Origin of the sequence: Actinosynnema sp. NPDC020468, assembly GCF_040642015.1 — a bacterium.
In the GTDB taxonomy this organism is placed as follows: domain Bacteria; phylum Actinomycetota; class Actinomycetes; order Mycobacteriales; family Pseudonocardiaceae; genus Actinosynnema.
This window is the reverse complement of the sequence record NZ_JBFAEO010000060.1, coordinates 1-46,629: the sequence shown is the minus strand read 5'-3', so window position 1 is coordinate 46,629 and position 46,629 is coordinate 1. Positions and strand designations below refer to the sequence as shown.

The 46,629-nt window shown below is 72.1% G+C and carries 36 protein-coding genes; 27 read left to right on the top strand and 9 right to left on the bottom strand.

The annotated features are described in order from the left end of the window. Positions 1–122 precede the first annotated feature (122 nt). The gene (locus AB0G50_RS31475; RefSeq protein ID WP_360116014.1) at positions 123–1,364 is read right to left on the bottom strand and encodes a lipase; all 1,242 of its coding nucleotides are present in this window, start codon (positions 1,362–1,364) and stop codon (positions 123–125) included. Positions 1,365–2,549: 1,185 nt separating this feature from the next. Here AB0G50_RS31475 and AB0G50_RS31470 point away from each other — a divergent pair. The 14 genes from AB0G50_RS31470 to ectB all read left to right on the top strand — a co-directional run bounded on the left by AB0G50_RS31470 (position 2,550) and on the right by ectB (position 18,245). Further along, on the top strand, positions 2,550–3,026 hold the full coding sequence (locus AB0G50_RS31470; RefSeq protein ID WP_360116011.1) for a hypothetical protein: 477 nt from the start codon (positions 2,550–2,552) through the stop codon (positions 3,024–3,026). After that, positions 3,023–3,496: a GNAT family N-acetyltransferase gene (locus tag AB0G50_RS31465; protein ID WP_360116008.1), complete on the top strand. Its 474-nt coding sequence runs from the start codon at positions 3,023–3,025 to the stop codon at positions 3,494–3,496. Before AB0G50_RS31470 ends, AB0G50_RS31465 begins: the two co-directional genes overlap by 4 nt. Beyond that, positions 3,493–5,127, top strand: coding sequence for an amino acid adenylation domain-containing protein (locus AB0G50_RS31460; protein ID WP_360116005.1), 1,635 nt, complete (start codon positions 3,493–3,495; stop codon positions 5,125–5,127). The genes AB0G50_RS31465 and AB0G50_RS31460 overlap by 4 nt, the downstream gene beginning before the upstream one ends. Beyond that, positions 5,120–6,028: an alpha/beta fold hydrolase gene (locus AB0G50_RS31455; RefSeq protein ID WP_360116002.1), complete on the top strand. Its 909-nt coding sequence runs from the start codon at positions 5,120–5,122 to the stop codon at positions 6,026–6,028. Before AB0G50_RS31460 ends, AB0G50_RS31455 begins: the two co-directional genes overlap by 8 nt. Before the next feature lie 46 nt (positions 6,029–6,074). Then, a complete protein-coding gene (locus AB0G50_RS31450) occupies positions 6,075–7,688 on the top strand; it encodes an AMP-binding protein (protein WP_360115999.1) in 1,614 nt (537 codons plus the stop codon). Further along, positions 7,679–8,371 (top strand): rhodanese-like domain-containing protein, encoded by a 693-nt coding sequence (locus AB0G50_RS31445; protein ID WP_360115996.1) that lies wholly within the window; start codon positions 7,679–7,681, stop codon positions 8,369–8,371. Before AB0G50_RS31450 ends, AB0G50_RS31445 begins: the two co-directional genes overlap by 10 nt. A 43-nt stretch (positions 8,372–8,414) precedes the next feature. Continuing rightward, on the top strand, positions 8,415–9,662 hold the full coding sequence (locus AB0G50_RS31440; RefSeq protein ID WP_360115993.1) for an NAD(P)/FAD-dependent oxidoreductase: 1,248 nt from the start codon (positions 8,415–8,417) through the stop codon (positions 9,660–9,662). Positions 9,663–9,693: 31 nt separating this feature from the next. Further along, positions 9,694–10,680, top strand: a complete 987-nt coding sequence (locus AB0G50_RS31435) for a DMT family transporter (protein WP_360115990.1) — start codon at positions 9,694–9,696, stop codon at positions 10,678–10,680. Positions 10,681–10,702: 22 nt separating this feature from the next. Continuing rightward, positions 10,703–11,260: a DUF3291 domain-containing protein gene (locus AB0G50_RS31430; RefSeq protein ID WP_360115987.1), complete on the top strand. Its 558-nt coding sequence runs from the start codon at positions 10,703–10,705 to the stop codon at positions 11,258–11,260. 53 nt (positions 11,261–11,313) lie between these two features. After that, the gene (locus AB0G50_RS31425; protein ID WP_360115984.1) at positions 11,314–13,275 is read left to right on the top strand and encodes a class I tRNA ligase family protein; all 1,962 of its coding nucleotides are present in this window, start codon (positions 11,314–11,316) and stop codon (positions 13,273–13,275) included. After that, positions 13,272–14,351, top strand: coding sequence for an FAD-dependent oxidoreductase (locus AB0G50_RS31420; RefSeq protein ID WP_360115981.1), 1,080 nt, complete (start codon positions 13,272–13,274; stop codon positions 14,349–14,351). The genes AB0G50_RS31425 and AB0G50_RS31420 overlap by 4 nt, the downstream gene beginning before the upstream one ends. A 163-nt stretch (positions 14,352–14,514) precedes the next feature. Beyond that, entirely contained in the window at positions 14,515–15,807 is a 1,293-nt protein-coding gene (locus AB0G50_RS31415) for a SidA/IucD/PvdA family monooxygenase (RefSeq protein ID WP_360115978.1), read from the top strand. After that, positions 15,804–16,949, top strand: coding sequence for an amino acid:polyamine antiporter (locus AB0G50_RS31410; RefSeq protein WP_360115975.1), 1,146 nt, complete (start codon positions 15,804–15,806; stop codon positions 16,947–16,949). The genes AB0G50_RS31415 and AB0G50_RS31410 overlap by 4 nt, the downstream gene beginning before the upstream one ends. 45 nt (positions 16,950–16,994) lie before the next feature. After that, a complete protein-coding gene (gene ectB, locus AB0G50_RS31405) occupies positions 16,995–18,245 on the top strand; it encodes a diaminobutyrate--2-oxoglutarate transaminase (RefSeq protein WP_360115972.1) in 1,251 nt (416 codons plus the stop codon). 63 nt (positions 18,246–18,308) lie between these two features. On the opposite strand, the gene AB0G50_RS31400 is transcribed toward ectB, so the two are convergent. After that, positions 18,309–19,046 (bottom strand): phosphatase PAP2 family protein, encoded by a 738-nt coding sequence (locus AB0G50_RS31400; protein ID WP_360115969.1) that lies wholly within the window; start codon positions 19,044–19,046, stop codon positions 18,309–18,311. A 26-nt stretch (positions 19,047–19,072) separates the two neighbouring features. After that, a complete protein-coding gene (locus tag AB0G50_RS31395; protein ID WP_360115966.1) occupies positions 19,073–19,627 on the bottom strand; it encodes an SUKH-4 family immunity protein in 555 nt (184 codons plus the stop codon). Between the two features lie 331 nt (positions 19,628–19,958). Between AB0G50_RS31395 and AB0G50_RS31390 the strand changes: the two genes are divergently transcribed. Continuing rightward, positions 19,959–21,206 (top strand): hypothetical protein, encoded by a 1,248-nt coding sequence (locus AB0G50_RS31390; protein ID WP_360115963.1) that lies wholly within the window; start codon positions 19,959–19,961, stop codon positions 21,204–21,206. Here AB0G50_RS31390 and AB0G50_RS31385 read toward each other — a convergent pair. Together AB0G50_RS31385 and AB0G50_RS31380 are read right to left on the bottom strand one after the other, a co-directional pair. Next, positions 21,203–22,411 (bottom strand): hypothetical protein, encoded by a 1,209-nt coding sequence (locus AB0G50_RS31385; protein ID WP_360115960.1) that lies wholly within the window; start codon positions 22,409–22,411, stop codon positions 21,203–21,205. The genes AB0G50_RS31390 and AB0G50_RS31385 overlap by 4 nt on opposite strands. Before the next feature lie 201 nt (positions 22,412–22,612). Beyond that, on the bottom strand, positions 22,613–22,753 hold the full coding sequence (locus AB0G50_RS31380) for a hypothetical protein (RefSeq protein ID WP_360115957.1): 141 nt from the start codon (positions 22,751–22,753) through the stop codon (positions 22,613–22,615). Positions 22,754–23,212: 459 nt separating this feature from the next. Here AB0G50_RS31380 and nudC point away from each other — a divergent pair, with 459 nt between their 5' ends. The 12 genes from nudC (at position 23,213) to AB0G50_RS31320 (ending at position 36,029) form a co-directional block, all read left to right on the top strand. Then, positions 23,213–24,124, top strand: coding sequence for an NAD(+) diphosphatase (nudC, locus tag AB0G50_RS31375; protein ID WP_360115954.1), 912 nt, complete (start codon positions 23,213–23,215; stop codon positions 24,122–24,124). 13 nt (positions 24,125–24,137) lie between these two features. After that, complete coding sequence (locus tag AB0G50_RS31370; protein WP_360115951.1) at positions 24,138–24,614, top strand: rhodanese-like domain-containing protein; 477 nt, start codon at positions 24,138–24,140, stop codon at positions 24,612–24,614. 428 nt (positions 24,615–25,042) lie between these two features. Then, positions 25,043–25,834, top strand: a complete 792-nt coding sequence (locus AB0G50_RS31365) for a methyltransferase (protein ID WP_360115948.1) — start codon at positions 25,043–25,045, stop codon at positions 25,832–25,834. Further along, entirely contained in the window at positions 25,831–26,631 is an 801-nt protein-coding gene (locus tag AB0G50_RS31360) for a hypothetical protein (RefSeq protein ID WP_360115945.1), read from the top strand. Before AB0G50_RS31365 ends, AB0G50_RS31360 begins: the two co-directional genes overlap by 4 nt. Positions 26,632–26,663: 32 nt before the next feature. Further along, positions 26,664–27,794, top strand: coding sequence for a fatty acid desaturase (locus tag AB0G50_RS31355; protein ID WP_360115942.1), 1,131 nt, complete (start codon positions 26,664–26,666; stop codon positions 27,792–27,794). 33 nt (positions 27,795–27,827) lie between these two features. Continuing rightward, complete coding sequence (gene purD / locus AB0G50_RS31350; protein WP_360115940.1) at positions 27,828–29,189, top strand: phosphoribosylamine--glycine ligase; 1,362 nt, start codon at positions 27,828–27,830, stop codon at positions 29,187–29,189. A gap of 6 nt (positions 29,190–29,195) precedes the next feature. After that, entirely contained in the window at positions 29,196–30,524 is a 1,329-nt protein-coding gene (locus AB0G50_RS31345; protein WP_360115937.1) for an ATP-grasp domain-containing protein, read from the top strand. A gap of 15 nt (positions 30,525–30,539) precedes the next feature. Continuing rightward, positions 30,540–31,874: an aspartate aminotransferase family protein gene (locus tag AB0G50_RS31340; RefSeq protein WP_360115934.1), complete on the top strand. Its 1,335-nt coding sequence runs from the start codon at positions 30,540–30,542 to the stop codon at positions 31,872–31,874. Continuing rightward, a complete protein-coding gene (locus tag AB0G50_RS31335) occupies positions 31,871–33,121 on the top strand; it encodes an ATP-grasp domain-containing protein (RefSeq protein ID WP_360115932.1) in 1,251 nt (416 codons plus the stop codon). Before AB0G50_RS31340 ends, AB0G50_RS31335 begins: the two co-directional genes overlap by 4 nt. 24 nt (positions 33,122–33,145) lie before the next feature. After that, positions 33,146–34,414: an MFS transporter gene (locus AB0G50_RS31330; RefSeq protein WP_360115930.1), complete on the top strand. Its 1,269-nt coding sequence runs from the start codon at positions 33,146–33,148 to the stop codon at positions 34,412–34,414. Positions 34,415–34,460: 46 nt separating this feature from the next. Continuing rightward, on the top strand, positions 34,461–35,720 hold the full coding sequence (locus AB0G50_RS31325; protein ID WP_360115927.1) for an ATP-grasp domain-containing protein: 1,260 nt from the start codon (positions 34,461–34,463) through the stop codon (positions 35,718–35,720). 9 nt (positions 35,721–35,729) lie between these two features. Beyond that, positions 35,730–36,029 (top strand): hypothetical protein, encoded by a 300-nt coding sequence (locus tag AB0G50_RS31320; protein ID WP_360115924.1) that lies wholly within the window; start codon positions 35,730–35,732, stop codon positions 36,027–36,029. 96 nt (positions 36,030–36,125) lie between these two features. Here the strand turns inward: AB0G50_RS31320 and AB0G50_RS31315 are convergent, their stop codons facing one another. The 4 genes from AB0G50_RS31315 to AB0G50_RS31300 all read right to left on the bottom strand — a co-directional run bounded on the left by AB0G50_RS31315 (position 36,126) and on the right by AB0G50_RS31300 (position 46,407). Beyond that, the gene (locus AB0G50_RS31315; protein ID WP_360115921.1) at positions 36,126–36,425 is read right to left on the bottom strand and encodes a hypothetical protein; all 300 of its coding nucleotides are present in this window, start codon (positions 36,423–36,425) and stop codon (positions 36,126–36,128) included. Beyond that, a complete protein-coding gene (locus AB0G50_RS31310) occupies positions 36,425–36,955 on the bottom strand; it encodes a barstar family protein (protein WP_360115918.1) in 531 nt (176 codons plus the stop codon). The genes AB0G50_RS31315 and AB0G50_RS31310 overlap by 1 nt, the downstream gene beginning before the upstream one ends. Beyond that, positions 36,952–45,003 (bottom strand): polymorphic toxin-type HINT domain-containing protein, encoded by an 8,052-nt coding sequence (locus AB0G50_RS31305; RefSeq protein ID WP_360115915.1) that lies wholly within the window; start codon positions 45,001–45,003, stop codon positions 36,952–36,954. Before AB0G50_RS31305 ends, AB0G50_RS31310 begins: the two co-directional genes overlap by 4 nt. A gap of 474 nt (positions 45,004–45,477) precedes the next feature. Then, positions 45,478–46,407 (bottom strand): NAD(P)/FAD-dependent oxidoreductase, encoded by a 930-nt coding sequence (locus AB0G50_RS31300; protein WP_360115912.1) that lies wholly within the window; start codon positions 46,405–46,407, stop codon positions 45,478–45,480. Positions 46,408–46,629: the final 222 nt, after the last annotated feature.

Below are 46,629 nucleotides of genomic sequence, written 5' to 3'. Positions count from 1 at the left end.
TGCTGGTTTGTGTCCTGCGGGGGGGGGCCCGGGGGCGGGGGGCCCCGGCCCCCCCCGGGGGCGGCGGGGGGGGGGGCGCCCCCCCCCCCCCCGCCCCGCCCCGGCGCTCGTCGCGTCCGCGGTCAGGGTACGAACCTCGTCGCCGGGTAGCGCGGGTCGTCGTGGTCGAACAGGTGCCGGTCGCGGTGCTTCAGGTGCAGGTCGAAGAAGCCCGCCAGGTACTCGTGCTGGGCCCGCGCGGAGCGCGTCGGGTCGATCGTGCCGATGATCGCCTCCGACACACCCGGCTGAAGCACGCGGGACAACTGCGGCAGCACCACCTGGTAGTCGGTGAAGCCCAGGTGCGCCGAGCCGGAGAAGTGCAGGTCGCGCTTCCACCCCCGCTGGTTGGTCCAGAACGTCCCCCACGACGGCTCGAAGCCCGACGTGTGCGTGCCTTCCCGCACCTGCCCGGTCGCCGGGTCGACGGCGTCGCTGCCGACGAGCATGAACGGCCGGCCGACGCCGTGCAGCACGCTGTCGCCCGGCAGGTCCGGGTCGCCGACCACCATCGACCCGTCGAGGTTCACGCCGGCGTCGAACCGCTGGTCCCGGTACATCGTCTCGGCCGCGGTGAAACCGCCGTAGGAGTGGCCGAACACGCCGACGTCGGACAGGTCGAGCGAGCCGGCCAGGCCGCGCGGCAGCGGGTCGTGCTCGGCGTCCGGGTTCTGCCCGCGGTCGAGGTGGGTCACCTCGTCCAGCACGAACCGGGTGTCGGCGATCCGGGCCTCGAGCGCGGTGCGGAACGACGCGGGGTCGTCACCCACCTCGGCCTCCACCACCCGCCCGTTCGGGAACTCGACCCACTGCGACTCGTAGGTGTGCGCCATCGACACGACGACGTACCCGTGGCTCGCGAGGTCGTCGGTGATGGTCGCGTTGAGCTCCCGCGCCACGCCGAACCCCGGCGAGAACAGCACGACCGGCCACCCGCCGCGCACCCGCTCGACCGGCGCCGCCGTGCGCGCCCGCCGCGTGGTGCCGACCCAGTCGACCGGACCGGTCAGCACCGAGGAGACCTCGCGGTCCAGCACCCGGGCGCCGGCGGCGGAGAGCCAGGGTGCCCGCGCGCCGGCGGGCCACGCGGGGTAGGTCACGGTGACCATGAGTTCGCGCTTCTCGTTCGGGTGCCACGGGTCCTGGCGCCCGGTGTCGACCAGGTGCAGCTCCGCGGTCCCGACCTGGTGTGGCCCGGACAGCGCGGGCAACGCCACGCGCGCGGCGCCCGCGGCGACGGCCTGCGCGGGCACGGCGGACAGCACCGCGGACAGCGCGGCGGCGGTCGCCAGGGCGACGAGCGGCAACGCTCTACGTCTGTACATTGTGGACTCTTTCTCGGGTGGTCCGTGGACGCCCACAGTGGCAAGCGCCCCGGTCCACCCGCGTCCTCCTCGCGGCTGCCGCCATCCCCGCCCTCAGAACGAGACCGGCACGACGAAAGCATGACGACACACCGGCTCACCCGGTGTGTCGTCTTCTTGACGGCGAACGTCCGTCCGCGCTCGCCGAGACCGCCACCCCGAGCCGCGCGGCGATGCCGCCCCGACCGCCGGCGGGGAGTCGCGCACCCCCGGTCGGCGATCGCCCGCCCGGGCCGTGCGCACTCGGCGCGTTCGGCGGCAGGGCACCGCCGCCGCCCGCCGTCGTCGGAGTCGGCGGCCGTATTGGCGGCCCACGGCGGGTTCGCCCTTTCGGTGGCCTCGGCGTTCGCCCGCTCCACGACCGCACCCGCACGCGGTCGGGATATGGTCTGAACCACTACCGCCGGCACTCGAAGAAGGCGACTGCCGGCGACCGGACAACGCGCCGTCCGCGACCGGGCGGGAATTGCCGGACCGGTGTCGCGACATTCGTCGCGCATTCGCGGATACCACCGGCCCCGCCGGCCTGCCACCTGCGAAGGGAGGTCCGGGCCGCACCTCCCGAAGTCGGGCAAAAGTCGGGCCGAGTAGCGGCTGTCACTTTGTTGGAGAGGCGTCCTAATACATTACCTACGGTAGCCGGACGTGCGTTCATCACTCGGACAGCGTAGTGACAGGTCTGAGCCGTGCCGTTACGTTCGAGTGAGCCCTGACCAGCACCAAGTCTTCTGGGGAGTCGGGGCGATCCGTTCATGACGAGGTTGGGGGATCTCATGCGGACCTTTTCTACCGGTGCCCGAAGTAGGTGTTTTCCGGGACGCTCACCCCGCATCGGGGTGACCCGGTAAGGCCGAGTGGTCATTTTCACCGGACACCCGGGAATCCCTCGGGAACACCCGGCCGGACATCGCCCGCGGCTCATTCGAGAGCCCCGGGGTAAACGTAGGCGCAATGGCCCACGGCGTGCGTCGGTTCGCACCGGCACGACTGGTCGACCTGGGCGCGACCACGTGGGACCGCGAGTGCATAACGCATAAATCGCGAAGCGGATGGACATCCTCCGCATCGGCGATCCGAGGCAGTTTCGGAGGCGAACGAGCGCATGACGGAGATGGCTGATCACCTGCGGGCTGGGAACATCGTCACGTGAACCCGTTGACGTACTCGCCGCGCCTGGTCAAGGCGCTCCCACCACTCGACGTGCACGGCCGGACCCTCAAGGTGTACGGGATGTTCGCGGAGCCCGAGCGCGCCGCCACCCTCCCGGAGCCGGAGTGGTTGCGGCGGCAGGCCGCCTCGGTGCTGACCGGACCGCTGGAGGAGGGCGACCACCCGGTCGGCTTCCTGATCCTGCACTACGGCATGGACGGCGACTACCTGCTGGTGAGCCAGTGGTACGACGCCAACATGATCAAGCACTGGGTGCGCGGCTCGGTGGTCGACGCCGCCGGCGACACCACGTTCGAGCCCCTGGAGCAGCGCGACCTGGTCGCCTGCGTCTGGGAGCTCGAGGTCATGCGGTTCGAGCGCGACGCCTGGGTGAAGACCGTCCTGGCGCGCGGCCGGTTCGACGAGGCCTCGCGCGAGGCCTACCTGGCCATGACGTTCTCGGGGTGGGTATGAGCCACGACGTCAAGGTGCTGCCGATCGAGCCGTCCCACCTGGACACGCTCCTCGTGCTGTGCGCGGAGCACGCCGTGTACGAGAACGCGGACTTCCGGGAGCACGGCCAGGTCGAGCGCTGGCGCTCGGCGCTGTTCGCCGCGGAGCCGAGGTTGCACGGCTGGATCGCGACCGACGGCGGCGAGCCCTGCGGCTACATGACCGCCACCGTCGACTTCGCCACCTGGAGCGCCGCGCCGTTCGCCTACATGGACTGCCTCTACCTCCGGGAGTCCCACCGCGGGCTCGGGCTCGGCCGGGTGTTCCTCGACCGGCTGCGGGAGTTCGCGCGCGCCAACGGGTGCGGCTGGGCCGAGTGGCAGACGCCCGAGGACAACGCGCTCGGCATCGGCTTCTACCGGCGGATGGGCGCGACCTCCCGGACCAAGGCCCGCTTCACCTACGACGTCGGCGAACGGGGCGGGTCGTGACGCGAAGCCGGACCGCCGCGCTGCCGCCGTGGTCGCTCGACCCCGCCGACCGGGCGTTACCGGCGCCGGCGCTCGGCGACCTCGTCCGGGCGGCGGCACGCAACTGGCCGGACCGGCCGGCCGTCCACGACGGACGTTCCGGCCACACGTTCGGCGAGCTCGAGCAGCGGGCCCGCGCGCTCGCCGCGTGGTTGGAGGGCCGCGGTGTCGGCCGGGGCGACCGGGTCGCGATCCTGGCCGAGAAGTCCGCGCTCATGCCCGTGCTGGCGGTCGCGATCTGGAAGCGCGGCGCGGTCTACGTGCCGCTGGACGCCACCCAGCCGCTGCCCCGCCTGCGCGCCCTGCTCGACCGGCTGGCGCCGCGGGTGGTGCTCGCGCTGGACGACCGCGAACCGGCGGTCGACCTCGAGTGGGCGGGTCGGACGCGGCTCGACGCGATCCTGGCGACGTCCGCGCCGGACCAGCCGACCCTCGCGCACGAGCCCGAGGACACCGCGTACATCATCTTCACCTCGGGGTCGACGGGCACGCCGAAGGGCGTGGAGATCACCGTCGCGAGCCTCGTCGCGTACTTCGGCAACCACAACGAGGTGCTCCGGTTCACGCCGGACTCCCGGGTGTTCAGCCTGTCCCCGTTCCACTTCGACGTGTCGATCGAGGACACGCTGCTGCCGCTGTCGCTGGGCGCGTTCGTGCACCAGTTCCGCGGCGTCCACGCCGGGGCGATCATGCGCGCGATCATCACCCGCGAGCGGATCACCCACCTGATCGCGGTGTCCACGCTGCTCACCATGATCACCGCCGGCGGCCGGCACGTCACGAGGGCGGACTTCCCCGCCCTGGAGATGGTCATGACGGGCGCGGAGGTCTGCGACCCCGGCGTGATCAACGTGTGGAAGACCGGCCTGCCCGAGGTGCGGGTGATCAACGTCTACGGGCCGACCGAGGCGACGATCGTCTGCACCGCCCACGAGATCGAGCGGGTCGACCCGGAGCGGACGACCTCGTACCCGATCGGCCGGCCGCTGCGCGGTGTGCTGGCCCGGCTCGTGGACGACGGGGTCGAGGTCCGCGAACCCGGTCGGGTCGGCGAGCTGTGGATCGGCGGCGAGCAGGTGATGCGCGGCTACTTCGACCAGCCGGAGGAGACCGCGCGCCGGGTGGTCGAGGTGGACGGCGTCCGCCACTACCGCACCGGCGACCTGTGCAGCTACGACGACAACGGCGACCTGGTCTTCCAGGGCCGCGACGACGACGAGGTGAAGCTCGCCGGGCGGCGGATCCACCTCGGTGAGATCCGCGAGGTCGTGCTGGGCTCGCCGGGTGTCGAGCGGGCGGCCGTCGCGCTGGTGCCGCGGCGCGGTCAGGACGTGATCGCCCTCGTGGTGATGGCGCCGGACCGGGCCGTGGTGGCGGAGGTCGAGAAGCGGTTGGCGGACCTGCTGCCGGAGTACATGCGCCCGACGCTGGTCGCCTGGTCGCCCGAGTTGGCCGTGGCCTCGACGGGCAAGACGGACGAGAACGGCGTGATGCGCAGGCTCGCCGAGGCGGCCCGCGAGTCGACCGCGACGCACTTCGCGCTGACGGCGGGCGGCGCGGTCGAACCCGTGGACGGGAACGGCCGTGGCTGACGTCGGGGCGCGGGCCGTGCACGTCGAGTTCGGCAGGCTGGCCGCCGCGCGCAGGATCATGGCGGTCAAGGCGTCCACGGGTTCGCTCGCGGACGACCGGGCGAACGCCGAGCGCTGGATCGCGCGCTTCGGCAGCGCCGTCGAGCCGGACGACGGCGCGTCGGTCGAGCCGGGCGGGCACTCGGTGCTCGTCCGGCCGGCGCGACAGGTCGCGACCGCGCCCCACGTCCTCTACGTCCACGGCGGCGGGATGGTCTACTACTCGACCGCCCTGTTCGAGCCGTTCCTGCGCACCCTGGCGAACACCCTGCACGCGCCGGTGGAGGCGTTCGACTACCTCAAGGCGCCGGAGCACAGCGTCGAGGAGTCGGTGGGGCTGCTGGGAGAGCACGTCGCGGCCCGGTGCCGCGCGCTGGAGGGCCGCCCGCTCGTGATCGCCGGGGACAGCGTCGGCGGGCTGCTCGCGCTCCACCTCGCGCTGCGGGTGCTGCCCGACGTCTTCTCGCGCGTGGTGCTGATCTACCCGGTCCTCGACCTGCGCACGGAGCGCGAGTCCTACCGGGAGTTCGGCGAGGGCTACTTCCTCGACGGCGCGGCCATGCGGCTGTTCCGGTCGTTCCTGGAGCCCTTCTTCGCCGACCGCGACTTCGACCCGTTCGCCCTGACCGACGCCGACCTGGCCCGACTGCCGGACTGCTCGGTCGTGACGGCCGGCTTCGACGTGCTGCGGGACGAGGGGCTCGGCTGGGTGCGGCACCTGGCCGAGCGGTCGGTTCCCGTGCGGCACCGGCACTTCCCGGACCTGCCGCACGACTTCTGCCTGTACGCGGGCCGGTTGGCCTCGGCACGCGACGCCGTGGCCGAGATCGCCCGGACCGCGTTCACCCGGGAACCCGCCTAGCCGACCCCCGCGGGTCGGCGCCGGAAGAGCGAGTGGAGGAGGGAAAGTGGCAGTCCGAGCCGCCGCGCTACCACCGTGGTCGGTCGATCCCGCCGACGGGACCGACCCGCCACCCGCCCTCGGTGACCTGTTCGTCGCGCCCGCCCGGCGGTGGCCGGACCGCGCGGCGATCGACGACGGCGCCACCGGGTACACGTTCGCCGAACTCGAGGAGGGCACGCTGGCGGTCGCCGCCTGGTTGGCCGGACAGGGCGTCGGCCCGGGCGACCGCGTGGTGGTGCTGGCCGAGAAGCGCGCCGTGGTGCCGATCCTCGCGGTCGCCGTCTGGAAGCGCGGCGCGGTCTACGTCCCGCTGGACGCGGCCGAGCCGGTGGCCCGATTACGCGGGCTGCTCGCCCGGCTGGAGCCGGCGGTGGTGATCGCGCTGGACGACCGGGACGACCCGGTCGCCACCACCGGCCGTCGACTGGGCGGCGCGGAACTCGCCGGGATCCTGGCCGGGCCGCCCGCGACCCACACCACCTCGGCACACCCGCCGGGGCAGGCCGCGTACATCATCTTCGCCTCCGGTCCGACCGGCGAGCCGCAGGGCGTCGAGAACAAGGCCGAGAGCCTCCACGCGTACTTCCGCGCCCACAACGAGGTGCTCCGGTTCACCTCGGCCTCCCGGGTGCTGAGCCTGGCGCCGTTCCACGTCGACGTGTCCTTCGAGGACACCCTGCTGCCGCTGTCGTTGGGCGCCTTCACCTTCCAGTTCCGCAACCTGCCCGCCGGCGCCGTGATGCGCGCGGTGCTCGGCCGGGAGCGGATCACCCACCTGATCGCGGTCACCATGCTGCTGACCATGATCACCGGCGACGGGCGGCAGCTCACCCGGGCCAAGCTGCCCGACCTGGAGCTGGTGATGACCGGCGCCCAGGTCTGCGACCCCGCCGTGCTGGACACCTGGAAGCGGCAACTGCCCGACGTCCGCCTCCTGCACGCCTTCGGGCCGCCCGAGGCCACGGTTTTCAGCGTCTCCCAGGAGATCGGGGCCGCGCGCACCACCCCGTACCCCATCGGCCGACCCCTGCGCGGGCTGACCGCGACGCTGGTCGCCGACGGGGTCGAGATCACCGAACCCGGTGTGCCGGGCGAACTCCAGGTCGGCGGCGAGCAGGTGATGCTGCGCTACTTCGACCACCCCGCCGAAACCGACCGGGTGCTCGTGGAACGGGACGGCACGCGCTACTTCCGGACCGGCGACGTCTGCGCCTACGACGAGGAGGGCGCCCTGGTGTTCCTGCGGCACGGCGACGAGGACGTCACGTGGATCGCGGGTCGCCGCACCCACCTGGGTGAAATCCGCCGGGTGGCCCAGGGTTGCGCCGGCGTCGACCGGGCGATCGCGGCCAGGATCCGGCGCGACAACCGCGACGTGGTCGCCCTCGTCGTCGTCGCGGCGGACCGACGGGTGCTGCCCGAGGTGGAGGCCCTGCTGTCCGTCCTGCCCGACTACCTGCGCCCGACCGTGATCGCCTGGTCGCACCCGACCACCGCCGACGACGGCGCGGTGGTCGAACGACTCGCGGACGCGGCCCGGCGGTCGCCCTCCCGGTATTTCGCGCTGTCGGCCGATGACGCCGTCGAGCCAATCGACAAGGTGGAGCCATGTCTGTAGCGGTGAAGGAGAAGGTCGCCGAGTACCTGGAGGCGGCGCTGGGCAAACCGGTCGACCTCGCGCCGCTGCCCGACGACACGCCCCTCAACGATTTCGGCCTCGACTCGCTGTCGACCATCGGCGTGCTCGTCACGCTCCTGGAGGACTGCGGGGTCGACCTGGGCGAGCACGCGGACTCGCTGGTCACCCCGAGCACGTTGGACGACCTCTACGCCATCGCCGACCGGTTCATGGGCACCGGGGAACCGAGCACCGAGGAGAGCGACATGACCCGGGAACAGCGCTCGCAGTTGGACTTCTACCAGGAGAAGCTCGCCTACGAGATCGACTCGGCTGACTTGCAGACCGCGCTGGACGAGGGTCAGGACATCGTCGTGGTCGACGGCCGCAGCAGCGAGTCCTACGCGCTGGAGCACATCCCCGGCGCGCTCAGCATCCCGCACCGCTCGATCTCCCAGGAGTCGCTGGCGGGCCTGTCCAAGGCGCCGCTGTACGTCGCCTACTGCGACGGCATCGGCTGCAACGCCTCCACCAAGACCGCGATCAAGCTCGCCACCTCGGGCTTCCGGGTCAAGGAGCTGATCGGCGGGCTGGACTGGTGGAAGCGCGACGGCCACGCGATCGAGGGGCACGCCGCCCAGTGCGCCGAGCACGGCCGCGTCGCCTGCGGATGCGCGGGTTAGGCGAGGGACACCCGGTCGGCCCGAGCAGAGAGGGAGTTCAGCGGTGAGCACTCCGGAGCGGTCCACAGTGGACGTCGCGGTGGTCGGCGGCAGCATCGCCGGCTGCGTCGCGGCGATCCGCCTGCGCCAACTGGGTTTCGAGGTCGCGATCCTCGACAAGAAGGCGATGGACGACCAGTCCCACAAGCGGTTGTGCACGCACTTCATCCAGCCGCACGCGACACCCGTGCTGGCCGACCTCGGGTTGGCCCACCTCGCCGAGCGGCCCTGGTCGGTGCCCACCAAGGCCGTCTTCGTCACGCCCGGCGGCCTGGTCGAGGGCCCCGGCCCCTACCTCCCGGGCGAGCAGGACCTGTCCGCGCTGAACCTGGAGCGGCGGGTGCTGGACCCCGCGCTGCGGGCCGCCGCGCGCGAGCACGGCGTGCAGTACCTCGACGGCACCTCGGTGGAGCAGGTCGAGGAGGACGAGACCGGCTGGACCCTCGACACCACCGGCGACCACGGGCACCGGCGCTTCCGGGCCCGGCTGGTGGTGGCCGCGGACGGCCGCCGGTCGCGGCTGGCCAGGCTGCTCGGCAACCCGACCGAGGAGCACCCGAACGACCGCGCGGCCCTGTTCGGCTACTTCACGGGCGTCAAGACCCGGGAGGACGAGCGGTCCGTCTTCATCATGAACGACCGGGACCTGGCCTGCGTCTACCCGCTGGTCGAGGACCGGACCCAGTTCGTGCTGTTCGCGGAGAAGTCGCGGGTCGAGGGGTGGCACGGCGCGGACGGCAGGCTCGGGGAGTTCCTGGCCTACTTCGGCGACCTGCCGGACGCGCCGCCGGTGGCCGACGCGGTGCCGGAGACGGGACTGCTCGGCTACGCGGACTACCCGAACCAGGTCCGGCGGCCGGTGGTGGGCTCGGTGCCGTTCGTCGGCGACGCGGCCCTCTCGCTGGACCCCATGAGCGGCATCGGGTGCGGGTTCGCGCTGGTGTCGGGCGACCTGCTCGCCCGGTCGTTCGCGAACCGGTCGCTGGCGGGCGACGACCTCGCCGAGGGGCTCGCCGAGTACCGGCGGCGGTTCGAGGAGGTGCTGCTCCCGCACGCCGAGGGCATCATCCGGGACGCCTTGGTGGACAAGGACGAGGCGTCCCAGCAACGGACGTTCCGGATCATCTGCGACAACCCGGCGTTGAGCCAGAAGTACCTGGCGCTCACCGGTCGCATGGTGCTGCCCGGCGAGTTCAAACGAGACCTCATGCGCGCGTTGATGACCCGGGGTTCCGCCGGGCGCGGGCGCTGATCCGCCCGCGGGCGAACCAGGAAACGGTGACATGCGAATTCAACCTCCGCCCCTGCTCGTCGGGGTGCTGTGCGGTGTCGGCGCCAACCTGATCTGGGGGTTGGCGTTCCTGATGCCGTTGCTGCTCCCCGGTTCGGACGCGGTCGCGCTCGCGCTGGGCCGCTACCTCGTCTTCGGGGTGGTGTCGGCGGCGATCCTGGTCGTCACCCGCGGCGGCGGCGCGCGCGGTCTCGGCCGGCGGGTGTGGGGCACCGCGCTGGTGTTCGCGTTCGCCGGGCACCTGGGCTACTACTTCTTCCTGGTGCAGGGGATCACGCACGCCGGCGCGCCGATCACCACGGTGATCATCGGGACGCTGCCGGTGACCGTGGCGGTGACCGGCAACCTGGTCCGCCGCGAGTTCCCGTTCTCCCGGCTGCTGCTGCCGCTCGGGCTCATCACCGTCGGCCTGGTCCTGGTCAACGTGATGGAGGTCGACTGGCGCGGCGCGTTCACCGGCCACTCCGGCGCGACCTGGCTGATCGGGGTCGCCTCCGCGTTGGCGGCGCTGGGCCTGTGGACGTGGTACGCGGTCGCGAACGCCGGTTTCCTCCGGAAGCACCCGGAGATCTCCTCGTCGAGCTGGTCCACGTTGATGGGCGTGTGCACGCTGGCGCTGTCGCTGGTCGCCCTGCCGGTCGCCGCCCTCACCGGCGGGGTGCGCCTGGGCGGCGCGGGCTCGCTCGTCCCGCTGCTCATCGGCAGCGTGGTGCTGGGCGTGCTCGTCTCGTGGGTCGGCACGGTGCTCTGGAACCGGTCCTCGGGACTGGTGCCGATCTCGATCGCGGGCCAGATCGTCGTCGTCCAGGTGATCGCCGGGCTGATCTACGTGTTCGCCTGGGACGGCCGCGTGCCGCCGCTGCCGGAGCTGATCGGCATCGCGCTGCTCATCGGCGGCGTGCTGCTGGCGATCCAGCGCACCCGCAGGACTCCGCCGGTCGCCGACCGACCGGCCGACAAGGCGGAGCTGACCTCATGAACCGCAGGGAGGACGAAGCCTGATGTCGCGCGTCGCGTTCACGACTTTCGCGATCCTGAAGAAGCCGTACGGCTTCCCGGAGACCCAGGGGTACGACGACCTGACGCCGGCCGCGTTCGAGACCGCCGAGGGCAGCCCGGGTTTCATCGCGCGGGCCAAGGAGGACCCCGGGCAGAGCCACCTCACCAACTTCGTCCGGGACTGGGGCGAGTGGGGCCGGTTCGACGTGCCGCGCTTCTACACCGGCGGCCGCACCGACGAGACCGACAGCCGGGCCGGGACCCTGTCGCTGTGGACCGACCTGGAGTCCGTGTTCACCTACGTCTACTCCGGACTGCACCGGACCATCCTGCGCCGCCGGCACGAGTGGTTCCTCAAGCCCGAGTGGCCCGGCTACGCGATGTGGTGGGTGCCCGACGACACCACGCCCACCTGGTCGGACGCCTGCCACCGGCTGGAGCACCTGCACGACCACGGCCCGAGCCCCGTCTCCTTCACCTTCCGCCAACCCTTCGACTCCGGCGGCGTCCCGACCAGGCTCTCCCGCCCCAAGGACGCGGACGTCACGCCCGACGAGTGACACCCGCCCGGCCGCACACCACCTCGCCCGCCCACTCCACCAGGGGGATTCCCGTGATCACGCGTGCCTTCGACAGGTCGGCGATGAGCTGGTCCTACGAGATGCACCTGCAACCCTTGCTGTCCGCCGCCGACATCGAGGGCCTGCCGTTCGGGTCCGTCTTCGGCAGCGTCCCCGCGCGCAGCGTCTCGAAGCGGCACGCCCACCAGGACGGCGAGATGTTCATCGTCCTGGGCGGCACGGCGTTCGTCGTGCTCGGCGACGAGGAGCGCGAGCTCGGCCCCGGCGGGGTGGTCTACCTGTCGCCGTTCGGCTACCACGAGATCCGCAACGAGTCCGACGAGGCGTTCGACATCGTCTCGATCTACTGGGAGCACATCCCGAGCGCCGTGGAGGCGTTGACCAAGATCTCGCCGAGCTCCGTGCTCCCGGAGCGCACGCTGGTCTTCTGCCCGCCGCCCACGCCCAACGGCGGTCTGCACCTCGGGCACCTGGCGGGCCCGTACGTGCGGGCCGACATGCTGGTGCGCGCGTTGCGCAGCGCGGGCCGCGAAGCCCGGTACGTCACCGGGACCGACGACCACCAGTCGCACGTCGCGGCCACCGCGCTGCTGCGCGGCACGAGCCCGGCGGAGGTGGCCGCGACCGAGGGTGACGCGATCCTCGCGACGTTGGCCGCGGCCGGCGTCGAACCCGACCGGCTCACCCGTCCCGGGACGGACCCGGGGCACGCCGAGCGGATCCGCGCGCTGCTCGACCGGGTCGCGGCCTCGCCGTCGGTCACCGAGCAGGAGCGGGAGACGGCCTACTGCCCGCGCTGCGACCTGTCGCTGCACCAGGCCTTCTCGCGCGGGTTCTGCGCGCACTGCCTGGCGTCCAGCGACGGCGAGATCTGCGAGGCGTGCGGCCGGCCCAACGAGTCCCGCGAGCTGACCGACCTCGAGTGCCGGATCTGCGGCACGCCGGCCGTGACGCGGCCGGAACGGGCGCTGTGGCTGGACCTGAACGCGCACGCCGGCCAGTTGCGCGACCACCTGCGCACCTCCTACACCTCGCCGGACCTGCTGGCCCTGGTGGAACGGCTGCTGGACGAGGGGTTGCCGTCCTACCGGCTGGCCCGGCGCACCGAGTGGGGCGTCCCGGTCGGGGACGGTCAGGCCGTGGACGCCTGGACCGACCTCGCGCTGACCTTCCTCACCGCGGCCAAGGCCGAGTCCGAGCAGGGCGGCCCGGCCCGGATCACGCTGTTCCTGGGCTACGACAACAGCTTCTTCTACGCGGTCCTGCTGCCGATCCTGGCCTTCGCCGCCGACCTCGCCGACCACCTGCCGGTCGCGTTCGTCACCAACCAGTTCCTGCACCTGGACGACGCGAAGTTCTCCACCAGCCGGGGCCACGCGATCTGGGCCGACGAGGCGCTGGCCGCGGCGGGCCCGGACGCGGTGCGGCTCGCCCTGCTGCGCGACGCGCCGGAGGGGCGCGTCACCCGGATCACCCGGGAGCGGGCCGACCGGCTCGGGCAGGACCCGCTGTACGTGGGTGCCCGCGCGTGGTTGGGCGATTTCGCCGCACTGGCGCAGGAGAGCGGCGGTCAGGTGCCCGGCACCGGCGCGTGGACCGACGCGCACCGCGAGTTCTACCGCTACCTCAACCTCACCACCCACCAGCTCGACGGCCTGCTGCTCCCGGAGTCGTTCAGCGCGCGCGGGTACGTCCGCCTGCTGGAGTCCTTCGTGGACCGTGCCGCCGAGTTCCGGGCCACCGAGCGGGCGGCGCGCGCGGTGCCGTCGCTGGCCGAGGAGGCGCGTACCAGCCTGGCGCTGGAGTACCTGGCGGCCAAGGTGTTCGCCGCGCTGGCGTGGCCGGTGACGCCCGAGCTGGCCCGGCGGATCCGGGACTGGCTCGGCCTGCCCGGGCAGCCGGTCCGGGAAACCGACTGGTCGTTCCTGCCGTCCGGCACCCGGCTCGCGGCGGCCGCGCCCGACCTCGCGCCGGCCGTCGGCGCGCACCCGTGAGCGAGGACGGCACGGCCTTACCGGCCGGCGTGGACGTCGTGGTGGTGGGCGCCGGGATCACCGGCGCCTCCATCGCGCACCACCTGGCCCGCCGGGGTGTGTCCGTCGTCGTGCTCGACCGGTCGCCGACACCGGCCGCCGGCGCCACCGGCCGGTCCGGCGGCATGGTGCGCGGCTACGACCCGGACCCGGTGATCGGGGACCTGGCGCGGGCGAGCCTGGCCGCCTACCGGGACCCCGCGCGCTGGAGGTCGGGACGCGCGCCGCTGCGCGCCGTGGGCGCGGTGACCGCGGCCGACCCCGCCGAGGAGCCCGCGCTCCGGGAGGCCGCCGCGCGGATCGCCGGCTCGGCGCACGTGGTCGCCGGGCAGGCCGAGGTGGCCGGGGTCCGGTTGGCCGGCGGTGTCGCCCTGGTCGAGCCGGAGGCGGGCTGGGTGGCGCCGGCGGAGGTCGCCGCGGACTGGCTCGCCCAGGCCCGCGCCGACGGAGCCGTGGTGCGCCAAGGGGTTCGCGTGCTCGGCGTCGAGGACCGCGGCGGGCGACCGGTCGTGCGCACGGACGCCGGCGTGCTCGCCGCGGGCGTGGTGGTCGCGGCGGTCGGACCCTGGGCGGCCGAGCCGGTGCCCGGGTTGCGACCCGCGACACCGGTCCGGGCGCGGTCCATCCAGGTGACCGTCGTCGCGCGCCCCGCCGACGCGCCCGCCCACCCGACGTTCGTGGACCTGCGCACCGGCGGGTACGCGAAACCCGTCGACGCGGACCGGACGCTGATCGGCCTGCCGCACCTCGTCTGGGACTCCTCCTTCGACGCACCACCCGATCCCGGGCACGCGCGGGCCACCCTGTCCGCGCTCACCGCCCACTTCCCGTGGCTCACCGCGGCGGCGCACCTCGACACGATCCGCGCCACCGACGCCTACGGCCCGTCGCCCGCCGACGGGCTGCTGGACCGCACCGACGTGCCCCACGTGTGGTCGGTGCGCGGCTGGAACGGCGGCGGCGTCAAGACCGCGCCGGAAGCCGGACGGCTCGTCGCGGACGCCTGCGCGGCGGACGCCTCCTCCGACCTCGTCTGACCGCCGCCCGCCCGGCGGCACCCCCATCGGCCCGTCCGCGACAGGATCGAGGTGCGCCATGCCGGACGTCTTCCCCAGCCACCCGCCGAGCGCGTGGAGAAGTCCGATCGCGCCCCCGGACCTGGATCCACCACCCACACCCGCAGTCCACCAAGGGGGAACAGTGACTCACTGCCACGACGTGCTGGGCATCGGCTTCGGTCCGGCCAACCTGGCGCTGGCCATCGCCCTGGAGGAAGAGGGCCACGACCTCGACGCGCACTTCCTGGAGGCGAGGCCCGGTCCGTCCTGGCAGAGCGCCATGATGCTCGACGGGTCGGACATCCAGAACCACCCCGTGCGCGACCTGGTGTCGCTGCGCAACCCGCGCAGCCGCTACAGCTTCATCAACTTCCTGTTCGAGACCGGGCGGCTGCTCGAGCACCTCAACGTCCCGATGGAGTTCCCGCTGCGCAAGGAGTACGCGCAGTACGTCACGTGGGCCGCGGGCCACTTCGGCCGGCTCGTCGACTACGGCGCGCACGTCACCGGCGTCGCCGTCGACCGGCAGGCCGAGGGCGGGCCGGTCTACACCGTCACCACCTCCGCCGGCGACACCCACCGGGCGCGGGCGCTGGTGGTCGGCACCGGACGCTCGCCCTTCATCCCGGCGCCGTTCGACGCGGTGGACTCGCCGCGGGTGTTCCACCTGACGCGCTACCTGCCCGCGCTGCGGGAGTTGGGCGTGGCGGGCGAGGGCCACTCGACGCCGCGGGCGGTGACCGTCATCGGCGGCAGCCAGAGCGCGGTCGAGCTCACCCTCGACCTCGCGCGGCGGTTCCCCCGGGCCCGGGTCACCACCCTCGCGCGGTCGTTGACGTTGCGGCTCAAGGACACCAGCCCGTTCAGCGAGGAGGGGTACTTCCCCGGCTTCACCGACTACTACTACCGCGCGCCGCGCGACCGCAAGGACGCGATCGACTCCTACCTGCGCCTGACGAACTACTCGTCGGCCGACGGCGACGTGCTCCAGGAGCTGTACCGGCTGATCTACGAGCAGCGGCTCGACGGCGACCAGCGGGTGTTCGTCAGCGGCAGCCGCCAGGTGCGCTCGCTGGAGGTCCGCGACGACGGCGTGCTCCTCGACGTCGAGGAGTTGAACACCGGCGAGACCGAGGAGCACGAGGCCGATTTCGTCGTGCTGGCAACGGGTTTCCGCGATCTCGGCCCGGCCGCCCACCAGGAGCGGGTGCCGGCGCTGCTGCGGGACGTCGCCGACGAGTTCGTCTTCGACAACCACGGTTACCTGACCGTGGAACAGGACTACGAGGTGCGACCGCTGGACGCCGACACGCCCGCGCTGTTCCTCAACGGCCTGTGCGAGTCCACCCACGGCATCGGGGACGCCGGGTCGTTCAGCCTGTTGTCCTTGCGCGCCAAGGTGATCGCAGAAGGCCTGCGGAAGAGCCTGCCGTGACCGGGAGCGCGCCCGTCGACGCGGCGGGCGCCCGGCCGCGGCGGCGGATCGCCGCGCACCTCGCGGGCGGCGTCCTGGGCGCGGGGATGCTGGTGATGCCCTCGGTCGTCGCGGCGCTGGCGGGCGGGCACAGCCTGCTCGTCTGGGCCGCGCACCTGGCGCTCGGCGGGTCGGTGGCCCTCGTGCTGGCGCTGGTGGTCCGCGACCGGGTGGGGTCGACCTCGTTGGCGGGCGCGGTCGGGGTGCTGCTCGGCCGGTGGGCGCAACGCCTGGTGGACGGGGTGTTCGCGGTCGCCTTCACCGCCGGGCAGGCCGCGATCGCCTGGTTCGCCGCGACCTGCCTGGTGACCGCGGCGACCGGTTCGACTCCCGGGCCGGGCGTGGGCGTGCTGCTGCTCGCGCTCGGGGTGCTGGCGGTGGCCGTGCTCGCGGCGTTGAGCCCGCTCGTGCCGCCGGCCGCCGTGCTGCGGTGGCGGTGGTGGGTCACCGGTGTGCTGGCACTGGCCTGCGCGGCCTGGGGTTGGCCCGCCTCGGGCCCGCACACGCCGCTCGCGCCGTCGGGCCTGGGCATCAGCGGCGCGCTGTGGCTGGCGTTCGCGGCGCTGTTCTTCGCCGGTGTCGGCTGGGAGGCGGTCACCACCGTCGTCCCGGCGACCGCCGCCGGCCCGGGGCGCACCGCGGCGGGCGTGCTCCTGGGCACCGCGCTCGTCGCCGTCGGCTACCTGGGGTTGGCCGCCGTGTACCGGTCCGCGGGCTCGGCGGACCCGGTGGCGGCACCGGTGCGCTGGGTGCTCGGCCTCGCCACCGCCACCGTGCTGACGTCCTTCTGCTTCACCAACGTGCGCACCGCGGCCCGGATCGCGGGCCGGCTGCGTCCCGAGCCGGAGGCGGCCGGGCGGAGCCGGGTGACCCTCGCGGTCGTCGGCCTCGCGTGCGCCGCCTTCGCCTGGGCGGGAACGGGCGACGGCGCGGTGCCCCTCCTGCTGCTGGGCCCGGCCGCGGCCGCGCTGGTCGGTTACGCCCTGGGCGCCGTCGCCGCCGTGCGCCGCGGCGGCCCGCTGCTGAAGTGCGCCGGAGCCGCGGTGCTGCTGGTGCTCGCGGGCACCGCGCTGGTCCCCGTGCGGTTCCTGCTCGACGGCTGAGCGGCGCACCTCCCGCATGTCCGGTTCCACTCCCGAGGAGACACCATGACCGCCCCCACGATCGAATCCGAGGTCCGCAGCTACTCCCGGAACTGGCCGGTGGTGTTCGACCACGCGCGCGGCAGCCGCATGGTCGACCGCGACGGCCGCGCGTACCTGGACTTCTTCGCCGGCGCCGGCGCCCTGAACTACGGCCACAACCACCCGGTGCTGAAACGGGCGCTGCTCGACTACCTGGAGCAGGACGGCGTCGCGCACAGCCTGGACATGCTGACCGCCGCCAAGGAGGAGTTCCTCGCCGAGTTCGCGGCCAGGGTGCTGGTGCCGCGCCGGCTGGACTACCGGGTGCAGTTCCCCGGTCCCACCGGGACCAACAGCGTCGAGGCCGCGTTGAAGCTGGCCCGCAAGGTGACCGGGCGGCCGACGGTCGTCGCGTTCACCGGCGCGTTCCACGGCATGTCGCTGGGTTCGCTGGCCGTGACCGGCAACGCGGCCAAGCGCGCGGGCGCGGGTGTGGCGCTCGGGCACACCTGGCGGCTGCCCTACGACGGGTTCGCGGGCGGCGAGGTGTCCGGTCTGAAGCTGTTGGACAGCATGCTCGCCGACAGCAGCAGCGGTCTCGACCTCCCGGCGGCCGTCGTGGTGGAGACGGTGCAGGGCGAGGGCGGCGTCAACGTGGCGGGACCCACCTGGTTGGCCGACCTCGCGGAGCTGTGCGACCGCAGGGGGATCCTGCTGATCCTGGACGACATCCAGATGGGGTGCGGCCGCACGGGCCCGTTCTTCAGCTTCGAGGTCGCCGGGATCACCCCCGACGTCGTGTGCCTGTCCAAGTCCATCAGCGGGTACGGCCTGCCGATGTCGCTGACCCTGTTCCGCACCGAGTTGGACGTGTGGCAGCCGGGCGAGCACAACGGCACGTTCCGCGGCAACAACCCGGCGTTCGTGACGGCGACCGCCGCGCTGCGGGAGTTCTGGTCGGACGGCGCGTTGGAGAAGCAGACCCAGGAACGGGCCCTGCTGTTCGAGGAGAACCTGGGCGAACTCGCGGACCGCCACGTCGGGCACGTGGCGTCGGCCCGGGGTCGGGGTCTGGTGTGGGGCTTACCCTTCCGCGACCCGGCCGCGGCCAGGAAGGCGGCCGACACGGCGTTCGCCCGCGGCCTGCTGGTGGAGACCTCGGGCTCCTACGACGAGGTCGTCAAGCTCATGCCGCCGCTGACCGCGACGGACGGGGAACTCGCCGAGGGCCTCGACATCGTCCGCCACGCGGTGGCCGCGGCCGTGACCACCTGACCGCCGCGCGGAAACCCATGCCGGAGCACGAGGTCGTCGGACCCGCCGACGACCTCGTGCCCGCTACGGGAGGCTCTCCACCGGCTCGCGCGCGACGCGCACCGGTCGCGACGTCACCCCGACCACGACGGCCACCACCGCGAACGCCACCACGACGTCGAGCACGTAGTGGTGCCCGGTGACGAGCACGACGAACGCGGTGAGCAACGGGTGGAGCCAGGCCGACCACGAGGCCCGCGGCGCGCGGTCGCGCAACGCCGACCACACCGCGTAGCCGCACCAGGTCGCCCACGCCACGTGCATGCTCGGCATGGCGGCCAACAGGTTCACCCCCGGCCGCGGCACCCGCGACTCGGCGCCGAACAGGATGTCGTGGTCGGCCATGTGGTCCACGATGCCGGGCTGGGCGAACCGCGGCGGGGCCTCCGGGTAGAGCCACACGAGCAGCAGGTCCAGCAGCATCAGCACCACCAGCGCGGTCCGCGCCGACCCGTACCGCGACTTCTTCCTCACGTAGAGCCAGATCAGCACGACGGGAACGGCCAGGACGCTCAGCCGGTAGAAGTACCCGGTGAGGTGGATCGCGACGGGGTGCCCGAGCATCGCGTGGTTGAGCGGCTCCTCGACCGCGACCCGCAGCACCCGTTCGAGCCGCTGCACCCGCCCGGCGTTGTCCGTGGCCGCGGGGTCACCCCGGTCGACCGCGGCCCGGGCCAATCCGAACGCGAAGTACCCGGCGAGCAACAGGGGCATTTCGAGGTACCACGCGAACCTCTTGTGCCAGAAGGACGAGGACGGCATGCGCCCCGAGGGTACGCCGCCCGCCCTCACCCCCGGTGCGTTTCCCGCCGGCCGCCGGGCGGCGGCGCGAAGACCTCGGTGAGGTGCACCCCCATCCCGACGTCCTCCAGGAACGCCGCCCACACCCCGTCCGGATCGTCCAACGCGGTCTCGTCGACGTCGAGCAACCCGAACCGCAGTTCCTCCGCCACCCGCTCGAACTCCTCGGAGTCGAGCAGCTCCGCGAAGTCCCCGTCACCGGAGTAGTAGGGAAACCGCCCGACGACGAACGCCACGCTGTCCACGAACGCGCGAACGGACCCGTTCACCACCCCGAACCCCTCCGCGCCCACTCGGGGCACGAGCACCACCCGCCCGGTGGGCCGTTCCACGCACAGCCGCCCCTCCTCCCCGCAGGAGGCGAAGGCGACCAACCCGGCGTGCGCCCCGGAGAGCACGACGGCTTCCGCCAGCACCCGGTACTCCGCACCGAAGAACCGCCGGGGCACACCGGGGTCCACCAACCACGCGGCCACCTCCCGGCCCACACCCGCCGCGGACGGCACCGCCACCACTTCGTCGTCAGGCCAGGGGATCAGCACCCCGCCACTCCTCCACCCGCGGTCCGCGCCGCTGCGCCAGATCACTGATCACTACACTTTCGAGTGATCTTAGAACCGCCCGCACCGCACTCCGACCGGCGATCCACCTCTGCCGAACGGGTGACGTCGCGCGAGTCGAAAATCGGCCGACCCGCATAAATGCACTGCCGACCGGCCGACAAGCGGTCCGTGACGTGCACGAACAACGGTTCGAGCCGATCACCCCGGCGTGCACGCGCCGATGCACGGGCGCCTTCCCCGAAATATTGATCTTGGTGCGCAACAATTGACCAGTTGCAGTGTTTCAGTCGAGTGCTCCACGCTTCTGCACATGAACCGCGCACCGTCGCCGCACGGCGAGTGGGTCGACCCGGCGGATGCCGACGACCTGCCCGAGGACCTGCGGGGGAAGCGGGCGTACGTGCCTCGCCCCCTGAAGTCCGACCTCTTTCTCCCCACCGAGACGCATGCCGTGCTGGCAATGGCCGAACACACCCTGGGAGAGCTCAACGAAAGCACCCGACGGCTACCCCATCGCACCATGTTCGCGCTGTGCACCCGATTGCGGGAGGTGCAGAACTCGGCGCAGTTGGCCGGGATGAGCGTGGACTTCTCCGAGACCTGGTTGACCCGACTGCTGCTGGCCCGCGCCGCGGACGACGTCGAGCAGCAGAACCTCGTCCTGGACCGCCACCCGATCGGCCGGGTGATCCTCGCCTTCGAGCACGGCGCGGCCCGGGTGGCCGACGGCGCGGTCGTGGACGGCGACCTGCTCTGGCAGGTCGCCGGGAAGCTCACCGGCACGACCGGCGGCAGCGTCGAGACGAGCCTGCGGGCGCACCAGAGCGTGCTGCGGAGCCGGTCGCCGGAACAGCCCGCGATCCTGACCACGCCGCCGGGCGGACTGCTGCGCAGCGCGTTCGCGCAGTGGTCGACCTGGGTGGGCGCGCCGCACCCGCTGTCCAGGATCGGCCGGATCTCCTTGGCGCACTTGAACCTCGTCCTGCTCGACCCGTTCCCCGGCACCGGCGACTACCTCACGAGCGTCCACAGCTCGTTGGCGATGGTGGGTACCGGACTGCTGCGCGACCAGGTGCTGCCGCTGTCGTCCTGGCTGGACGAGCAGGCGGTGGAGTACTACCGGCGGGTCGGCGCGGTGATGGACGGCGGTCCGATCGAGGACTGGATCCGGTTCTTCGCGCTCGGGGTCCGGTCGGCGGGCAAGGCGCAACTGGCGTTGATCGGGGAGTTGGACGCGTTGAGCAAGGAGTTGCTCGACCAGGTGGACGGCTCGCCCACCGTGCAGAAGGTGGTGGCGGGGTTGATGACCGCGCCGGTCACCAACAACCGGACGCTGGAGGTGATGTACGGCATGGCCAACCGGACGGCCACCCAGGTCACCCGCCAGCTGGTGAAGGCGGGCGTGCTCGAGGTGGTGGGAGGCAAGTCCTACAACAAGGTCTTCGTCTGCCAGCCGGTGCTGGACGTGTACGCGTTGCAGACCCCGCGCGCGCCGGCCTCGGACCGGGACGTCTTCGCCCCGTCCGCGAGCGGACCGGCACACCGCCGGGACGACTAGGCGTCCGGGAGTTCTCGCCCCGCCGGTGTGGCGAGCAGCGCCCGGACGCGGTCGGCCGCCCGCTCGTCCTCGTCCACCAGCAGGCGCAGGGAGGCGCTGAAGTGCCGCCGTGCCGTGCCGACCGACCCGATGGCCCAGAACGCGCGCCCCAGCGTCTCCAGCTCGGCGGCGAGTTCCACCGGGCCCACGTCCGGCAGGCCCTCCAGGTCGGCGGTCGCCCGCGCGGCCTCGCGCAACTGGTCGGAGGCGTCGCGGTCGCGACCCACGACGACGAGCGCGACGCCGCGGGAGATCTGCGCGCGGGCCGCGCCGAACCGGTCGCCGGTGCGCCGGTACAGCGACAGCAACCGCTGGTGGCAGTCCAACTCCCGGTTGCCGCGCCCCGCCTCGCGGTAGATCCGCGCCCGGCGCCACAACGTGTCGATCATCCCGGCGGTGTCGTCCAGTTCCTTCCACACCCGCCACTCGCGCACGCCGTGGGCGTCCGCCGTGACGAAGTCGCCCCGCGCGGCGAACCACCGCGCGCTCAACCGCAGCAACCCGGCCAGCCGACGCGGTTGACGTTCCTCGATCGCCGCCCGGGTGCCGGCCTCGGCGAGGTCGATCGCCCACTGCCGCGGCGCGTCGGTCGGCGCGCAGACCCACAGCCGGGCGGTCAGCGCGGTGGCCAACGACCTCCACCGGGCCCGGCCGCCGGCGCGCACCGCGGCCAGCGACACACCCAGGTGCCGGCGCAGCCAGGCGGTGGCCTGGACCGGGTCGGCGAAGCGGACGGCGGGTACGGCGGTGCCCGCGCCGACGCCGTGGTGGTCGAACCCGTCGACCCGGCGCGCCAACAGGTCGCACGCCGTGTCCAGGGTCGTCAGCAGGTCCTCGCCGATGCGCCGCGCGGTCAGCCGCACCGGTTCGCTCCACGGTTCGGGCAGGGCCTGCGGCGCGGGGCGCCAGGCGAACAGGTCGTCGCCCGCGGGCACCAGTCCCGTCGCCGCGTGGCGCCGGTCCGCGAAGCGCTCCAGCTCACCGGGTGCGAGCGCGGCGCCGATCAGCAGCACCCGCGAGGGCAGTTCGGGCGTGCCGAGGACCTGGAAGCAGTGGACCAGTCCGGTGTCGTCCAACGGTGTGTCGCACGCCCGGCCCACCAGCAACTCCTCGTCCGGCGCGACCCGCCCCTGCCCGCGGCCGCCCTCTCCGACTCCACCGATCATGCAGCCCCGCGCGCCGGAACGGAGCCCTTGTCGCCCGATCTCACCAGCGCCGCGGGTGACACCCGACGGGCGTGCACAGGGTACGACCGGCAAGTCGTTCCACACATGATCAACGAAGTCAACCGATCGAGTGGCACGTCACCACCGACCGACGGCAGCACGGTCACGAAAGCGACTATCGGCGATCCACCCGCGGACGTTTCACCCGAAGAGGCCGCCGAACGTCCCGAGCCGGGTCGCGCTCGAGCAGACGCAGCCGATCACCGACACCCGGCGGGCGGGCGACCACCTCCGCAACCCCGGCGGCGGCCGGTCGAGCATCTTCTTTAAGGCGGAGAACAACCTCCGGTCGCTCTCCTCGGCCGTCGGCGTGGAACGCGGCGGGCGCGGGCGCGCCGGAGAACGGGGTGTCGCGCGGCACCACCGGGTGCCGCTTGTCGTCGTCCCGGCGGAGTTCCGCCTCCGGGTGGGCCGAGTCGAGCCGCGCCGGCGGGCAGGACCAGGTGGGCGTTGCCCGCCTCCCACGCCTTTCCCTTGGCGCGGTGGAGGACCAGGGCGCGCAGCGGTACGCGCCGGCCGGTCGCCGGGGTCGTGGCGGTGTCTCGCGGACGCGCGGAATTCGGCGGCGCGGGAGAGCGTCGCCCGTCGTGGTGATCACCGGAAAATTGCGATGGAAACTCAAACGCAGACACTTTGACAACGCCCGGAGCTGCGTGGTCGACAAGGCCGCGGTGCGTTCCCGCCGCACGGGGTCGCGATGTGGCTATGTTGGCAGTCGCATCGGAGGCGAGAGTGGTGATGATGAGTTCCACCGTGTACTACAGCGGGCTGCCGCTGGACCGGGTTGGTGGGCGGCGGGGAGACGCCGCGTGGGTCGCGGAGGCCCTCGGCGGTGTCGGCAGTCGGGTGATTCCGCTGTGGCGCGACCACTGCCTGGTGCGGGACGGGAAACCGGTCGTCCCCGGCGCCGATTCGGCGGGCGCGGTGGTGGCGGCGGCCGGGGAATCGGTGTTGTTGGGCGTCGACGGCGGCAACGCGGTGTTCGCCGCGGATTTGTCCGGGTTGACGCGGGACGAGGCGTTGGCGCTCGCCGGCGCGGACGCCGCGGTGGACGTCCGCACCCTGGTGGGGAGTTTGCCCGCCGACGAGTGCGGGCTTCTCGCCTACGCGCGGGGCATTGTGCATTGGAATCGCAATCAGCGGTTCTGCGGCGCCTGCGGCAGTCCGGCCGAATCCCGGGAGGGCGGTCACCTCCGCGTCTGCACCGGGTGCGGGAAGTTGTTGTTCCCCCGGATCGAACCGGCCGTGATCATGTTGGTCGAACTGCCCGGGGAACCGGCCCGCTGCCTGCTCGGGCGGCACCGGAATTCCGCGCCCGACCGGTTCAGCACGTTGGCCGGTTTCGTGGAGATCGGCGAGAGCCTCGAGGACGCGGTGCGCCGCGAGGTGGCCGAGGAGGTCGGGGTCACCGTGGGCGAGGTCGTCTACGAGGGGTCCCAGTCCTGGCCCTTCCCCGCCGGGCTGATGCTCGGGTTCCGCGCCGTGGCGGTGTCCGACGAGATCGCGCCGGACGGCGTCGAGCTGGTGGAAGGCCGCTGGTTCACCGCCGCCGAGCTGCGCGCGCGGATGGCCGACCCGGCGGCCGGCGGGCCGTACCGGGTGGATTCGATCGACCGGCACCTCATCGAGAAGTGGTTGTCCGAGAACGAGTGAAACGGGAGCGCAGATGACCGACGAACGCACGACCGCGGATTCCCGGGTGCTGGCCTTCCCGGCCGCCGACCCGGCCGACGCGCTGGCCTACTTCCGGCGGGTGCGGCTTTCCTGCGAGACGGATCCTTTCGACGTGCACCACGACCTCGCGGCCGGTGTGCCCGGAATAGTGCTGATCGACGCGCGCACCGCCGACGCCTACCGGGCCGAACACCTGCCGGAATCCCGGAGCCTGCCGCACGCGGACATCACCGAGGACGTGGTGGCGATGTTGGACCGCGATTCGGTTTACGTCACCTACGGCTGGGGTCCGGCGTGCAACGCCGGAACCAGGGCCGCCGCGGCGTTGGCGGCGGCGGGTCTCCGGGTGAAGGAGATGATCGGCGGGCTCGAGTACTGGAAGAGGGTCTACTCGACCGAGGGAGATCTCCCGGAGCAGATCCTTGTCACCCGATCCGGTGAGGGTCACCCGATCACCCTCCAGCGCTGAACCGGACATCCGAGGCGCCCGGCCACATCTCGGCTCGACCGCCGGAACGATTCAGTCGTCCCATCACCCGGGGAATGCCCGCATAAATCGGCGTGACCTGGAATATGAACAGCAGTCAGATACAGCTAATGCCCGTCGAGTGGAATAATTACACTTTCGGGAAAGTGTGACGCAGTTCACATTGACCCGGTAAGTAACGAACCCGTTAACTTGCGGACGACGACGAGTGGTACCTGGGGTGTGTACGTACTGCGTCGTCACTGGGGAAGTCCGACTGGGGATTCCGACAAACCACTTGACCGCGTGGTCGATACGACGCGGGGTTATTCATGCTGCGCAAACCCGCGTCCCTGACGAAAGGGCTCGAGTCGATGACGGCTGTCGCCGATGTGCGAACGCAAGCGAGGCGTCGAGTGCTCCCGGCAGGCGTGACCGGTTCCCTCTGGTCCGCGCGCCCCACCTGCGGTGACTACGAGTTCCGCGGCTCGACGCTGCGCATCGAGGTGACGGACCCGGAGGAGGTGCTGTTCCCGACCGACTGCGGGCTCAGCCTGCTCGGCGCGCTCCAGACCGACACCACCTTCGAACTCGCGAACAAGACCGTCCTGGACGTCGGCGCCGGCTCCGGGGTGTACACGGTGGCACTGCTCGCCGCCGGCGCCGCGCACGTCACCGCGCTCGACGTCAACACCGCCTCGGCGGCCGCGACCAGGGCCAACGTGCTGCGCAACGGCCTCGACGCCGACCGCCTGACCTGCGTGACCTCCGACCTCGCGGAGTACGCGCCGACGGGGAGGTTCGACCTGGTGGTCACCAACCCGCCGCACCTGCCCCACGACCCCAGCTACACCACGGCGGAGGGCCTGGAGGTCGCGCTGGTCGCCGGGCGCGACGGGCGCAGCCTGTACGACGTCGTGGTGGCGCGCGCGGACGACCTGGTCGCACCGGGCGGCACGCTGCTCGTGGCGCACTCGTCGCTGGCCGACGTCGGGCGCACCACCCGGGAGCTGGGGAACCGGGGCTACACCGCCCGCACGCTGGAGGTGTACGAGATGGACATCCCGCTGCTCGCCTACGCCGAGCACAAGCAGACCCTGCTCGGCCACCTGGAACGGCTCCGGGACAGCGGAAGCGCCACGTTCGAGGGCGACCGCTTCACCGTGCACGCCGTCGCGTTCCAACGACCCGCCACCACCGGTGAACCGGAGGAGACCCGATGACCGCAGACGCCGGCCTGTCCCGTTCGAACGCCGTGAGCGCGGCGGACGTCAACGACCTCATGACCCGCCACATCGACCGGGCCTTCGGCCCCGACGCGGTGGCGGAGCTGCGGGTGCGCTTCGAGCAGGAGCACATCGTGCCGCTGCGCGGGTTGTGCCCGCCGGAGATGTTCGAGCAGATCAAGGACGAGGCGTGCGACATCATCGACCGCCACGGCACCACCCACGACCTGACGTTCGAGATCACCGACAACACGCCGCGGAACATGACCACCGTCGGCCAGCCGATCATCAAGGACGAGGGTCCGCTGATCGACGCCTTCTACTTCGCGCCCGTCCTGCTCGACTTCGTCGGCAAGGTCGTCGGCGAGCAGGTGCACACCTGCCCCTACGCGGGCGAGCACTACGTCATCAGCCGGCTGGGCCGCAGCGGTGACACGCACGGCTGGCACTGGGACGACTACACCTACGGCATCATCCTGGTGCTCGAGGCGCCGCACTACACCCAGGGCGGTTTCGTCCAGGCGGTCCCGAACACCTCGTGGGACAAGCAGAACCCGGACGTGTACGGCGCGCTGATCAGCAGCCAGGTCCGCTCGTACGCCCTGGAGCCCGGTGACGCCTACGTCGTCAAGACGAACACGACGATGCACCGGGTGCACCCGATCCGCGGCGACGGCCGTCGCACGATCGTGAACATGACCCTGGCCAGCACCGCGGACCTCCAGGCGGAGCTGACGCACGAGACCAACGACACGCTCTTCGGCGGCGTGCGGGACACCCGCGTCGGCAAGTAGACCGCGGCGGCATCGGACTAGGGGGGTCTGACATGCAACCACGCGAAACCATGCGCGATCTGCCGCGCATCGTCCAACCGTTCCTCACCTGGGTCACCGGGGTGCCCTTGGCCGGGAGCAAGCCCCGGGTGCTGTGGCGCCCGACGCTCGCCCTGATCGCCGGCGTCGTCCAGACCGCCGTCGGCGTCGCGATCGGCGTCGCCGGCCTGAGCCTGCCGGTCTACGCGGCGGTGCCGCTCGTGGTGCTCTCGTGGCCGGTCACCGCCGGCGGGATGCGCCGCCTCGACGTCGTCGTGGTCCACCAGACGCTGCACAAGATGTTCACCCGGTCCACCACCGGGAACCGGATCGTCAGCGAGATCATCACGACCGTCCTCTGGCGACCGCCGTTCGACGGCAACCGCCAGGAACACCTGGTGCACCACGCGTTCCCGTGCTCGCTGCGCGACGGCGACACGCTCTACCTGCGGGACACGGGCGCCCGCCCGAACATGACCAAGAGCGAGTTCCGGTCCTACATGGTCCGGGCCCTGTTCTCGCCGCGGCACCACTGGGGCTTCTTCTCCGGTCGGGTCAAGGCCAACTTCTCGCCGAGCACGCCGCCGTACCGGCTGGTGATGTCACTGGTGTGGCTGGCCGCGACGGTCGGCCTGCTCGTCGCCACCGGCTGGTGGTGGCAGTGGCTGCTGCTCTGGTTCGTGCCGGTGACGTTCTTCTTCCACAACCAGACGCTGCTCTACACGTTGAGCGAGCACCGGTGGTGGCTGTTCGACAACGCCGAGCGGCTCACCAAGGCGCAACGCGACCAGCTCACGTTCGGCCGCTTCTGCGGTGAGCCCGCACCGCGCGTCGAGGACGCGGGCGCGCTGCGCCGGGTCGCGGCGTGGACCGGCTGGTGGCTGCGGATGACCCTGGTGTACGCGCCGTACCGGACGTGCATCCTGGTCGGCGACACGGTGCAGCACGACCTGCACCACGTGCGTCCCAAGTGCGACTGGGCGAACTCGTCCTGGGTGCGCAACGAGGACCTCGCCACCGGCGACGCCGACCGCTACTTCGAGGCGTGGGGCGGACTGCTGACCCACGTGTACGTCGGCAACAGCGTCCAGGACTGGGAAGCGGACCGGTCGACGGCGCTCTCCGCGACGAAGGCCGGGGGCTGACGGGTGGATCACGCAAGGAACAGGGTCCTCGTGGTGGACCGGACGGGTCGCGGGCACGCCATCTGCGACCTGTTCGTCCGGACCAACCCGGACGTCACCGTCTACTACGGACCCGGCTGCGACGTCGTGGAGCACGACCGGATCGTGCCGGTGCCCTCGATCTCGGTGGCCGACCCCAGGACCGCGCTGGACTTCCTGGCCACCACGCCCGTCGAGTTCGTCCTGGTGTCGCACATCGACGCGCTGTGCGCGGGCTACGTGGACGAGTTGCGCGAGGCGGGCCACGCGGTGATCGGCCCGACCGCGGCCGCGGCGGAGTTGGAGTCGAGCAAGGCGCGCGGCAAGGAGTTCTGCCTCGACCACGGGATCCCGATCCCGGAGTTCGGCGTGTTCACCGACGCGGCCGAGGCCAGGGCGCACATCCGGGCGCTGCCGCACCAGTGCGTGGTCAAGATCGACGGGTTGACCCCGAACGGCGACGGCTCGGTGGTCTGCTCCACCGCCGCCGAGGCGGAGGCCGCGGTCGACGCGTTCGCCGCGGCGGGCGGGCCGCTGCGGCTGGTCGTGGAGGAACGGCTGACCGGTCCGGAGGTGTCGGTCTTCGCGCTGCTCGCCGGCGGCACGGCGATGATGCTGCCGTTGGCGCTGGACTACAAGCGCGCCCTGGAGGGTGACGCCGGGAAGAACTGCGACGGGATGGGCTCGGTGGCGCCGCACCCGGCGGACAGCCCGGCGTTGCGCGCGGAACTGCGCGCGGCGCTGGTCGACCCGCTGGTGCGCGGGCTGGCCGCGGAGGGGTTGGACTTCACCGGTTTCGCCTACGTCGGCGCCGTGCTGACCGACCGCGGCCCGGTGGTCATCGAGATCAACGCCCGGTTCGGCGACTCGGAGGCCGAGGTGGTGCTGCCCGGTGTGGTCAGCGACTTCACCGGCTTGTGCCGCGCGGTGCTGGCGGGCGAGCTCGACCGGCACGACCTGGCGGTCGACGGCCTCGCCCGGTGCTCGGTCGCGCTCGTGCAGGGCTGCCTCGACCCGACCGACCCCGAGGCGCTGCCCGGCTGGCCGTTCGGCCCGTTCGCGGACCGGCAGCCCGTGCGCGGCCTGGACAAGGTGGACCCGTTGCGCGCCAAGGTGTTCCACGCCGAGATCGCCCGGGACGCCGGTGGTTCGCCGGTGACCCGCGGCGGCCGGGTGGTCCACGTCGTCGGCGCGGGCGCGACCTCGGCGGAGGCCAGACGCCGGGCCTACGAGCAGGTCGGGCACATCGAGTTCGCCGGCATGCGCTACCGCGCGGACATCGGCGCGGTGGGCGCGGACCGGGGTCGGCCGCCGGCCGGCGACGACCAGGGCAGGTCCGCGGTGGCGGGCCTGGCACCGATTCTCAGCCAGGGGTGACCGGATTTGGCTAGGCAACAGGCCTTCGTGCTCTTCGAGCTGATGAACGCCATGGTCGTGACGGCGCGCGAGGCCAAGGCCAGGGGGCACCGGGTCGTCGCGCTCAACCACGACCCGCTGCGCGACTCCGGTCCCTTCGCGGTCGCGGACGGGCTGGTGGACGAGGTGGTCCACGTCGAGTCGTGGGCCGACCAGGCCGAGGTCGACTCGGTGCTCAAGGACGTGGCGAGCCGCTACGAGGTGGTGGGCACGCACAGCGTCTTCGAGGCCACGCTGCCCGCCCAGGCGGCCCTGCGCACCGCGGCGGGCCTGCCCACGACGAGCGTCGCCGACGTGCGGCGGGTGCTGGACAAGGCGCGGGTCCGGGCGAAGCTCTACGCCGAGGGCCTGTCGACGTTGAAGTCCGTCCCGCTCGACGTGGCGCTCGGCTGGACGCGCTGGGAGTTCGACCGGGCCGCGGTGCTCAAACCGGTCAACGGCACCGGAAGCGCGCTGTGCTTCGAGGTGTCCACGACGGCCGAGCTGCACGACGCGGTCGCCCGGGTGCACTCGGTGCACGTGGTGAACCCGTTGATGCGCGAGTACATCTTCGCGAACGGCGGCTTCGTGCTGGAGGAGAAGGCCGAGGGCGAACTGCTGTCGGTCGAGTCCATGGTGCACCGGGGCCACGTCGGGTTCGTCGCGCTGACCGGGCGCTACGTGCTCGCGGCCGACCCGGTGGTCGAGCAGGGCACCCAGATCCCGTACCACCACCCGCACCACGACGCGATCGTCGCCCGGACCGAGGCGGTGCACCGCAGTCTGGGCATCCACCACGGCGGCACGCACGTGGAGGTCATGGTGGACGACGACGGGACGGTCGAGCTGATCGACTTCAACCCGCGGTCGGCCGGATTCGGCTCGCCGGTGGCCACCGGCGCGGCCTTCGGCATCGACTACGGCAAGGTGTTGACCGACATCGGGTGCGGTATCGAGCCCGACCTGTCGTTCGCGCGGCGGGACTCCGGGTTCGCGGTGGAGATGGTCGTGCTGCCGCCGCCGGGCGCGACCGAGTTCCGCAGCATCGAGTTCCCGTCCCACTGCCTCGCGCCGCGGGCCACCAAGAGCCCCGGCGAGCGGTTGACCGGACGGGCCGACCAGCTGGACGCCATCGGCATGTTCATCGTCACCGGCGCCACCGCGTCGCAGGCGCACGAGGCGGGTCTGGCGGCACGGCGCGAGGTCGTCTTCAACGGCGCGCGACTGGGCGACAACCCCAACAACTCGGTGGCGTACTCCACGTTCATCGGCCAGGACCTCCCGTCACCGTTCCCCACCCGGAACAGCGATGGGTGAGCAGAGGAGAGGCGCATGAGCCAGACCGCGGACCTGTCCGCCGACCTGTCCGTCGGGGTGGCCGCCGGGGTGGCCGCCCGGGAATCGGAGGTGCGCTCCTACTCGCGGTCGTTCCCGGCCGTGTTCGACACCGCGGGCGGTGAGTTCCTGCACGCGCCGGACGGCACGTCCTACCTCGACTTCCTGGCGGGCGCCGGCTCGCTGAACTACGGGCACAACCCGGAGTTCATCAAGCGCGAGCTGATCGCCTACCTGGAGCGCGGCGGCGTGACCAACGCGCTGGACCTCGTCACCACCGCGAAGTCGGAGTTCCTCGACACCTTCGGCTCGGCCGTGCTCGCACCGCGCGGCCTCGACTACCGGGTGCAGTTCTGTAGCCCCTCGGGGACGAACGCGGTCGAGGCCGCGTTGAAGGTCGCCCGGCTGGCCACCGGGCGGGACACGGTGGTCGCGTTCAGCGGGGCGTTCCACGGCGTCAGCACGGGATCGCTCGCCGCGACCGGGTCGGAGTACTTCAAGCGCGGCTTGTACGCCACGCTGCCGAAGGTCGTCCACGTGCCGTACCCGGACTCGCCGCTCGGCGCGTTCGACAGCCTCGACCTGCTGGACAGGGTGGTCCGCGACCCCAGCTCGGGGGTGGAGAAGCCCGCCGCGGTGATCGTGGAGACGGTGCAGTGCGAGGGCGGCGTCTACGTCGCGCCGGTCGACTTCCTGGTCGGCCTGCGCCGGTGGTGCGACGAGCACGGGATCCTGCTGGTGGTGGACGACATCCAGGTCGGCTGCGGGCGCACCGGCGGCTTCTTCTCGTTCGAGCGCGCGGGGATCACCCCCGACCTGGTCACCCTGTCGAAGTCGATCAGCGGTTACGGGCTGCCGATGGCGCTCGTGCTGATGAAGCCGGAGCACGACGTGTGGCGGCCGGGCCAGCACAACGGCACGTTCCGCGGCAACCAGCTCGCCTTCGTCGGCGCGACGGCGGCGATCAGGCGGTACTGGTCCGACGGCCGCGAACCGGACTTCGCCGCCGAGGTGGCCCGCAAGGGCGCGCTCGTGGAGGAGCACCTGCGGCGGGACGTGGTGGCCCGGTTCGACGTCGCGCTCCGCGGCCTCGGCCTGATCTGGGGTCTGGACCTGCGCGGGTCGGGCATTTCCGCGGCCAAGGTGTCCCGGCGCTGCTTCGAGCGCGGGCTGATCGTGGAGACCAGCGGCCGCGACAGCGAGGTCGTCAAGCTCCTGCCACCGCTGACCATCGCCGACGAGCAGTTGCGGCGCGGGCTGGAAGTGCTGGTGGACGCCATCTACGACGAGTGGGGCGACGGTCCCCGCGTGACGGAGGACGACGAAGCATGACCGCCGGGAACGGGTCCGAGCCGGGCACCCTGCTGATCATCGGCGGCCGGTTGCAGGCCGTCGAGAAGGCCAAGGCACTCGGGTTGCGGGTGGTGCTGCTCCAGCACAGGGAGCGGCTGCAACCCGGGCAGGCCGAGGCGGCCGACGCGCTGCTGCTGATCGACTACCTGGACTGGGAGCTGACCCGGCCGATCGTGGTGGCCGCGCACGAGGCGTACCGGTTCACCGCGGTCGTGACGCTGGTCGAGCAGGCGACCGAACTGGCCGGCCGGATCAACGACGTGCTCGGGTTGCCGGGCACGTCGTACGAGGTCGCGCGGCGGTTCCACGACAAGCTCGGGATGCGCGAGCGGCTGCACGCGGTGGGCTTCGAGTCCGTGGCGGCCGCGCCGGTGGCGAGCGCCGAGGACATCCGGGCCTTCGGCTCCCGGCACGGCTACCCGGTCGTGGTCAAGCCGACCGACGGCACCGGCAGCCGCGGCGCCGCGCTGGTGGACGCGGAGCAGGACGCCGAACCGGTGTGGGACCGGCTGGCCTCGCTGCGCGAGCGCGGCGACCTCCCGATGGCGACGTTCTACCCGCTCGGCGAGTTCATGGCGGAGGAGTACGTCGAGGGCCCCGAGTACAGCGTCGAGAGCTTCTCCTTCAAGGGCAACCACGTCGTGCTCGCGGTCACCGAGAAGACGCAGAGCGGGTTCACCGAGGTCGGCCACGCCCAGCCCGCGCCGCTCACCGGGTCCGACGAGCGGGCGGTGGTCGACCACACCGCCGGCTTCCTCACCGCGATGGGTCTGCTCGACGGGGTCGGCCACACCGAGATCAGGCTCTCGGCGGACGGGCCGCGGATCATCGAGGGCCACGACCGGGTGGCGGGCGACCGGATCATGGACCTGGTCGAGGCCGTGTACGGGGTGGACATCGAGCGGTACGCGGTGGGGTGGCCGACCGGTCGGCTGCCCGAGATCGCCGAACGTCCCGCGCCGCGGGGCGCCGCCGCGACCCGGTTCCTCACCGCCGAGCCGGGGGTGGTCGCCGCCGTGCACGGTGTCGAGGAGGTCCGCGCCCACCCCGGTGTCCTCGACCTCGACGTGTCGGTCGCGGTCGGCGACGTCGTCGAGCGGATGGACGACAACTTCGGCCGGCACGCGCAGTTGCTGGTGACCGCGAAGGACACCGCGAGCGCGGTGGAGCTGTGCGAGTCGCTGCTGTCCAGGATCCGCGTCGTGCCCCGCGCCGCGACCGACTGAGCACGGAAGAGGGCGGAAACCACCGTGACCGACACACCCGCACCGGAAACCGTCTGGGCGAAGCTCGGTGTACCGAGACTGACCGGCAACACGAAGTTCGTCGGCGCGACCCTCATCGACAGCGTCGGCACCGGCCTGGTGCTGGCGTTCACCGTCGTCTACTTCGCCAAGACGACCTCGGTGCCGCTGGCCGTCATCGGCCTGGCGATCACCACCGCCCGCCTGCTCGCGCTGCCGGCGGCGGTGGTGGCGGGCCTGCTCATCGACCGGTTCACCGCGCGGCGCACCGCCACGTGGGCCAACCTGCTGTCGGTGGTGGGCTACCTGGGTTTCCTGCTCGCCGACTCGGTGTGGAAGATCGTCCTCGTCACCTTCCTGGTCCAGGTCGGGCACACCACGTACTGGACCTCCAGCGGCGGTCTGGTGGTCCTCGCCGCGCCGAAGGACCTGCGGACCCGGTGGTTCGGCTTCCTCACCGCGTTGCGCAACACCGCGATGGGGCTCGGCGGCGCGCTGTCCGCGTTCGCCTTCGCGCTGGGCGACACCGACGGCCTGCGGCTCATCGTGATCGGCAACGCGGCGAGCTACGTGCTGGCCGCGACGCTGCTGCACCTGTGGCACCCGGTGCGGGCCGACGAGCCGCCGGCCGCCGACACACCACCGGTGGAGGCCGCCGAGCCCGCCCGGGGCGGCTACGCGACGGTGCTGCGCGACCACGCCTACACCGTCCTGATCGGCGTCAACACCACGCTGGTCTTCGCCCAGATGCTGATCAAGGTGCTGCTGGCGATCTACATCGTCGAGGCGCTGGAGCTCGACGCGTGGATCGCCGGCGTGCTGATCGTGGTGAACACCCTCCAGGTGTCGCTCACCCAGACGCTGGTCGCCCGGCAGGCCGAGCGGTTCCGGCCGACCCGGGTGATCATGGTGGCCTCGCTGCTGAACGCGCTGGCGTTCGGGCTGTTCGCGTTGATCTACACGACGCCCGACTGGCTCACGTTCGTCGGGCTGTTCGTCGCGATGGTCGTCTTCACCGCGGGCGAGACCGTCGGCTTCCCGCCCATCGACACGCTCTCCGTGTCGATGCCGCCGGACCACATCAGGGGTCGCTACCTCGCGACCTACCAGATGTCCTGGGCGCTGGGAGAGGTGGCCGCACCCGCTCTGCTGACCTTCCTGCTGGGCCTCGGCCCCGTGCTGCCGATGCTGTTCCTGCTCGTCCTGAGCCTGCTGGCACTGCCGCTGCTGGCGAACCTCGAACGGCGGACGGGCCTGCGGGCGGCGCGAACGTGACCGTCCGAAGAGGACGGTCGAGATCCCATTCCGACAGGAGTCACCAGTGAAAACCGTGGTAGTGATCTCAACCCGCGGGTTCGGCGTGTTCCGGCACGACCTGCTCGTCGACCCGGACGGGGTCCGGTTCGTCGGGATCTTCTCCGAACGCGACGCGGTGAACGTCGGTCCCGTGGAACGCGCGTACTTCCACGCGATCCACGTGGTGCCCGGCGGCGCGATCAACGAGTCCAACAGCGAGTCGTCGGTGGTGGACGCCGAGGCGACCAGGGCCGTGCTCCGCGAGATCGCGGACGACCCGGGCACCGGCGTGCTGACGGTGCACTCGTTCGACGAGCGCAACATGCTGCTGACCGGCCGGCTGCGCGAGGAGTTCGGGCTGCCCGGCCCGACCCACGACGAGCTGCTGCCGTACCGGGACAAGTGCCTGATGAAGACCAAGCTCGCCGGCACCGGCCTGCGGGTGCCCCGGTTCGCCCACTTCGACCCGGAGGCGTTCCGGTCCGACGCGAACGCCTACTTCGACCGCATCACCGCGGACGTGGGCCTGCCGTTCGTGGTGAAGCCGGTCGACGCGGCCTCGGCGGACGGCGTGTACAAGGTGTTCGCCCGCGAGGAGTTCCTCGCGCTGCCCGGCGAACTGGGCCGCGCGTACGAGTACGAGGAGCACATCGACGGCACCATGTACAGCGTCAACCTGGTGTCGAAGGACCGCACCACGGTCTTCGGCGGCGTCACCGAGTACCTGGTGAACTCGACGGAGGTCCAGCGCGGCCGGGTCAACGCCGACATCAACCTGATCGACACCGACCCCCGCGTGCCGCGGATGATCCGGTTCACCGAGACGGTGCTCGACGCCCTGGGTTGGCTCGACGGCGCGTGCCACCTGGAGCTGTTCCACACCAAGGACGACGAGTTGGTCTTCCTCGAGGTGGGCGCCCGCTTCAAGGGCCTCGCGGGCCTCGCCGCCATGCAGCTGAACTACGCGGTCGCCCTGCTCAACCTCGCCTTCGAGATCGAGGCCGGTCTGGAAAGCCGCCCGTGGGACCAGGAGCAGGTCTACTGCTTCGACGCGGTGATCCCGAAGCGCCCCGGCGTCGTGGCCCGGCTGGTGGAGCCGGACGTGACGAGCGAGTTCGAGATGAAGTGGAAGGCCGTGGAGGGCGGGGAGATCCAGAAGGGCGAGTCCCTGGTCGACAACGGCGGCACGTTCCTGGTGTGGAACTCCGACTACGACCAGCTCTACCGCGACTTCGAGAAGTTGGCGGGCTACACCCCGATCCACTACCAGGACGAACAGATCTGAGGTCGGATCGTGCGGCAGAGGAACACGTCGGAACACCTGGACACGGCCGAGGTCAGGTCCGCGGTGCGCGCGGTGGTCGAGGCGGACGACTTCGACAACTGGCTGCTGGAAATCCCGGAACACGTCCTGATCCAACTGGCGGCACCGCTGGAAATGCTCCAGTTCCAGTACTACCTGACCCCGCCCCAACCCCGACACCTGATCCGCGCCGCGCGGGTGTGCTGCGAGGCGGTGGACGGCGACCTCGACGGCTGCCCACCGGACATGGTCGCCGCGTTCACCAACCTGATCGCGGTGGTCCTGGACTGACTTCGGCGGACGGCGTGCCGGCGACCGCCCGGCACCCGTCCGACCACGCGACGGGGCGCGCCCGATCGCGCTACCGGCGCAAGAGCGCGATCGCCGTCACCGCGATCGCCGTTCCGGCGCGGTCTCGACGTCGGATCTGCGAGCGCTGAGCCTCGACTGCCCGCCCGTCGTGCAGCCGGCGCCCACGACTGTCAGGGTGGACCCGACCGCGGGCCATTCGGACGCGCCGACGACCAGGTCGGAGATCAGGACGCGGTCCACCACGCCGATCTCGCCCGACGGGACGCGAACCCGGAGGCCGTGGGGCAGGTGGGCCACCACGACACCGTCCACGACCGCCCACCTCGGCAGCGGACCGTCGGCCTCCCCCGTCGACACCCGCGCTCGGTCGGGCATCACGTCACCAGGACGAGGTCGCCCCGGCGCGTGACGACCGAATCCCGCCACGTGACCGCCTCGACGATCTCCCGAGGACCGAGCACGCCCGCCTCCAGCACGAAGTGGAGGGCGAACGGGGTGTCGTCCAGCGGAAGGCCGTCCAGGTCGGTCGAGGCGTTGGCCCGCTCGGCGCCCTGGCACAGCACCGACGCGAAGACGCCCGCGAAGGGTGTCGACAGGACCGTGTCCGCGGATCGCACCACGACCACCACGTCCGCGTCGCCGTGCCAGTCGCCGTGCAGGTCGCCCAGGCAGTCCACCACCGCGTCCCAGTTCCGGCCGAAGTAGCCCGGGAACGTCAGCACGCGGGCGAACTCGGCGAACAGCTCCGCCTCGGACCGCATCACCGCGCCGTCCAGGTGTCGGACGACGCCGCCTGCTTCCTCGAAGCGCGCCAGACCGGCCGCGACCGAGGGGTCACCCGGCCGCGCGATCACCACCCACGGCGGATCGGTGCTCGCGAAACCGGGGACTCCGTCCTCCGTCATGTGCTCGGCCCCACGTAGTAGAACGTCCGGTAGTGGTCCGGAGTGTAGTAACTCGGGCCGGGGCCGCCCCTCGGCGTCACCAGGCGTTCCGGGCCGCGGATCGGCCGGCCGCAGACCACGCACGTCGGCAGGCTCGCGGTGAGGTTGACGTCCCACTCCCGGTACTTCCCGCCGGGGAGGGTGTCGCGGTTGTTGCCCCAGCCCTTGTTGCCGATGTACCCCGGCACCTGCCCGATGCCGCCCTCGCGGGAGTTCACCATGGCCAGCATGTCGTGCGCGCTCTGCGGCGCGGGACCCTCGAACACGCCCAGGGGCTCCGGGCTTCCGGTGTCGCCGCCGTGCACACCGCAGAACGGACCGGCGGTCGAACCGTCGCCCGAGTTGTGCACGAGGACGTCGTCCTCGCCGACGAAGAACGTGTGCACGCCCTCGACCGTCAGGTTGAACACCGTCCGGAACGCCGAGTGGTCACGCGTGCCGACCACCGTCTCCGTGCCGCCGGTCGCGGTCACCAGGTGGTCGCCCGCGGCGAGGTCGCCGGCCTCGACCCACCGGTCACCCGTCCAGAACGGGTGGTTGTCGGTCGCCGTCAGCACCGACCGCCCGCCGAAGTCCACCGACACCAGGTGCTTCGACCCGCTGCCGACGATCACGTCGAGGACCGCGGCGTCCCGGGTCACGCCGGTCACCGGATCGGTCGCCCGCACCCGGTCGCCGACCCGCACCTGCCCGATCGGGCGGTGCGTGCCGTCCGCCATCAGCACGGGGGTTTCCGGCGTGAAGCTGTTCGGCGCGCAACCCTGCGCACCGCCCGCCTCGCGCACCGCGGGCTTGGCGCCCGGCACCGGCGCGACCGGCGCGCACGACTGCACGGTGGCGTCGACGCCGGCACAACCGCCGCCGACCGGTGGCGCGCTGACCTCGGCCAGGCACGACGTGAGCGTGCCGGTGAGGCCGCACCTGCCGGTGGCGCCCGGTGCCGCCCACCCCTGGTCGGTCGTCCCCGCCCACGGGAGGACACCGCCGGTCCAGTCGCCGGAGACCCGGAACGGGTCGACGGTCGGCGCCCACCAGTACTGCCACCCGTGCGACCACGCCGTCATCCGCCAGCCGGTGTCCGAGATCCGGCCGTTCGACCACCCGGTCACGGTGTCCGACCACGTCTGGCTGTAGTTGTCCAGCCGCACGTACCGGCGGGTCGACGTGTGGTAGGTCGACCAGGTCGACCAGGACCCCACGAGCGACAGCGTCGTCTGGAACACGACGTGCGGCGGTGGAGGCGGTGGCGCGGTCGTCGTGCCCGGTGGCACCGGCACGGGTTTCGGTGTCGGCGGCTTCCCGGGCGTCTGCACGGTTCTCCCGGTCGGCGTGTTCACCGGGTCCGGACAGCCGCACCAGAAGATCTTGCCGCCGACCAGCGGGCGGAAGTAGTCCTTCTCACTCGCGTCGTAGAGGACGTCCGGCAGCGGGCCGAGCAGCCACTTGACGCCCTCCATCAGCGCCGCCGCGCCCAACCCGACGGCCCACTCCGGCGCCTCCGCGCCCAGGATCGAGCCGAGCACCGCCGCGGCGAGGGGCTCCGCCAGCGCCTTGTCGTACACCTTGTCGATCAGCGTTTCGACCAGCTTCTCGACCAGCGCGTCGCCGCCCGAGGAGTAGAACTCGATCAGGTGCCTCTCGCCGGTCACGAACTGGTGCTTCTGGCTGCGGCTGAGCACCGCGAACGGCGCCCACTGCATCGCCAGCTGGTCGGGCGTCGTGTACTGGTTGGTGGCCGTGTTGCGGTAGCCGACCTCGCACGCGCCCCCGTTCTGGCACACCATCGGGTAAGGCTTGTGCCCGTCCGGGTCGACGTTGCTCGTCGGGTTGGCGTCGCCGTAGGCGTACCGGTTGGCCACGTCCGCCGAGTCGCGCGAGACGAACGACCCGGTCGACGGGGTGTACCAGCGGCTGTCCATGTACACCCGGCCGGTGGTCGGGTCCGTCCAGTCGCTCTGGAAGCCGCGCGCGGACTGGTCGCCCGTGCTCGCGACGCGCGCGCCGAACGGGTCGTAGGAGGTCGTCCCGCGCAACGGCCTCGGCGCGGCCGACGTCTGCCCCACCGGGTTCCACCCGACCACGTCGCCGTGCGGGTTGGACACCGGCACCGCCGACTCGCCGCCGACCCACGAGGCGACCAGCCTGCCCGCCGGGTCGCGCCGGTCGAGCTGCCCGAGCGCGTTGATCGCGTCGCGCTCGAACCCGACGTACCAGAACTCCCCCGCGCCGCGCGACGTCACGCGACCCAGGGCGTCGTAGCCGTAGCCCACCCCGCCGTCGGACACCAGCTCCTCGAACGCGGAGAACGTCGACGTCGAGGTCGACCCGCCGGCGACGGCCGTCGAGAGCAGACCGCCGCGCGGGCTGTAGCCGTACGTCCGGTTCGTCGTCTGTCCACTCGCGACGGTGCTGGACGAGGTGAGCCGGTCGCGCTCGTCGTAGGTCCACGAGCCGGTCTGCACCGGGGTGCCGCCGACGACCGTGGTCTCCTTGGTGCGGTTCCCGTTGGCGTCCCACGTGTAGCGCCGCTCGGGCGCGCCGTCCTCGGGCGTCCACGACGTCAGCCGGTCGGCCTTGTCGTAGGTGTACGTGCCGCCCGACGGCGGGCCGACCTGGACGTCGTTCGACGTGAGGTTGCCCCGCGAGTCGTAGCCGTAGACCGCGCGGAAGACGTCGGCGCCCGCGGCGTTCGTTGCGGCGACACCGCTGACCCGGCCGCGCCCGTCGTACTGCCACCGCGTGGACACGCCGTTGGACAGCGACGTCGAGTTCAGCGCGCCGGTGAGCGTCGAGTAGTTGTAGGTGCTCGTCGTGCTCTGGAGCGAGTCGGCCAGCGTGGCGATCTGCCCGTCCGGCCGGTAGCCGACCGTCGTGGTCGCCCACGGGTCGCGCCGCACGGTCATCGCGCCGTTCGCGTCGTACTCGAACGTGCTCGACGTGTGCAGGCCGACCGACGACAGCAGCGAACCCCGGTCGGAGTAGGTGAAGTCGATCGTGCCCGCCGGGTTCGTCGCCGAGGTCATCCGCCCGGTGAGGTCGTAGCCGAACGAGCGGGTGGTGTCGGCGACCCCGCCGCCGTAGCCGTGCTCCGCGGTACGCCTGCCGAGCGCGTCGTAGGTCGAGTCGACCGTGACGCCGCCCGGCTTGACCAGCTTCGTCTGCGCGCCGGCCCGGTCGTAGGTCGCGGTCCAGCGCCGGTCGGACACCGCCGGGTGGGCCGTCGTCGACGGTTCGGTGATCGTCTCCGGCAGACCGATCGTGTTGTAGGTCATGACGGTCGACCGGTGGTTGCCGTCGGTGCTCGACGTGACGTTGCCCAGCACGTCGTAGCCGGTCTGGGAGGAGAGCACGGTGCCGTCCGGCAACGCTTGCGCCGCACCGGTTTCCCGGCCGAGCATGTCGTAGAACGTGCTGAGGTGGGTGTCGTTCCACCGCGCGGTGACCGTGTTGGGCACGTTGTGCGCGTAGGTGGTCTCGTCCAGCACCGCGCCGCCGGGCGCGAGGTGCCGCGTCGCGGTCACCCGGCCCGGCTCGTCGTAGTCGGTGACGGACGCGCGCCCGGCGGGATCGGTGACCTTCGTGGTCCGGCCCGCCACGTCGTACTCGTAGGCCGTCGGGTTGGTCACGCCCGGCGCCCACACCTTGGTGACCCGCCCCGCCTTGTCGTACTCGGCGGTGTGCCGGGCGCCGCTCGGCGACACGGTGGCGGTCACGTTGCCGACGTCGTCGTACTCGTAGGCGGTCGTGTAGCGCGCCGAGCTGCCGTTCGGTTGGCGCACCACGGAGGTCGTGGCGACCTGGCGGCCGAGGCCGTCGTAGGCGAACTCGGTCCGCGCGCCGGTCGGCCCGACGACGTGGGTCGACTGGCCGGCGTTGTCGTACCCGAACTCGGTGACCGGTCGGCCCTGGCCCGCGTCGGGTTCCTTGACCCGGAACAGCAGACCCGCGCCGTTGTACTCGTACTCGGTGACCCGGTTGTCCGGGTCGGTGCTGCTGATCAGGTCGCCGGCGAGGTTGTACGCCCGCTTGGCCACCGGGTACAGCACCGACGAGGAACCCGGCGGGGTGTAGCCGGGCGCCCGGGTTTCGACCTGGCGGCCGGCGTCGTCGTACAGCGTCTCGGTGACGTTGCCCTTGGCGTCCTTGACGTGCGTCCGCTCGCCGAACACGTTGTAGCCGAACGTCTGCGTCGGTCGCGCGGTGACCGGGGCGCCGCCGTTCTCCTGCGCCTGCACCTGCGGCGCGGTCGTCTTCGTGAGCCGGCCGAGTTCGTCGAAGGTGTTGTCGTAGGTGACCTGGGCCGGGTCCTCCCAGTCGATCTTGTGGCCCTCCGGCGGGACGACGCCGACCGGCAGGCCGCGCTGGTCCCTGGTGTAGCTCGTCACCTGCGAGGACTGGGTGGTCGAGCCGACGACCTCGCAGGTCGGCGGACCCAGGACGGCCGGGCACCAGCTCGACTCGACGGTTTTCCCGCCGCCGCTCAGCACGATCCTGGCGAGCTGACCGCGTCCGTTGTAGACCCGGTGCGCCTTCTGGTCGAGACCGGTGGCGTCGAGCGTGGTGTCGACCAGCTTGCCCTCGCCGTCGTAGTACGAGTCGAGCCGCCGCACGCCGCCGGTCACCTCGGAGGTGACCCGACCGGCGCCGTCGTACTGCCGGGTGAACAGCGGCACGTCGCGCAGGCTGCCGTCGGGCTGCCGCACGGCGAGCTGCGTCGCCGAGGCGAGCTGGTCGTCCCAGGTGTAGTCGAACCTCGTCTTCCGACCGAGCGCGTCCGACTGCTCGGTCAGCCGGCCCGCGACGTCGTAGACGTTGCGCGTGGCGAGGGTGACCGAGCCGGTGACACCGGACTTGCGGGTCTCGACCACCCGGCCCCGGACGAACACGCTCTCGGTGACCCGGTTCTCCGGCGTCGTGACCCGGGTGACCGCCCGGTCGTAGGGCAGGCCGTTGGGGAACAGCGGCAGCAGCGGGACGCCGTCGTACCAGACGCCGTCGAGGCCGAAGGTGTAGGTGGTGACGCCGCCCGCCGCGTCGACCACCCTGGTGACGCGGCCCGCGTTGTCGTACGAGGTCTCGGTGGTGCGCTCGCCGGGCCGCCGCTCGAGGGTGATCAGCGGGCACTGGTCGGTCGAGCCGCTCTCGACGGTCCGCACCACGAAGCCGTCCCGGTCGTACACCCGGCACACCCGGCGCTGCGCGGTGCTCTGGGTGACCAGGTTGGTCGTCGGCGGGTGCAGTTCGCTGACCACCCGGCCGATCGGGTCGACGTAGTACCGCGTGGTGATCCCCGCCGGGTAGGCGTTGGTGTACTCGATGACGTGCGTGCGACGGCCGAGGTTGTCGTAGTCGTAGACGTCGCGCTTGCCGTTCTGGAGCCGGACCTGGCTCAGGTCGCCGTTGGCGTTGTAGTCGTAGGTCGTGGTGACGCCGCCCTCGACGGTCGTGCGCGTCAACCCGGCGGGCATGGTGCCGCCACCGCTGCCACCGCGCCGCGAGCCGACGGCCGCCTCCGCGCCCGTGGTGTAGGTGTAGGTCGCGCTCGCGCCGTTCGGGTTCTCCGGGGTCGGGTTGCCCGTGCTGCGGGTCAGCCTGCCCTGGGTGTCGTAGCCGAACTGGTCGTAGTTGAGGGCGTTGTCCTGCCTCGGCGTGATCGACAGGTATTTCATCCTGGTTTCGCCCGCGGGCAGGCCGGGCACCTCGTCGTACTGCGACGTGTGGGTCACCTGGGTCGACGCGTCGCGCATGGTGAAGCGGCCGTTCTGGTTGCCGTAGGCGTCCCAGGTGGCCTCGAAGCCGTTGCGGTTCTCGTCAAAAAAGCCGTCGAAGTGGCCGTTGACCTCGTTGTAGCTCCACGACCGCGTCGGGCCGTTGTGCGTGAAGGCCCCGCCGGACTGGAGGGTGCGGAGGCGGTTCAGCTCATCGAAGCGGTAGGTCTGGTGGTTCTGGGCCACGTCGCCGGTCGGGAACCCGGCGGAGGTCCGGTAGCCGGCGTTGGCCTCCAGCATCACGCCGCCGAGCGAGTTGTACTGGTTGAGGTAGTCGTCGTAGTAGGCCGGGTTCGCCTTGGCCATGCTGATCAACGTCGTGGAGCCGTCCGGCAGGTCCGCGTGGATCGTGCGCGAGTCGAACTTGTTGGACCACGCCTGGGAATCGCTCCAGCCGCTGTCGTTGGGCTGCTTCACGGTCCGGTTCTCACTCGACCTGCGCCACCAGTTCTGCACGTCGGCGCCGGTGTTGTAGCCGACGATCTCGCCCAGCGGGTTGGTCACCGACGACAGCGCGCCGCACGAGTAGCGGTAGGTCCAGCGCGGCACGTCCGCGCCCGCGAACGGCGCCTCGGTGGCGATCTCGCCGATCATCGGCGGGATGCCGGCGGCACAACCGTTGCCCTGGTTGGTCGTCCAGGAGACGGTGAGGACGCGGCCGGACGGCTGGTGGGTCACCGTCGTCACCTGGCCCGCGGCGTTGCGGCCGAACACGATCGAGCCCTCGCCCGCGGAGGCGATCGAGCGCAGTTCGCCCGCCGGGCCGTAGGTCAGCACCTCCTGCGCGGACTCCCGCAGGGTCACGACGCCGGCACCGTCGATCGACAACCGGTTCGTGGAGCCGGTTTCCGCGCGGGTCACCCAGCCGGCGCCCTGCCGGCCGAAGATCTCCTGGCGGCCGTCGGGGTAGGTGACGGTCATCAGCTGACCGTCCTGGCTCTGCTGGGCGGAGGCGTCGAACATCGACATCCAGCCGCGACCGAACGCGCCCGCGGTGTTCTTGGCGCCCGTGGAGTAGGTGCGCTGCACGCGGAGCGGCAACCCGGTGGCGTTCACGGTGGCGTCGGTTTCGCTGTGCAGCCAAATCCCGTACGGCAGCACCACTCCGGCGATGGTGACCATGCCGAGCCCGGTGCCCACGGTCCGCCAGGCCTCCGGCGCGGGGACGACCGCGGTGACCTGGTTGGGCGGCGCCCAGCCGACGGCCGGGGTGGTCTTGTTGCCGTCGCTGACCCGCGCGGACCAGAAGAAGACGTCGTTCCAGGCCAGAACCCCTTGCGGGAGCGGGTACCCGGTGCCGGTCTGCCACCCCGAGGTGTGGCAGGACTGGGTCAGCGCGGCGTCGCGGCACACGGTGAACTGGTAGGACAGCGCGCCACCGGGCCACTGGTCGACGTCCGAGCCGGTCACCGACAGCGTGGGCATGCGGGTCGTGACGGTGCCGTAGTTCGGCGGCAGCTGGAGCGTGAGGTTCGGCGGCTGGTTCTGGATCGTGTACCGGATCGTCATGGCGCAGACACCGTTGGCGGAGAACCACCCCAGGCCGTCGACGTAGACGTCCCACGCGATCCGCCACGAGCCGGGCGCGAGCTGCCCGATGGTCGCGGTGACGGTGGTGGACTGGTTGCGCGCCAGGAACGGCACCGGCGTCAGCGGGTAGTTGCCCGGTACCGCGACACCGGCGTCGGTGAACAACTGGTAGCCCAGGTAGGTGTGCCCGGCGAGCCAGGTCTGCGACCCCAGGTTGGTGAGCCCGACCCGCGCCGTGCCGGCGGTGGTGTTGGTGGGCGTGGTCAGCAACGCGCCGTCGCCGTAGCGCGCGAACCACTGTTCCGTCCCGATGGGCGCGCAGGGGTCGACGTTCGCCACGACCTCGAACCGCCGGGGGCTCTTGCGGTCCTCCCCCGCGACGGCCCGCACCGGCGCGGCCGCCTCGACGGTGGCCGCCTCCTGCCGCCCGACGGGCGTCGTGCTGTGCCTGGCCTTGACCCGTTCGGCCTCCTCGGCCTGCGCGGTCCGCACCTTGTCGAGGACCGTCCACCGCGGATCGCCGGCGGGCGGGTCGGTCGCGGGAGGAGGGTCGGCGAGCCCGGTGTCCCCACCCGACACGGCCGTCTGGGGAACACCGGTGGTGGCGGCGGCGCCGTCGACCCCGACGGGGAGGTCGGCGAGCGCGGCCGGTGGCGTGATCGGAACCACCAGACCGAGGAAGAACGACACCACGATGCCGATGCGAGTCATCCGTCTGCTCGCCAAGCGCCTGCCCGCCACACGTCCCCCCAGAACGCCGGATTGCCCTGCCAGGCGGAAGTACAACCGCCGTTGGTCTCGGCAGCGACACGACCGGCTGAACGGGGAGCGAACCGGACCGGAGGATTTGGGTACACCCCGCTTGGACTGTTCTTGGTGGACGCAGAGGAATTGCCCCATCCGGCCCCGCGTCGCCCGCCGGGTCCGGCAGGCCGGGGTCGGTACGAGGAGTCGGTGCCGGGCCGAGTCGGGCGACCACACCACGATGCGCGTGTGGTCCTCCCCCGGGTGGGCGATCGGCTCGCCGACCACCCGATCCCCGTGCTCGCCCGCGTGCGACGCGGCCGGACCCACTCCCGGCGGACCGGGCCGCACGAGACCCCGTCGGACTCGTGCAGCCCTCCGCCTCGACCCTCCACTTCAGACTATCCACAATGGAGTGTCGAGGCACGTTCGACGTCCGCGTCACCGCGCCGCGCGGTACTCCGCCACGGCCCGCTCCGTGTCCACCGCGAGCAGGTGGTGGTTCAGCGCGATGCCGGCGGCCGAACCGGCGCCCACCGCGTTCGCCAGCTGGGCGCTCTCCGACACCACGTTGCCGGCCGCGAACACGCCCGGCACGCTGGTGCGCCCGCCGGCGTCGACCACCACCCAGCCGTTCTCCGCCGCGCAGCCCAACCCCGTGAGCAACCCGTCCCGCGGCACGAACCGCGGTCCGACGAACACGACGTCCCGCGGCTCCGAGCGGCCGTCGGCGAACTCGACGCCGCGGACGCGACCGTCCCGTTCCACGACCCGCGCCACCTCGCCGTCCACCACGCGGACACCCCGGGCCGCGAAGCGCTCGCGCTCCTCGTCCGAGAGCACGATCCGGTGGGGGAAGAACACCACGTCCGACGACCACAGCCGCACCAACCCCGCCTGGTGCAGGGTGAACGGCCGGTTGTCGCCGCCCAGCACGCCGATCGCCCGGTCCCGCACCTCGTGCCCGTGGCAGTACGGGCAGTGCAGGACGTCCGAACCCCAGTGCTCCCGCACCCCGGCCACGTCGGGCAGTTCGTCGCGCAGACCCGTCGCGACCAGCACCGCGCGCGTGGTCAGCGCGCGCCCACCCGCCAACCGCACCCCGAACCCGCCGTCCGCGTCCCGACCGACCGACTCGACGCGGTCCTCGACCACCTCGCCGCCGTACCCGGTCACCTCGGCGCGCCCGGTCCTCACCAGCTCGAGCGGCGCCATGCCGTCCCGGGACAGGAACCCGTGCAGGTGGTCCGCCGGCGCGTTCCGCGGCTGACCGGCGTCGACCACCACCACCGAGCGCCCGACCCGCGACAGCACCAGCGCGGCGCTCAACCCCGCCACGCCGCCACCGACGACGGTCACGTCGTACCCCATGTCGTTCCCCCTCGAGTCGTTCCCGCGCCGGAATTTCCGGTTGCCCCCGCGGCCCACGGGAAAAAGCGCTCCGACATTACCGGACTCGGCACGTTCTCCGGCACGGTGAGGCTCGCGGGGGCCGGGGGGGGGGGGGGGGGGGGCCCCGGGGCCGCCCCCCGGCGCCCGCGCCCGCGGGGGGGGGGGGGGGCAGCCACCACAGAAAAAGATACCCCACGAGCA

Coding starts and splice junctions, on each gene's coding strand:
- AB0G50_RS31475 (WP_360116014.1), bottom strand. CDS start 1,364: ATGTACAGACGTAGAGCGTTGCCGCTCGTCGCCCTGGCGACCGCCGCC.
- AB0G50_RS31465 (WP_360116008.1), top strand. CDS start 3,023: ATGAGCCACGACGTCAAGGTGCTGCCGATCGAGCCGTCCCACCTGGAC.
- AB0G50_RS31445 (WP_360115996.1), top strand. CDS start 7,679: ATGTCTGTAGCGGTGAAGGAGAAGGTCGCCGAGTACCTGGAGGCGGCG.
- AB0G50_RS31435 (WP_360115990.1), top strand. CDS start 9,694: ATGCGAATTCAACCTCCGCCCCTGCTCGTCGGGGTGCTGTGCGGTGTC.
- AB0G50_RS31430 (WP_360115987.1), top strand. CDS start 10,703: ATGTCGCGCGTCGCGTTCACGACTTTCGCGATCCTGAAGAAGCCGTAC.
- ectB (WP_360115972.1), top strand. CDS start 16,995: ATGACCGCCCCCACGATCGAATCCGAGGTCCGCAGCTACTCCCGGAAC.
- AB0G50_RS31400 (WP_360115969.1), bottom strand. CDS start 19,046: ATGCCGTCCTCGTCCTTCTGGCACAAGAGGTTCGCGTGGTACCTCGAA.
- AB0G50_RS31390 (WP_360115963.1), top strand. CDS start 19,959: ATGAACCGCGCACCGTCGCCGCACGGCGAGTGGGTCGACCCGGCGGAT.
- AB0G50_RS31385 (WP_360115960.1), bottom strand. CDS start 22,411: ATGATCGGTGGAGTCGGAGAGGGCGGCCGCGGGCAGGGGCGGGTCGCG.
- nudC (WP_360115954.1), top strand. CDS start 23,213: ATGAGTTCCACCGTGTACTACAGCGGGCTGCCGCTGGACCGGGTTGGT.
- AB0G50_RS31370 (WP_360115951.1), top strand. CDS start 24,138: ATGACCGACGAACGCACGACCGCGGATTCCCGGGTGCTGGCCTTCCCG.
- AB0G50_RS31360 (WP_360115945.1), top strand. CDS start 25,831: ATGACCGCAGACGCCGGCCTGTCCCGTTCGAACGCCGTGAGCGCGGCG.
- AB0G50_RS31355 (WP_360115942.1), top strand. CDS start 26,664: ATGCAACCACGCGAAACCATGCGCGATCTGCCGCGCATCGTCCAACCG.
- AB0G50_RS31340 (WP_360115934.1), top strand. CDS start 30,540: ATGAGCCAGACCGCGGACCTGTCCGCCGACCTGTCCGTCGGGGTGGCC.
- AB0G50_RS31335 (WP_360115932.1), top strand. CDS start 31,871: ATGACCGCCGGGAACGGGTCCGAGCCGGGCACCCTGCTGATCATCGGC.
- AB0G50_RS31315 (WP_360115921.1), bottom strand. CDS start 36,425: ATGCCCGACCGAGCGCGGGTGTCGACGGGGGAGGCCGACGGTCCGCTG.
- AB0G50_RS31310 (WP_360115918.1), bottom strand. CDS start 36,955: ATGACGGAGGACGGAGTCCCCGGTTTCGCGAGCACCGATCCGCCGTGG.
- AB0G50_RS31305 (WP_360115915.1), bottom strand. CDS start 45,003: ATGACTCGCATCGGCATCGTGGTGTCGTTCTTCCTCGGTCTGGTGGTT.
- AB0G50_RS31300 (WP_360115912.1), bottom strand. CDS start 46,407: ATGGGGTACGACGTGACCGTCGTCGGTGGCGGCGTGGCGGGGTTGAGC.